General features: G+C 66.3%; 50 protein-coding genes (1 of these 50 running past the window's edge). 33 read left to right on the top strand and 17 right to left on the bottom strand.

The annotated features are described in order from the left end of the window. The 7 genes from ACQR1Y_RS30950 to ACQR1Y_RS30980 form a co-directional block, all read left to right on the top strand. Positions 1-739 carry the 3' portion of an ABC transporter ATP-binding protein gene (locus tag ACQR1Y_RS30950; RefSeq protein WP_434879454.1) on the top strand. It extends 269 nt beyond the left edge of the window, so 739 of the gene's 1,008 nt are visible here — the last part of the coding sequence; its start codon lies beyond the left edge, outside the window; the stop codon is at positions 737-739. 47 nt (positions 740-786) lie between these two features. Beyond that, positions 787-1,560 (top strand): SDR family NAD(P)-dependent oxidoreductase, encoded by a 774-nt coding sequence (locus tag ACQR1Y_RS30955; protein WP_434879453.1) that lies wholly within the window; start codon positions 787-789, stop codon positions 1,558-1,560. A gap of 29 nt (positions 1,561-1,589) precedes the next feature. Then, positions 1,590-3,236 carry an FGGY-family carbohydrate kinase gene (locus tag ACQR1Y_RS30960; protein WP_434879452.1) on the top strand — a complete coding sequence of 549 codons (1,647 nt, stop codon included), beginning with the start codon at positions 1,590-1,592 and terminating at the stop codon, positions 3,234-3,236. Positions 3,237-3,238: 2 nt separating this feature from the next. Next, positions 3,239-4,186: a carbohydrate kinase family protein gene (locus ACQR1Y_RS30965; protein ID WP_434879451.1), complete on the top strand. Its 948-nt coding sequence runs from the start codon at positions 3,239-3,241 to the stop codon at positions 4,184-4,186. Between the two features lie 145 nt (positions 4,187-4,331). After that, positions 4,332-5,597, top strand: a complete 1,266-nt coding sequence (gene glgC, locus ACQR1Y_RS30970) for a glucose-1-phosphate adenylyltransferase (RefSeq protein WP_434859737.1) — start codon at positions 4,332-4,334, stop codon at positions 5,595-5,597. Beyond that, positions 5,594-7,060: a glycogen synthase GlgA gene (gene glgA / locus ACQR1Y_RS30975; protein ID WP_434879450.1), complete on the top strand. Its 1,467-nt coding sequence runs from the start codon at positions 5,594-5,596 to the stop codon at positions 7,058-7,060. Before glgC ends, glgA begins: the two co-directional genes overlap by 4 nt. 359 nt (positions 7,061-7,419) lie before the next feature. Further along, a complete protein-coding gene (locus tag ACQR1Y_RS30980; RefSeq protein WP_434879449.1) occupies positions 7,420-8,889 on the top strand; it encodes an N-acyl-D-amino-acid deacylase family protein in 1,470 nt (489 codons plus the stop codon). Here the strand turns inward: ACQR1Y_RS30980 and ACQR1Y_RS30985 are convergent, their stop codons facing one another. Continuing rightward, the gene (locus ACQR1Y_RS30985; RefSeq protein ID WP_434894331.1) at positions 8,890-9,948 is read right to left on the bottom strand and encodes a LacI family DNA-binding transcriptional regulator; all 1,059 of its coding nucleotides are present in this window, start codon (positions 9,946-9,948) and stop codon (positions 8,890-8,892) included. Positions 9,949-10,070: 122 nt separating this feature from the next. Between ACQR1Y_RS30985 and ACQR1Y_RS30990 the strand changes: the two genes are divergently transcribed. Together ACQR1Y_RS30990 and ACQR1Y_RS30995 are read left to right on the top strand one after the other, a co-directional pair. Further along, complete coding sequence (locus ACQR1Y_RS30990) at positions 10,071-11,372, top strand: M24 family metallopeptidase (RefSeq protein WP_434879447.1); 1,302 nt, start codon at positions 10,071-10,073, stop codon at positions 11,370-11,372. Between the two features lie 25 nt (positions 11,373-11,397). Further along, positions 11,398-12,363 carry an NAD(P)-dependent oxidoreductase gene (locus ACQR1Y_RS30995; protein WP_434879446.1) on the top strand — a complete coding sequence of 322 codons (966 nt, stop codon included), beginning with the start codon at positions 11,398-11,400 and terminating at the stop codon, positions 12,361-12,363. Positions 12,364-12,547: 184 nt separating this feature from the next. Here ACQR1Y_RS30995 and ACQR1Y_RS31000 read toward each other — a convergent pair whose 3' ends face one another. From ACQR1Y_RS31000 to ACQR1Y_RS31010, 3 genes are all read right to left on the bottom strand, one after another. Continuing rightward, positions 12,548-13,861: a tetratricopeptide repeat protein gene (locus ACQR1Y_RS31000; RefSeq protein ID WP_434879445.1), complete on the bottom strand. Its 1,314-nt coding sequence runs from the start codon at positions 13,859-13,861 to the stop codon at positions 12,548-12,550. A 1-nt stretch (position 13,862) separates the two neighbouring features. Next, the gene (locus ACQR1Y_RS31005; protein ID WP_434879444.1) at positions 13,863-14,873 is read right to left on the bottom strand and encodes an aldo/keto reductase; all 1,011 of its coding nucleotides are present in this window, start codon (positions 14,871-14,873) and stop codon (positions 13,863-13,865) included. Positions 14,874-15,061: 188 nt separating this feature from the next. Beyond that, on the bottom strand, positions 15,062-15,484 hold the full coding sequence (locus tag ACQR1Y_RS31010) for a PaaI family thioesterase (RefSeq protein ID WP_434879443.1): 423 nt from the start codon (positions 15,482-15,484) through the stop codon (positions 15,062-15,064). 82 nt (positions 15,485-15,566) lie between these two features. Here ACQR1Y_RS31010 and ACQR1Y_RS31015 point away from each other — a divergent pair, with 82 nt between their 5' ends. Together ACQR1Y_RS31015 and ACQR1Y_RS31020 are read left to right on the top strand one after the other, a co-directional pair. After that, the gene (locus tag ACQR1Y_RS31015; protein ID WP_434879442.1) at positions 15,567-16,196 is read left to right on the top strand and encodes an NUDIX hydrolase; all 630 of its coding nucleotides are present in this window, start codon (positions 15,567-15,569) and stop codon (positions 16,194-16,196) included. Between the two features lie 25 nt (positions 16,197-16,221). After that, entirely contained in the window at positions 16,222-17,391 is a 1,170-nt protein-coding gene (locus ACQR1Y_RS31020) for a hypothetical protein (RefSeq protein WP_434879492.1), read from the top strand. 156 nt (positions 17,392-17,547) lie between these two features. Here the strand turns inward: ACQR1Y_RS31020 and ACQR1Y_RS31025 are convergent, their stop codons facing one another. Next, positions 17,548-17,850: a hypothetical protein gene (locus ACQR1Y_RS31025; protein WP_434859747.1), complete on the bottom strand. Its 303-nt coding sequence runs from the start codon at positions 17,848-17,850 to the stop codon at positions 17,548-17,550. 178 nt (positions 17,851-18,028) lie between these two features. Between ACQR1Y_RS31025 and ACQR1Y_RS31030 the strand changes: the two genes are divergently transcribed. The 5 genes from ACQR1Y_RS31030 (at position 18,029) to ACQR1Y_RS31050 (ending at position 23,106) form a co-directional block, all read left to right on the top strand. Next, positions 18,029-18,508: a hypothetical protein gene (locus tag ACQR1Y_RS31030; protein WP_434859748.1), complete on the top strand. Its 480-nt coding sequence runs from the start codon at positions 18,029-18,031 to the stop codon at positions 18,506-18,508. Positions 18,509-18,707: 199 nt separating this feature from the next. Beyond that, positions 18,708-19,670, top strand: coding sequence for a TAXI family TRAP transporter solute-binding subunit (locus tag ACQR1Y_RS31035; protein WP_434879441.1), 963 nt, complete (start codon positions 18,708-18,710; stop codon positions 19,668-19,670). 154 nt (positions 19,671-19,824) lie between these two features. Further along, positions 19,825-21,918 carry a TRAP transporter permease gene (locus ACQR1Y_RS31040; protein ID WP_434879491.1) on the top strand — a complete coding sequence of 698 codons (2,094 nt, stop codon included), beginning with the start codon at positions 19,825-19,827 and terminating at the stop codon, positions 21,916-21,918. Next, positions 21,915-22,286, top strand: a complete 372-nt coding sequence (locus tag ACQR1Y_RS31045; RefSeq protein WP_434879440.1) for a DUF1850 domain-containing protein — start codon at positions 21,915-21,917, stop codon at positions 22,284-22,286. The genes ACQR1Y_RS31040 and ACQR1Y_RS31045 overlap by 4 nt, the downstream gene beginning before the upstream one ends. A gap of 19 nt (positions 22,287-22,305) precedes the next feature. Then, entirely contained in the window at positions 22,306-23,106 is an 801-nt protein-coding gene (locus ACQR1Y_RS31050; protein WP_434879439.1) for an SDR family NAD(P)-dependent oxidoreductase, read from the top strand. 120 nt (positions 23,107-23,226) lie between these two features. Here ACQR1Y_RS31050 and ACQR1Y_RS31055 read toward each other — a convergent pair whose 3' ends face one another. After that, on the bottom strand, positions 23,227-23,997 hold the full coding sequence (locus tag ACQR1Y_RS31055; protein WP_434879438.1) for a hypothetical protein: 771 nt from the start codon (positions 23,995-23,997) through the stop codon (positions 23,227-23,229). Between the two features lie 286 nt (positions 23,998-24,283). Here ACQR1Y_RS31055 and ACQR1Y_RS31060 point away from each other — a divergent pair, with 286 nt between their 5' ends. The 5 genes from ACQR1Y_RS31060 to ACQR1Y_RS31080 all read left to right on the top strand — a co-directional run bounded on the left by ACQR1Y_RS31060 (position 24,284) and on the right by ACQR1Y_RS31080 (position 30,030). Further along, positions 24,284-25,051, top strand: a complete 768-nt coding sequence (locus tag ACQR1Y_RS31060; RefSeq protein ID WP_434879437.1) for a tetratricopeptide repeat protein — start codon at positions 24,284-24,286, stop codon at positions 25,049-25,051. Positions 25,052-25,153: 102 nt separating this feature from the next. Continuing rightward, positions 25,154-26,536, top strand: a complete 1,383-nt coding sequence (locus tag ACQR1Y_RS31065; RefSeq protein ID WP_434879436.1) for a tetratricopeptide repeat protein — start codon at positions 25,154-25,156, stop codon at positions 26,534-26,536. 122 nt (positions 26,537-26,658) lie between these two features. Continuing rightward, entirely contained in the window at positions 26,659-28,563 is a 1,905-nt protein-coding gene (locus ACQR1Y_RS31070) for a propionyl-CoA synthetase (RefSeq protein WP_434879435.1), read from the top strand. Positions 28,564-28,837: 274 nt separating this feature from the next. Next, positions 28,838-29,110, top strand: coding sequence for a hypothetical protein (locus ACQR1Y_RS31075; RefSeq protein ID WP_434859756.1), 273 nt, complete (start codon positions 28,838-28,840; stop codon positions 29,108-29,110). A 185-nt stretch (positions 29,111-29,295) separates the two neighbouring features. Beyond that, the gene (locus ACQR1Y_RS31080; RefSeq protein WP_434859757.1) at positions 29,296-30,030 is read left to right on the top strand and encodes an OmpW/AlkL family protein; all 735 of its coding nucleotides are present in this window, start codon (positions 29,296-29,298) and stop codon (positions 30,028-30,030) included. Positions 30,031-30,312: 282 nt separating this feature from the next. On the opposite strand, the gene ACQR1Y_RS31085 is transcribed toward ACQR1Y_RS31080, so the two are convergent. After that, positions 30,313-31,011, bottom strand: coding sequence for a DUF1013 domain-containing protein (locus ACQR1Y_RS31085; RefSeq protein WP_434859758.1), 699 nt, complete (start codon positions 31,009-31,011; stop codon positions 30,313-30,315). A 284-nt stretch (positions 31,012-31,295) separates the two neighbouring features. Here ACQR1Y_RS31085 and ispH point away from each other — a divergent pair, with 284 nt between their 5' ends. The 3 genes from ispH to rnhA all read left to right on the top strand — a co-directional run bounded on the left by ispH (position 31,296) and on the right by rnhA (position 33,844). Continuing rightward, entirely contained in the window at positions 31,296-32,264 is a 969-nt protein-coding gene (gene ispH, locus ACQR1Y_RS31090; protein WP_035641886.1) for a 4-hydroxy-3-methylbut-2-enyl diphosphate reductase, read from the top strand. A 147-nt stretch (positions 32,265-32,411) separates the two neighbouring features. Next, on the top strand, positions 32,412-33,383 hold the full coding sequence (locus tag ACQR1Y_RS31095) for a homoserine kinase (protein WP_434879434.1): 972 nt from the start codon (positions 32,412-32,414) through the stop codon (positions 33,381-33,383). Beyond that, a complete protein-coding gene (gene rnhA / locus ACQR1Y_RS31100) occupies positions 33,380-33,844 on the top strand; it encodes a ribonuclease HI (RefSeq protein WP_434859760.1) in 465 nt (154 codons plus the stop codon). Before ACQR1Y_RS31095 ends, rnhA begins: the two co-directional genes overlap by 4 nt. Before the next feature lie 126 nt (positions 33,845-33,970). Here rnhA and ACQR1Y_RS31105 read toward each other — a convergent pair whose 3' ends face one another. From ACQR1Y_RS31105 to ACQR1Y_RS31125, 5 genes are all read right to left on the bottom strand, one after another. Then, a complete protein-coding gene (locus ACQR1Y_RS31105) occupies positions 33,971-34,456 on the bottom strand; it encodes a peroxiredoxin (RefSeq protein WP_434859761.1) in 486 nt (161 codons plus the stop codon). Positions 34,457-34,624: 168 nt separating this feature from the next. Beyond that, the gene (locus tag ACQR1Y_RS31110) at positions 34,625-36,316 is read right to left on the bottom strand and encodes a long-chain fatty acid--CoA ligase (protein WP_434879433.1); all 1,692 of its coding nucleotides are present in this window, start codon (positions 36,314-36,316) and stop codon (positions 34,625-34,627) included. 198 nt (positions 36,317-36,514) lie between these two features. Continuing rightward, complete coding sequence (locus ACQR1Y_RS31115) at positions 36,515-37,942, bottom strand: D-alanyl-D-alanine carboxypeptidase family protein (protein ID WP_434859763.1); 1,428 nt, start codon at positions 37,940-37,942, stop codon at positions 36,515-36,517. 174 nt (positions 37,943-38,116) lie between these two features. Further along, positions 38,117-39,907, bottom strand: coding sequence for a glucan ABC transporter ATP-binding protein/ permease (locus ACQR1Y_RS31120; RefSeq protein WP_434859764.1), 1,791 nt, complete (start codon positions 39,905-39,907; stop codon positions 38,117-38,119). A gap of 88 nt (positions 39,908-39,995) precedes the next feature. Further along, a complete protein-coding gene (locus ACQR1Y_RS31125) occupies positions 39,996-41,048 on the bottom strand; it encodes an ABC transporter substrate-binding protein (protein WP_434879432.1) in 1,053 nt (350 codons plus the stop codon). Positions 41,049-41,326: 278 nt separating this feature from the next. On the opposite strand from ACQR1Y_RS31125, the gene ACQR1Y_RS31130 reads away from it, so the two are divergent. The 5 genes from ACQR1Y_RS31130 to ACQR1Y_RS31150 all read left to right on the top strand — a co-directional run bounded on the left by ACQR1Y_RS31130 (position 41,327) and on the right by ACQR1Y_RS31150 (position 44,618). Further along, the gene (locus ACQR1Y_RS31130; RefSeq protein ID WP_434879431.1) at positions 41,327-41,725 is read left to right on the top strand and encodes a hypothetical protein; all 399 of its coding nucleotides are present in this window, start codon (positions 41,327-41,329) and stop codon (positions 41,723-41,725) included. A gap of 106 nt (positions 41,726-41,831) precedes the next feature. After that, on the top strand, positions 41,832-42,233 hold the full coding sequence (gene hisE / locus ACQR1Y_RS31135; protein WP_434859767.1) for a phosphoribosyl-ATP diphosphatase: 402 nt from the start codon (positions 41,832-41,834) through the stop codon (positions 42,231-42,233). A gap of 73 nt (positions 42,234-42,306) precedes the next feature. After that, on the top strand, positions 42,307-42,888 hold the full coding sequence (locus tag ACQR1Y_RS31140) for a YqaA family protein (protein WP_434859768.1): 582 nt from the start codon (positions 42,307-42,309) through the stop codon (positions 42,886-42,888). Further along, the gene (locus ACQR1Y_RS31145) at positions 42,888-43,505 is read left to right on the top strand and encodes a hypothetical protein (protein WP_434859769.1); all 618 of its coding nucleotides are present in this window, start codon (positions 42,888-42,890) and stop codon (positions 43,503-43,505) included. Before ACQR1Y_RS31140 ends, ACQR1Y_RS31145 begins: the two co-directional genes overlap by 1 nt. A 144-nt stretch (positions 43,506-43,649) precedes the next feature. Continuing rightward, on the top strand, positions 43,650-44,618 hold the full coding sequence (locus ACQR1Y_RS31150; RefSeq protein ID WP_434859770.1) for an NAD(P)H-dependent flavin oxidoreductase: 969 nt from the start codon (positions 43,650-43,652) through the stop codon (positions 44,616-44,618). A 302-nt stretch (positions 44,619-44,920) separates the two neighbouring features. On the opposite strand, the gene ACQR1Y_RS31155 is transcribed toward ACQR1Y_RS31150, so the two are convergent. The 4 genes from ACQR1Y_RS31155 to ACQR1Y_RS31170 all read right to left on the bottom strand — a co-directional run bounded on the left by ACQR1Y_RS31155 (position 44,921) and on the right by ACQR1Y_RS31170 (position 50,656). Further along, complete coding sequence (locus tag ACQR1Y_RS31155; RefSeq protein ID WP_434859771.1) at positions 44,921-46,492, bottom strand: ABC transporter substrate-binding protein; 1,572 nt, start codon at positions 46,490-46,492, stop codon at positions 44,921-44,923. Between the two features lie 213 nt (positions 46,493-46,705). Further along, the gene (locus ACQR1Y_RS31160) at positions 46,706-48,229 is read right to left on the bottom strand and encodes an ABC transporter substrate-binding protein (protein ID WP_434879430.1); all 1,524 of its coding nucleotides are present in this window, start codon (positions 48,227-48,229) and stop codon (positions 46,706-46,708) included. 133 nt (positions 48,230-48,362) lie between these two features. Further along, entirely contained in the window at positions 48,363-49,979 is a 1,617-nt protein-coding gene (locus ACQR1Y_RS31165; protein ID WP_434859773.1) for an ABC transporter substrate-binding protein, read from the bottom strand. Between the two features lie 41 nt (positions 49,980-50,020). Next, entirely contained in the window at positions 50,021-50,656 is a 636-nt protein-coding gene (locus tag ACQR1Y_RS31170) for a hypothetical protein (protein ID WP_434859774.1), read from the bottom strand. A 523-nt stretch (positions 50,657-51,179) separates the two neighbouring features. Here ACQR1Y_RS31170 and minC point away from each other — a divergent pair. The 4 genes from minC to ACQR1Y_RS31190 are packed head-to-tail and all read left to right on the top strand — an operon-like array spanning position 51,180 to position 53,772. Continuing rightward, positions 51,180-51,869: a septum site-determining protein MinC gene (gene minC, locus ACQR1Y_RS31175; RefSeq protein WP_434879429.1), complete on the top strand. Its 690-nt coding sequence runs from the start codon at positions 51,180-51,182 to the stop codon at positions 51,867-51,869. Positions 51,870-51,889: 20 nt separating this feature from the next. Beyond that, positions 51,890-52,705, top strand: coding sequence for a septum site-determining protein MinD (gene minD / locus ACQR1Y_RS31180; RefSeq protein ID WP_315722251.1), 816 nt, complete (start codon positions 51,890-51,892; stop codon positions 52,703-52,705). After that, positions 52,702-52,977: a cell division topological specificity factor MinE gene (gene minE, locus ACQR1Y_RS31185; RefSeq protein WP_009029981.1), complete on the top strand. Its 276-nt coding sequence runs from the start codon at positions 52,702-52,704 to the stop codon at positions 52,975-52,977. Before minD ends, minE begins: the two co-directional genes overlap by 4 nt. Positions 52,978-52,998: 21 nt before the next feature. After that, positions 52,999-53,772 carry a thioesterase family protein gene (locus tag ACQR1Y_RS31190; RefSeq protein WP_434879428.1) on the top strand — a complete coding sequence of 258 codons (774 nt, stop codon included), beginning with the start codon at positions 52,999-53,001 and terminating at the stop codon, positions 53,770-53,772. 313 nt (positions 53,773-54,085) lie between these two features. Here ACQR1Y_RS31190 and ACQR1Y_RS31195 read toward each other — a convergent pair whose 3' ends face one another. Further along, on the bottom strand, positions 54,086-55,777 hold the full coding sequence (locus ACQR1Y_RS31195) for a methyl-accepting chemotaxis protein (protein WP_434879427.1): 1,692 nt from the start codon (positions 55,775-55,777) through the stop codon (positions 54,086-54,088). Positions 55,778-55,963 lie beyond the last annotated feature (186 nt).

The raw sequence follows: 55,963 nt of genomic DNA on the forward strand, positions 1-55,963 counted from the left end.
GAGCGTGCGCGGCAACATCGCCTTCGGCCTGAAGATGGCCGGGCTGCCCAAGGCCGAGATCAACCAGAAGGTCGAGGCGGCCGCGGCAACTTTGAACCTCACGCCCTATCTCGACCGCAAGCCGCGCGAGCTCTCCGGCGGCCAGCGCCAGCGCGTCGCGATCGGCCGGGCCATCGTGCGCGAGCCCAAGGCGTTCCTGTTCGACGAGCCGTTGTCCAATCTCGATGCCGCGCTGCGCGTGCAGATGCGGCTGGAGGTGACACGGCTGCAGAAGCAGCTCGGCACGACGGCGATCTACGTGACCCACGATCAGGTCGAGGCCATGACCATGGCCGACAAGATCGTGGTGCTCAACGCCGGCCGCATCGAGCAATATGGCTCGCCGATCGAATTGTACCAGCGTCCCGCCAACCTGTTCGTCGCCGGCTTCATCGGCTCGCCGAAGATGAACTTCATTGTCGGCGAGGAAGCTTCCCAGCGCGGCGCCACCACGATCGGTGTGCGGCCGGAGCATATCGGCATCGTCGATAACGGCGGCGAGGGCTGGCGCGGCAAGGTTGTTATCGCCGAGCATCTCGGCAGCGACACGTTTCTCTATGTCGACGCCGGCGCGCTGGGCACGCTGACGGTGCGCTGCGTCGGCGAGAAGCGGCTCAGCGCCGGCGATGCCGTGACCCTCAAGCCAGAGCCGAACCGCATCTATCGCTTCGACGAGAGCGGCAACTCCATTTTCGCATGACAAGGTGACGTCCCCTCCGGGCGTCAACGCAACCACGGACGACGACGATGTATCTGGAAAAATTCAAGCTGAACGGCAAGACCGCGCTGATCACCGGCGGCGCGCAGGGCATCGGCCTTGCCTGTGTCGAGGCGCTGGCGGAGGCGGGCGCGCATGTGGTCATCGCCGATCGCGATGCCAAGGCCGCGGCGGACGCGCAGGCCGCGATGAAGGCCAAGGGCTTTACTACCGAAACCGCGCTGATGGATGTCACCAATTCGGCGCAAGTGAGCGCGGTGGCCGATGATCTCGTGGCGCGCCATGGCAAGGTCGACATCCTCGTCAACAATGCCGGCATCGCCCGCAGCGAGACGCCGGCGGAGACAGTCACCGACGAGCACTGGCTCAACGTGCTCGACGTCAATCTCAACGGCACCTTCTGGTGCTGCCGCGCCTTCGGCAAGCACATGCTGGCGGCGAAGAGCGGCACCATCGTCAATATCGGCTCGATGTCCGGCTTCATCGTCAACAAGCCGCAGGAGCAATGCTTCTACAACGCTTCCAAGGCCGCGGTGCACCATCTGACCAAGTCGCTGGCCGCCGAATGGGGCGCGCGCGGCATCCGCGTCAATGCTGTAGCGCCGACCTATATCGAGACGCCGCTGAATGCCTTCGTGAAGAGCAATCCGCGCATGTACGACGCCTGGATCGGCGGAACCCCGATGGCCCGCATGGGCCAGGTCGAGGAGATCGCCTCGGTCGTGCTGTTCCTGGCCTCGGAGGCGGCAAGTTTGATGACCGGCAGCGTCGTCGTTGTCGATGGCGGCTACACTTGCTGGTAAGCTCGCGTCAAAATTGACGGGAGCAGACCATGGTCAGGGCCTTTGTCGGTGTCGATGTCGGCACAACCAGCACGCGCGCCGGGATTTTCGACGAGACCGGGCGGCTGCTTGCCGCAGCGCGGCATCCGATCCAGACCTGGCACGAGGCCGGCGATGTCGTCGAGCAATCCTCCGACGACGTCTGGCGCGCCTGCTGCGCCTCGGTCAAAGCCGCGCTGGCGGAAGCGGCCATCGCGCCGGAGCTGATCAAGGGCATCGGCTTCGACGCGACCTGCTCGCTGGTGGCGCTCGACGCCTCGGGCACGCCGGTCACCGTGAGCAGCTCCGGCAATGCCGCTCGCAACGTCATCGTCTGGATGGATCACCGCGCGCTGGCCGAGGCGCGCGACATCAACGCGACCGGGGATGAGGTGCTGCGCTATGTCGGCGGCTCGATCTCGCCGGAGATGGAGATGCCGAAGCTGCTGTGGCTGAAGCGGCATCTGCGTGCGAGCTTCGACGCCGCCGGGCACTTCTTCGACCTCGCCGATTTCCTCACCTGGCGCGCCACCGGCTCGCTCGCGCGCTCGATGTGCACGGTCACCTGCAAGTGGAATTATCTGGCGCATGAGACGCGCTGGAGCGCGAGCTACTTCCGCCGCATCGGGCTCGAGGAGTTCGTCACCGAGGATTATGCGCGGATCGGCATCGAGATCGTCGCGCCGGGCACGCCGCTGGGTCAGGGATTGTCGCGCGCAGCCGCGGCGGAGCTGGGCCTCGTCGAAGGAACGCCGGTCGGGGCGGCGCTGATCGACGCCCATGCCGGCGGCATCGGCGCGATCGGCGGGCGCGCGGCTGATGGCGGCGAGGTCGACGTCTGCGACCGTCTCGCCTACATCATGGGGACCTCGGCCTGCATCATGGCGACGACGCGCGCGCCGTCCTTCGTGCCCGGCGTGTGGGGGCCGTATTACCAGGGCATGGTGCCCGGCTTCTGGCTCAACGAGGGCGGGCAGTCCGCGGCGGGCGCCGCGATCGATCATCTGCTGCGCTCGCATCCCGCGGCGCCGGAGGCCGCGGCGGCCGCCCGCGCCGAGGGGCTCGATGTGATCAGCTTCCTGGAGAAGCGGATCATGGCGCGCGCGTCGAGCGTCGGTGCGGCGGCGCTGCTCGCCCGCGACATCCACATCTTGCCCGAATTTCTCGGCAACCGCTCGCCCTATGCGGACCCGGATTCGCGTGCCGTGATCGCCGGCCTCGATCTCGACGCCGATATCGGCGCGATGGAGCGGCTGTTCGTCGCGGGCCTCTGCGGCCTTGCCTATGGGCTGGCCGATGTTATCGACGCCTTTGCCGCCAATGGCGTCACCAGCCGGACCTTGGTGATGGCCGGCGGCGCTTCGCGCAGCCCGCTGGTGCGCCAGATCATGGCCGATACGATCGGGCTGACGGTGGCGCTTCCGGGCACGCAGGAGCCGGTGCTGCTCGGCGCGGCGATGCTCGGCGCCGTCGCCAGCGGCGCCTTCCGCTCGATCGGCGACACCATGGCCTCGATGTCGACGCTCGGCCGTCTGAGCGAGCCGACCGCCGCGGACGTTGCCGACTTCCACCGCCGCAAGCGCCGCATCCACGGCCTGCTGCGGACGCTTGATCGCGACAGCCGTTCCGTGATGCATGGGGCCGGTGGAGAGAGTTGACCATGATCCTGAGCTGCGGTGATGCGCTGATCGATTTCGTCCCGGCCAAATCGGCCGATGGGCGCGACGTGCTGAGGCCGGTGGTCGGCGGCTCCTGCCTCAACGTCGCCGTCGGGCTGGCGCGGCTGGGTGCGCCGACCGGCTTCGTCGGCGGCATCTCGACCGACCTGTTCGGCACCATGATCGCGGCCCATGCCCAGGGCTCGGATGTCGATCTCCGCTATGCCACGCGCAGCCCCGACCAGACCACGCTCGCCTTCGTGCGCCATGTCGGCAACGAGGCGCAATACGCCTTCTACGATGCCGAGACCGCCGCGCGGAAATGGACCTACCGGCCGGACAGCATTCCCTTCGCCACCATCGACGCCCTCCATGTCGGCTCGACCACGCTGATCCACGACCAGGGTGCGCAGCAGACCCGCGCGATGATCGATGCGACGCACGGCGCGGTCACGATCTCCTTCGATCCGAACTGCCGGCCGAACCTCGTGACCGACAAGGCGGCCTATGTCACTGACATGGATGAGTTCGCCGCTCGTGCCGACCTGGTCAAGATGTCGGATGTCGATTTCGACTTCCTGCACGGCCACGACGATTACGCGACGCAGGCCGAGGCGCTGCTGGCGCGCGGCACCAGCCTGGTCGTCATCACCCGCGGGCCGGAGGGTGCGTTTGCCTGGCATGCGCAGGCAGGCAGAGTCGAGGTCGCGGTGCCCAAGGTCGACGTGGTCGATACGATCGGCGCCGGTGACACGTTCCAGGCGGCGATGCTGTTCGCGTTGCGCAAGCTCGGCCGGATCGGCCGGGACGCGCTCAAGGCCGTGAGCACGGCCGAACTGCGCAAGGTGCTCGCCTTTGCCGCCGCATGCGCCGCCGTCACCTGCACGCGCGAAGGCGCCGACCCGCCGCGCTGGGCCGAGATGGCCGCGGCATGGAATGACCTCGGCTGAAGAGCTGGGCTGAAGCACCCCATTGCACTCGCGATTGGGAACTGGTTGGCTGTTCCCCCGTCATATGAGAGGACCGGTCGTCGTGCCGAATCGTCGGGCCGCGGCCGAAATGATGACGCGACAACGAGTTGCAGGGAGGAGAACAATGGCACAAGCCGCAAGGACCGAGCCGCTGTCCCGTCATGCGCTGGCCTTCGTTCTGGCCGGCGGGCGCGGCAGCCGCCTCTTGGAGCTGACCGACCGCCGCGCCAAGCCCGCGGTCTATTTCGGCGGCAAGTCGCGCATCATCGATTTCGCGTTGTCGAACGCGGTGAACTCCGGCATCCGCCGCATCGCGGTGGCCACGCAGTACAAGGCGCACAGCCTGATCCGCCATCTGCAGAACGGCTGGAACTTCTTCCGTCCCGAGCGTAACGAAAGCTTCGACATCCTGCCCGCCAGCCAGCGCGTCTCGGAAACGATGTGGTACGTCGGGACGGCCGATGCCGTGTACCAGAACATCGACATTCTCGAGAGCTACAATTCGAAATATATCGTCGTGCTTGCCGGCGACCACATCTACAAGATGGACTACGAGCTGATGCTGCAGCAGCATGTCGACCAGCGCGCCGACGTCACCGTCGGCTGCCTGGAGACGCCGCGCGCGGAATCCTCGGGCTTCGGCATCCTCCACATCAACGAGGACGAGACGATCCGGGACTTCATCGAGAAGCCGGCCGATCCGCCGCCGATTCCCGGCAAGCCCGACAAGTCGCTCGCCAGCATGGGCATCTATGTCTTCGACGCCAAATTCCTCTATGACGAGCTGAAGCGCGACGCCGCCGATCCGAACTCGAACCATGATTTCGGCCGCGACATCATCCCCTACATCGTCAAGAACGGCCGCGCCGTGGCGCATCAGTTCGCCCGCTCCTGCGTCCGGGCCGGCGACGACAAGCGCAGCTACTGGCGCGATGTCGGCACGGTCGACGCCTATTGGGCGGCCAACCTGGACCTGACCGATGTGACGCCGGAGCTGGATCTCTACGATCGGGCCTGGCCGATCTGGACCTATTCGGAGATCACGCCGCCGGCGAAGTTCGTGCATGCGGATGACGGCCGCCGCGGCGAGGCGGTCTGCTCGCTGGTGTCCGGCGGATGCATCGTTTCCGGCGCCTCCGTGCAACGGTCGCTGTTGTTCACCGGCGCCCATCTGCATTCCTATTCCAAGGTGCACAACGCTGTGCTGCTGCCTTACGTGAACGTCGCGCGCCACGCGCGGCTGACCAACGTGGTCGTCGACCGCGGCGTGCAGATTCCGGAAGGGCTCGTCGTCGGCGAGGATCCGGAGTTCGACGCCAAGCGCTTCAGGACCACCGAGAACGGCGTTACCTTGATCACTCAGCCGATGATCGACGGGCTCAATTCATGACGCCACTGCGCGTTCTGTCGGTTGCCTCCGAAGTCTATCCCATCGTCAAGACCGGCGGCCTCGCCGACGTCGTCGGCGCGCTGCCCTGGGCGCTGATGGCCGAGGACGTCGAGGTCCGCACGCTCATCCCCGGCTATCCCGCGGTGATGAAGGCCCTCGAGCAGGCCAAGGAGATCAGCTCGCTGCCGAATTTCTTCGGCGGCAATGCGCGGCTGCTCGGCGGCAGCCATGGCGCGCTCGACCTGTTCGTGCTCGATGCGCCGCATCTCTATGACCGCGAGGGCAACCCGTATCTCGGGCCCGATGGCAAGGACTGGCCGGACAACCCGTTCCGCTTCGCGGCCCTGGCGCGCGCGGCCTCCTATATCGGGCTCGGCGCTGTCCCGAGCTTCGTGCCCGATGTCGTCCATGGCCACGACTGGCAGGCCGGGCTCATCCCGGCCTATCTCTTGTACAGCCATCGGCCGCACCCCGGCACGGTCATCACCGTGCACAATCTGGCCTTCCAGGGCCGTTTTCCCCGCCACTTCCTGCCGCCGCTTGGATTGCCGCCGGAGTCGTTCTCGATCTACGGCCTCGAATATTACGGCGACATCAGCTTCCTCAAGGCGGGGCTGCAATTCGCCGACAAGATCACCACGGTGTCGCCGACCTATGCTCGGGAGATCCAGAGCGACGAGCACGGCATGGGCCTCGGCGGCCTGTTGCGCCAGCGCTCGTCGGACCTCGTCGGCATTCTCAACGGCATCGACACCCATGTGTGGGATCCCGGCAGCGACCCCGCGATCCCGTCGCATTTCGGAATCGAAAAGCTCGAGGCGCGCGCACCGAACAAGGCCGCGCTGCAGACGCGCATGGGCCTGCAGGTGTCGCCGGAGACGTTCCTGCTCGGCGTCGTCAGCCGGCTGACCTCGCAGAAGGGGCTCGACCTGCTGCTGTCATGTCTGCCGACCTTGACCAGCGCCGGCATTCAACTGGCGCTGCTCGGTGACGGCGAGGCGGACTTGCGCGATGCCTTCCGCGCCGCCGCCGCGCGCCATCCTGGCCAAATCGGCGTTCTCATTGGCTATGACGAGCAGCTCGCGCATCTGATCCAGGCGGGCTGCGATGCGCTGGTGGTGCCGTCGCGGTTCGAGCCGTGCGGGCTGACGCAGCTCTGCGCGCTGCGCTACGGCGCGCTGCCGATCGTGACGGCTGTGGGCGGACTCGCCGACACCGTCATCGACGAGACCGAGGCGGGTGTCGCCGCGACCGGCTTCAAATGCGCTGCCGTCACCGCCGAAGCGCTCGACCAGACCCTGCGCCGCGCCGCCGCCGCCTTCTACGCCGCCCGCAGCAACGCCTCGAACTGGACGCGCATGCAGCTCAACGCGATGCTAACCGACGTGTCGTGGCGCCATCGGGCCGGGCGATATGCCGAGCTGTACCGGCAGATCGTCGCGCAGCGGCGGCCGGCGGGGTAGTTCCCAGATCGTTCGGCTTGCTCGGTCCCTTACCTCTCCCCGCGCGCGGGGAGAGGTCGGATTACATCGAAGATGCAATCCGGGTGAGGGGGGGCCCTCCGCGATGTCGGTGGGCGTGGCTGCCCCTCACCCCAACCCTCTCAGCGCGAGCGGAGCTCATCGCGCCCCCGTGAAGGACGGGGAGAGGGAGCAGACCGTCATCGCCGCCCGGCAAGTGCTCGACACAGTTGATCGGCAACAGAGCGCTCGACCATATTGGCAGGGCCACCCAGCGTTCTGCTCATGCCGATCGCACTGGACGCATCGCGATGGCGAGCTGATAGTCACGCCAGTTTTCATACCACGCTGTGCGAGACCTTATGACCGACACCACGCCTTCGTCCTCCTTCGATCTCATCATCCGTCGCGGCACCGTGATCGACGGGACGCGCGCGCCGCGGTTCGAGGCGGATGTCGGCATCAAGGATGGCCGGATCGTCGCCATCGGCGAACTCGATCAGCGCAGGGCAGACCGGATCATCGACGCCACCGGCCGCATCGTCGCGCCCGGCTTCATCGATGCGCATACCCATGACGATAGCGCGGTGCTGGTCGATCCCGGCATGACCTGCAAGGTCTCGCAGGGCGTCACCTCGGTCGTGACCGGCAATTGCGGCGTCAGCATCGCGCCGCTGAAGCCGGGCTCGCCGCGGCCGATGCCGCTTGGGCTGCTGTCCCCCGGTGACGGCCGGGTCGCCGAGTACGCCTCATTCGCGGACTACGTGGCCGCCCTGCGCGCGGCTCCGTCCGCCGTGAATGTCGCGCCGATGACCGGCCACACCTCGCTGCGTGCGTCCGTCGTGAGCGATCTCGGCCGCGCGGCGACCGAGAGCGAAATCGCCGAGATGCGCGCCTATGTGCAGGAGGCGCTGGACGCCGGCGCGATCGGCGTGTCCACCGGCACGTTCTATCCGCCGGCCGAGGCGGCGCCGACCGACGAGATCATCGAGGTCTGCCGCCCGCTCACCGGCAGCGGCGGCGTCTATGCGACGCATATGCGCAACGAGGCGGACGATGTCGTCAAATCGCTGGAGGAGAGCTTTGCCATCGGCAAGGCGCTCGACGTCCAGGTCGTGATCTCGCACCACAAGGTGGTGGGCCCGGCGAATTTCGGCCGGACGAAGGAGACGCTGCCGCTGTTGACCAAGGCGATGAGCTGCCAATGCGTCGCGCTCGACTGCTATCCCTACAACGCTTCCTCGACCATGCTGCACACCGATCCGGCCAAGCTGCAGGTCAAGGTCGTCGTGGCCGCCTCGAAGCCGCATCCGGAGATGGCGGGGCGGGACCTCGCCGACATCGCCGCAAGCTGGGGCGTCGACCGGCTCGAAGCCGCGAAGCGGCTTCAGCCGGCGTCCGCCATCTACTTCTCGATGGACGAGGCCGACGTGCGCACGATCCTCGCTTTCGAGCCGACCATGATCGGCTCCGACGGCCTGCCGTTCGGCGAGCGGCCGCATCCAAGGCTCTGGGGCACATTCCCGCGCGTGCTCGGCTATTATTGCCGGGAGCTCGAACTGTTCTCGCTGGAGACCGCGGTCTGGAAGATGAGCGGCCTCACCGCGCAGAATTTCGGCATCAAGGGCCGCGGCACGCTCGCGGTCGGCCATCACGCCGACATCACCATCTTCGACGCGGCCAGCGTGCGCGACAGCGCGACCTATGACGACCCTTGCGTGCCCGCCGCCGGCATCGAGGCTGTGATCGTCAATGGCGCGCTGACCTGGTGGCAGGGCGCGCACCAGAATGCGCGGGCCGGGCAGGTGATCACGCGCGCATCATCGCACTGATCAGCGCGGCCGCGCCGTCGATCCGCGGATGATGAGCTGCGGCGGCAAGACGACGTGCTCGTCCACGACGCCGCGACCCGCGATGCGCGCCAGCAGCAGACGTGCCGCCGCTTCGCCCATGTCCCGCTGCGCGATCCGCACGGTGGTGAGCGGCGGCGACACGAGGTCGACGAACGGCATGTCGTTGTGGCCGACCACCGACACATCGCTCGGGCAGGCGAGGCCGCACGCGGCGAGCGCGTCATAGACGCCGAGCGCGAGCAGATCGTTAGCGGCGACGATCGCGGTCGGCCGCGTCCGGCGCGCGAGGAGGCGCAGTGCGGACTCGCGACCGGCGTCGCGTGTGTAGGTATCGGCGATCTCGATCGGCGTGTGGCGCGCGGACAGGCCAGCATCTCTCGCGCTCGCCTCGAAACCTGCGCGCCGGCGCACGCCGGTCGAGATGTGCTGCGGGCCGGCGACATGGCCGATGCGCCGGTGCCCGAGCCCGACGAGATGCTCGACGGCCAGCCGCATGCCGGCGGCGTCATCGCTGGCAGCAGAGGGCAGCAGGCCGGCGGCATCGACGCGGTTGACGAGCACGACCGGCAAGGCTGCGTCGAGGCAATGCTGCACGACATCGTCGCGCAGGGTCACCGTGGCCAGCACCAGCCCATCGACCCCCCTGGCAATCAGGCGGTCGACCAGATCCTGCTCCGAACCCGTGCTGCCGACGTCGACGACGATGGTCGCGTAGCCCTCCGCATTGAGGTGATCGGCAATGCCGGAGAGCACCGGCGGGAAGCCAGGGTCGGCGATATCAGGCGCGAGCACGCCGATCAGCCCGCTGCGGCCGGTGCGCAGGCCCTTGGCCGCCATGTTGAGGCGATAGCCGAGCGCGTTGGCGGCGGCCCGAATCCGTTCGGCGACGTCGGTCGCGACCAGGTGCTTCATCGCCGGGCTCAGCGCACGCGACACGGTCGACGGATGTACGCCGCAGCGCGCCGCAACGTCCTTGATCGTCGGGCGCGAGGAGGCTACCTCACGCGAGCCCGACGCAGGTCGCACCATCCGAGTCATGTCCAGCCCCTGGTTCTGCGGCGCAGCAACATTTCCATCCTGTCTTACCTTGACACCCTTAACGTGCATGCAATAAATCGGCTAATGCAATCGATTGCAATAACCGAACGGGAAACGTCCACATGACAGCGAGCGCGCTGAAACCCCATCTGGTCAGCCCCGAGCATCTCGATCCGCATTGGCGCTGGAGCCGGGCGATCCCCTCGCACGGCCATGTCTCGGTCGATTTCGAGCGCCGCGTCGATTTCGATCGTCTCAGGCGGTACCGGCTGGCACGGGCGCGACAGGCCCTCAAGAACTCGGGCTGCGGTGCGCTGCTGCTGTTCGACGTCAACAACATCCGCTACGTCTCCGGCACCAAGATCGGCGAATGGGAGCGCGACAAGCTCTGCCGCTTTGCGCTCTTGGCCGGCGACGGCGAGCCGATCGTGTGGGATTTCGGATCGGCCGCCGTGCACCACCGTATCTTCTGCGATTGGTTGGCGCCGGAGAACTGCCGCGCCGGCATGCTCGGCATGCGCGGCACCGTGCCGCCAGCCGTCGGGCTGATGAAGGCGCATGCCGAGGAGGTGATGAGCCTCTTGCGCGCCGCCGGCGTCGCCGACATGCCGGTCGGCGTCGACCTCGCCGAGACCGCGATGTTCTTCGAGCTGCAGAAGGCCGGCATGAAGGTGGTCGACGGCCAGCAGGTGATGCTGGACGCGCGCGAGATCAAGAACATCGACGAGATCATGCTGCTCAACCAGGCCGCGGCGATGGTCGACGGCGTCTATCATTCGATCTACGAGAACCTGAAGCCGGGCGTGCGCGAGAACGACATCGTCGCGCTCGCCAACAAGATGCTCTACGAGATGGGCTCCGACGACGTCGAGGCGATCAACGCCATCTCCGGCGAGCGCTGCAATCCGCATCCGCACAATTTCACCGACCGCATCCTGCGCCCGGGCGACCAGGCGTTCTTCGACATCCTGCAGTCCTACCAGGGCTACCGCACCTGCTACTACCGCACCTTCAATGTCGGCCGCGCGACGCCTGCGCAGCACGACGCCTACAAGCGCTGCCGCGAATGGCTCGACAACGCGATCGCGCTGATCAAGCCGGGCGTCTCGACCGACACCGTCGCCAAGGTGTGGCCGGCGGCCGAAGAGTTCGGCTTTCCCTCGGAGATGGCCGCGTTCGGCCTGCAGTTCGGCCATGGCCTCGGCCTCGCCCTGCACGAGCGCCCGATCATCTCGCGGCTGGTCTCGCTGGACAATCCGATGGAGATCAAGACCGGCATGGTGTTCGCGCTGGAGACCTACTGCCCGGCCAGTGACGGCTTCTCCGCCGCGCGCATCGAGGAAGAGGTCGTGGTCACCGACAAGGGCTGCCAGGTGATCACGCTGTTCCCCGCGGAAGAGCTGCCGATTGCCAACCGCTACTGAGCGACTTTGAGAGGGAGTTACGCAGATGGCAGCGACGCATTCGCTCGGCTGGATCGGCATGGGGCGCATGGGCTATCCGATGGCCGAGCGCCTGCTGAAGGCCGGCCACAAGGTCGCAATCTTCAATCGCACCCGCGCCAAGGCCGAGCCGCTCGCGGCGAAGGGCGGCGTGATCGTCGACCATCCGAGCGACCTCGCGTCATGCGACATCGTTTTCTCGATGGTGTCGACGGGCAAGGATCTGGAGCAGGTCTATTTCGGCGACAATGGCGTCGTCGCGTCGGGCGCGGGTCCACGTCCGAAGATCCTGGTCGACTGCTCCTCGATCGGTGTCGAGCAATCCGAGGCGATCGATGCCAGGCTGAAGCAGCTCGGTTGCGCATTCGTGCGCGCGCCGGTGTCCGGCAATGGCAAATGTGTCAAGGCCGGCAAGCTGTCGTCAGTCGTGTCGGGCCCCAAGGCCGCATTCGACACGATCGAGCCGTATCTTGCGAAGATCGCCGTCTCCGGCGTGTCCTATGTCGGCGAGGGCGAACTCGCGCGGATCTGCAAGATCGCGCACAACGTCTTCCTCGGCGTCGTGATCCAGAACCTCGCCGAAATCACCATCCTGGCGCAGAAGGCCGGCGTGCCGCGCCACGCCTTCCTCGACTTCATGAATGCCAGTGTGATGGGCTCGACCTTCACCAAGTACAAGAGCAACGCGCTGGTCAATCTCGACTGGACCACGACCTTCACGCCGACCTTGCTGCGCAAGGATCTCGATCTCGGTCTGTCGGCGGCGCGTCAGCTCGACGTGGCGATGCCGGTGACCGCGGCGACGCGCGAGGCGCTGCAGGCCCATGTCGGCGCGGCCTCGCTGCAATCCGATCCCGCCGCCTATTTGGAGAAGGATTTTGCCGCGCTGCTGGAGACGGTCGCGCTGGCCGCGGGACTCAAGCTGCAGCCGGAGAACGTGCCGATGCCGACCGGGTTGGAGACGGAGGGTTAGCGTAGCGGGCAGGGTCACAATTACTGTCATTCCGGGGCAAGGCCGCAGGCCTTGAACCCGGAATCTCGAGCTTGTCTTGCGCCTGTTTCCAACAATCTCGGGATTCCGGGTTCAATCGCCAACGTGCCGTCGCTCCGCGCCGTCGCATTGACGATTGCCCCGGAATGACGGCGAGTGAACCGAACTACTCCGCAGCCAGCGCCCGCCAGCGCGTGTCGCGCGCGGAGGGGCGGCGGTGCAGGCGGGCGTCGAGGAGCTCGCGTGCCTTCGCGAGGTCGCCGCTGCGGATCAGGGCCAGGATGTAGGTATCCTCGATCACCTCGCGCTGCGCGTGGCTGCCGCCGATGCGGGCGAGGTCGCCGATGACAGGTGTGAGCTCGCGCGCGCAGGCGCGCCAATTCTCCTCGGCGAAGGCCCGCAGGGCGCGCAGCATGTTGGGCACGATCGGCCCCGCCGGGAGCTTGGCCTCGAGCTGTCGCCGCTCGATTGCGGCGAGACGCCCCTTGAGAGCCGCGGTGTCATGGGTGGCCGCGCCGATCATCATCAGATGCATCTCGACGAAGGCGAGTGTCGAGCCGGTGAAACGCGGGCTGGCATAGGCCGCGACCTCGGTCCACGCGCCATCCGGTACGAGGTCGTTCTCCGCCCTCAGCCGCCACAGCAGCGAGGCGCAGTCCGACAGCGTGTTGAGCGGCGGCGCCGTGTCCATCGTCGGCACCAGCACGTCGGTATAGACGGCCAGTGCCTTGGCGGCATCGCCGCGGTCGAGCGCGCCCAGCGCCTGATGCCAGCAGATGTGACCGTGCAGCATGCCGGTGCGGTCATAGCCGCCGATCCAGCCGTCGACGAGCCTATCTGCCTCATCATAGGCGCCGGCCTCGAACATCGCATGCAGCAGCGCGTGCACGGCATAGGCGTTGTTCCGGCGCAGTGTGAAGCTGCGCTCGGTGATGGCGCGGCCCTGCGTCACCTTGCCGGCCTCGGTCAGCGCCCAGCCGTGGTTGGACAGGAACCACCAGTCCTCGCCATAGGCGGCGGCAAAGCGGTCGCAGAGGTCGCGCCGGGCCGCGTCGTGGTCCCGCCGCCCGGAGAAGGCGAGCAGGCCGAAGGCGCCGAGCGGCAGCGCCATGATCATGGCATCGCGCGGCCATTTCTCCAGATGCGCCAGCGTCGATGTCAGTGCGTCCGCGCCGCGGCCTTCGATGGCCAATGTCATCGTCGCGACGTGGCTCTGCTCGCGCTCGGTGCCGCGCTTGGCGACGAGGTCGCGCGCCCGCTTGATCGTCTGCAACGCCGCTTCGCGCTGCATGTAGATCGCATGGATGCGCGCGCGGGCGGCATGCGCCAGCGCGAAATCCGGATCGAGCATGATGGCGCGCTCGAACGCGTCGGTGGCGCCGGGCCAGAAGGCGAGCAGCAGATCCATGCCCTCGCGATAGGCGGCGGCCGCATCCGTGGAGGCGGTCGAGAGCGGCAGGCCGTAGCGATCCTCCTCCATGTCAGCCCACCCGCGATTTGCGGCCTTCGATCGGATAGGCCGGATCGTTGTAGCCGGGGGTCGACGCGTGGCCGGTCACCACAAGACGGTCGATCAGCGCCTCGTCGTCGGCGGCGAATGGATAGTCGAGTGCCCGAATGTAGTCGTCCCACTGCGCCTCGGTGCGGGGACCTGCGATCACCGAACTGATGAAGCCTGAGTTCAGCACCCAGGCGACCGCGAACTGGCCGGGCGTAAAGCCCTTGGTCTCGGCGTGGCGCTTGATCGCCTGCGCCAGCCGCAACGACTCCGGCCGCCATTCGGTCTGCATCATCCTGGCATCGTTGCGGCCGGCGCGCGTCTCCTTGTCGGGCGGCGCATCGGGACTGTACTTGGCGGTGAGCACGCCGCGTGCCAGGGGGCTGTAGGGCACGACGCCCAGGCCGTAATAGCCACAGGCCGGCAGATGCTCGACCTCCGGCATGCGGTTCATCGCGTTGTAGTAGGGCTGGCTGACGACGGGACGGTCGATGCCCATCGCGTCGCAGAGATTGCAGGTCTCGGCGACGCGCCAGGCACGGTAGTTCGAGACGCCGAAATAGCGGATCTTGCCGGCGCGCAGGAGATCGCCGATCGCGCGCACCGTCTCCGCCAGCGGCGTCGCGTGATCCTCCTTGTGCAGGTAGTAGATGTCGATATGGCCGGTGCCGAGCCGCTTCAGGCTTTCGTCGGCCGCCTGCAGCACCCAGCGCCGCGACAGGCCGGCGCGGTTCGGATCATCGCCCATCGGATTGGCGAGCTTGGTGGCGACGATCCAGCGATCGCGCTCCCGCGCGATAGCGCGGCCGACGACCTCCTCCGAGGCGCCCTTGTTGTAGGCATCGGCGGTGTCGATGAAATTGACGCCGGCGTCACGCGCCTTGGCGATGATGCGCCCTGAGGCCGCTTCGTCGGTCGGGCCGCCGAACATCATCGTGCCCAGGCAGATCGGCGACACTTTCAGGCCGGAACGGCCGAGCTGGCGATAGTTCATTGAGGCCTCATTCCTGCCATACGCGCAGATGGATTTGATCGAAGATAGCTCGCTCCGCGCGTCATTGCGAGCGCAGCGAAGCAATCCAGGGTGGCGCGCGTAGCCCTCTGGATTGCTTCCGCCTTCGCCCTGCGGGCTTCGGCGGACACGTCGCTGCGCTCGCAATGACGGCTGAGAGAGTGGGGCTCTCACTCGCTCTTCAGGATCTTGAACACGCCCGAGGCCATTGCAATCACGCGCTCGGCGGCCGTGACCTCGGTGGTGATGAACACCAGGCTGCGGGTGATCCGCACCACATGCGGCCGCGATACCAGGGTCTCGCCGATCTTGCCGGACTCGACGAAATGCGTGTCGAACTGGATCGTCGCCATATGCTCCTTGCCGGCGGCATACCGAGCCGTCATGCCGCAGCTCCGGTCGGCGAGGGTCATGATCACGCCGCCCTGGACGAGCCCGCGCCGATTGTGGTGCTTGTCTTCCGTGACGATGGCGTATTCGTGCACGCCCTCGACGACCCGCTGCCACAGAGGGCCGATCAGATGCAGGAAGCCGGAGGTGTCGACGATCTCCCAGCCGTCGGACTTCATTTTCGCCGCGGCTGATTTCGTCATCGCTGAAGACCTTCCTCGTCGCGTCCAATTGCGGTTCTCTCGGTCGTTTCATCCGTCGCCGGCCTGGTGTAGTCAAGCTTGCATGGCCATGCCGTTCGACGATGCCACACGACGGAAAATCGAGACCTGCTGCGCGGGCTTCGTGCGCCTGGACACGATGCCGGAAACGCCGCCGCTCAAGCGCGCGGCCGTCGCCATCGCACTGGCCCCGCATGACGTCACCGGCACCACCACGCTGCTGCTCACCCTGCGGGCATCCGGACTGCGCAGCCATGGCGGCCAATGGGCCCTGCCGGGCGGGCGCTGCGATGCCGGCGAGACGCCAATCGAGGGCGCTCTGCGCGAGCTGGACGAAGAACTCGGGCTGACATTGATGCCGGACGCCGTGCTCGGCCTGCTCGACGACTACCCGACCCGGTCGGGCTATCTGATTACCCCCGTCATCGTCTGGGCGACCAATGGCCGCACGCTGCGGCCAAATCCCGACGAGGTCGCCTCGGTGCATCGAATCGGGCTCGATGCGGTCACCGCAGATGACGCGTTCGATTTCACCGCGATACCCGAAAGCACGCGGCGCGTGATCCGCTTTCACGCCCGCGAGGGCCTGATCCACGCGCCCACCGCCGCTTTGATCTATCAGTTCCGCGAGGTGCTGGCCGGCCGTGACACCCGCGTGCACGACCTGGAACAGCCGGTGTTTGCCTGGAAGTAACCGCCGTTTCGGCTACAAGGGCGGCATGCTGTATCAGCCGATTCGCAAGCTTGCCCTGATTCTCGCCTGCGCTGTCGCGGGCGCGTCGCCGCTGCTCGCCCGGGAACCCGCCCCGCGCGATGCGCTGGCCCAGATGGCCTCGCCGGCCGCAATTGCCGAGTACCAGCGCAAGCTCGCCGAATACCAGCAGGCGCGCGCGGAGTTCGACCAGGAGGCGGGCGCCTATTGGAAGGCGATTTCGGACAAGCGCCGCATTCGCAACGCCAAGCGTCGCGACCGCCAGCCGATCGGGCTCGACGACTATGTGCTGGAGCAGCCGCCGGTCTATACCGGACCGAAGCGGCCGGTGAACCCCGAGCCGGAGCCCGAGGGCGAGCCGCGCGAGCGGAAGTACATTCCGGTCGTCGCCGATCTCCTGAAGGCGGCGCAGGAGCATTTCCAATGGTCGCCGCAGCGGCCAACCAATGACATCGACTTCAAGCGTGCCTATGCCCGTTTCGCAGCGGCGTCGGGGCTGACCCGTGAGCAGGCGGTGCGCGTCTATTCCTTCGAGACCGGCGGCAATGGCCGCCACGACTCGCAATCGGGTTTCAAGGGCAACCGCGCGATCTCGACTGCGATCGGCTACAATCAATTGCTGACGGCCAATACGGTCGAACTGCTCGCGGAGCAGGGGCCGCTGTTCATCCGCCTGCTCGGCGAGCGCGTGGCGCAGACCTCGGGTCCCGCGCGGGGCGCGATGGAGCACAAGCTCTCGGTCCTGAAGAAGATGGTCGCCATCGCTCGCTCGGTGCCGGACGAGTGGTCGGCCCATGAGAAGATGGGCAACACCCCGCAAGGGTGGGCCATGCATGCGATGGTGCTCGACATCGATGTCGGGCCGATGCTGCAGACCCACAAGCTGCTGACCTCGGTGCTGTTCGCGCGCGCCAAGGGCTACACGCGGCCGCTGTCGGCCGCCGAGCTCGAGATGATGAACCTCACCGGCGACGGCACCGGCTTCGACATGGTGACGATGCCGCAGGAGATGCGCGACCAGGTTCCGACCGCGAACTTCTTCCAGCGCGGCGGCTACGAGCGCAACCCGGTTGCGGTTCGTCACAACACGGTGGCGAAGCTGCTCGCGGTCACCGATGCCAGGATGGATTCGCTCAGCAACCTAACGGGCGCCAAGGAACTGGCGGCGGCGTTCTGAGGCGCGTCGTGCCGTAGCAGGCGCGGGCGAAAAGCGCTCGCGCCACACACCTTGCCGTCGTCCCGGGCAAGCCTCGGCGTCGCAACGCGACGGCAAGGCGCCGAGTCGGGACGACACCTTTGATGTGGCACGCTTGTGCCGCATCAGGTTGGCGAACTACTCGTCCGCGCCGAACGAGAAGCTGCCGTCGCCTTCGAGATAGGGCGCGGTCCGCATGTAGAGCTGGCCGTTCTGGCCGACGAAGAACAGCGTTCCCTTCGGCACCTTCTTGGCGCCCTTCAGCAGCATGTCGGCATTCCTGGTGCCCATCTTGTAGGCCAGCGTCTTGCCGTCCTTGCCGTAGGCGTAGGCCATGTCGGTTCTCAGCTCCCATGGCTCCGGCGGAGCCGCCTGGGCCGCACCCGAAAGCATCAACAGCATTCCGGCGAGAACGAATGCCCGGGTCAACGTCGTCGTCATCATTCCTCTCCAGGTCAGGCTTCTTCGAACAAATCACGAACAACGCGGCGTCCCGCGCACGAGCTGGATTACCGCTTGGCCGCAACCGGTTCGGGATTTTCCGTCATCGATTCCGCGACTATCCTGCAGCCATGGTCTAGAAACATGAAGCAAGAAAATCGGGTTGGGGATGATTCGAATGAAGCTCGTCACGAAAATCGGGATCGGTGCGGCGTTTTCGCTGACGACCTTGATGTCCGCCGCGCACGCCGACGAATTCAAGCTCTGGAACGGCCAGCGGATCGCCTGCAGCAGCGGCCGCGCCGCCGGTAAGCTCGATACCCGCGTCTGCCGCTCTTATACCTATCTGTTCAACGTGAAGACCTCGGAGTATTTCCGCTGCCAGATGACCTTGTCGCTGACGCGCGACAACAAGGAGGTCATCAACGTCCAGGTCGACGGCGGCTGCGCCAAGAAGCCGCGGGTCTTCGAGGCCGACTCGAAGTACGAGTTCGATGCGACCGAGACCGAGCCGGCCAATACCAACTCCTTCTTCGGCAATGGCGGCTATTCGCTCTGGGTCGCGGACACGACCCAGCAGAAGCTGCGGGGCTGCATCACGATCTCGTCCGGGCTGGGCTCAGACATTTCCAAGTGCCTCGACATGAACTTCCAATGAGCCGTCCGGCTCGCGTGGTGCGCTCCCGGCCCGCGGTCGAGCGCATCTGTCGATGAAGCCAAGGCGCTCGTCAATGCAGGGTTGAAACCGCCACTTGCCGGTTCCTGGCTGAGCCGCGTGGCGGCCTGGCCGTCTTTCGGATGGGTTGACCCCGCGCCCGCATCCGTCCAATTTGCCGGCAAAATCAACGGGAGGACCCATGCGCTTCTTGAAATTCTCTGGCACTGCAACCGCTTTGATCATGGCCGCGGCCTGCCTGCTGGCCGCGCCCGCGGCGCAGGCGCAGAGCTTCATCAACGTGCTGACCGGCGGCACCTCCGGCGTGTATTATCCGCTCGGCGTCGCGATCGGGAAGATCTACGGCGACAAGATCCCGAACGTGAAGACCCAGGTGCAGGCCACCAAGGCCTCGGTCGAGAACCTGATCCTGCTGCAGCAGGGCCGCGGCGAGCTCGCCTTCGCGCTCGGCGACTCCCTGAAAGCGGCCTGGAACGGCGAGGAGGAGGCCGGCTTCAAGACCAAGCTGGACAAGCTGCGCACGCTCGGCGCGATCTACCCGAACTACATCCAGATCGTCGCGACCGCCGAGTCCGGCATCAAGACCTTGGCCGACCTGAAGGGCAAGAGCCTGTCGGTCGGCGCGCCGAAGTCCGGCACCGAGCTGAACTCGCGCGCGATCCTCGCCGCCGCCGGCATGAGCTACAAGGATCTCGGCAAGGTCGAGTATCTGCCGTTCGCCGAATCGGTCGACCTGATGAAGAACCGCCAGCTCGGCGCGACCCTGCAATCGGCTGGCCTCGGCGTCGCCTCGCTGAAGGACCTGTCGACCTCGTCGCCGATCACCGTGGTGTCGGTGCCGAAGGAGGTCGTCGACAAGATCGGATCGCCGTTCGTGGCAGCGACCATCCCGGCCAACACCTATACCGGCCAGGACAAGGACGTGCCGACCGCGGCCGTCATCAATTATCTCGTCACTAGCTCGGCGGTCTCCGACGACCTCGCCTATCAGATGACGAAGCTGATCTTCGAGTCGCTGCCCGAGCTCGTCAACGCGCACGCCGCCGGCAAGGAGATCAAGCTGGAAACCGCGGCGCAGGACAGCCCGGTGCCGCTGCATCCGGGCGCGATCCGCTACTACAAGGAAAAAGGCGTCCTGAAGTAAGGGCGCTGTTTCTCCGGCCTGCATCGCAAGGCCGTTCGCATCCGACTGCGCGGGACCTGCTCCCGCGCAGTCTTATCGTTTCAGGTGGCTGCGGCTGGACGGCAGCATCTGGCAAGGGCGTGCTGGGGGCATCATGACGATCGAAGCCGTGAACATGGAGACGCCGGTCAAGGTCGAGTTCGACAATTTCGAGCACGGCTTTCCCGAAGGTTTTGGCCCCGGCCGCTGGGCCTATCTCGCCTATGGCATCGGTCTCGCTTTCGCGTTGTTCCAGCTCTACGTCGCCGCCTTCAACTATCTGCCGAGCCAGGTGGTGCGCGGCGTCCATGTCGGCTTCCTGCTGCTGCTCACCTTCGGCCTGATCGGCAATTTCACCGCCAAGACGGATGCCGGCCGTATCGCCGGCTGGACCATCGGGGCGATCGGCTTCCTGTGCGGCCTGTATCAGTGGATCTTCTATGCCGACCTGATTGCCCGTGACGGCGATCCCACCCGGACCGACCTCGTCGTCGGAACCTTGCTCGCCGTCCTGATCTTCGAAGGCACGCGCCGCCTGATGGGTCTGGCGCTGCCGCTGATGTGCGGCGCCTGTCTGGTCTACTGGTTCTTCGGCCAGTATCTGCCGGCGCCTCTCAACCATCGCGGCTATGATTTCGACCAGGTGATCACGCATCTGTCGTTCGGCACCGAGGGCTTCTACGGCGTGCCGATCTATGTCTCCGCGACCTACATCTTCCTGTTCATCCTGTTCGGCTCGTTCCTCGAACATGCCGGCATGATCCAGCTCTTCACTGACGTCTCGCTCGGCCTGTTCGGGCGCACGCGCGGCGGCCCGGCGAAGGTGGCGGTGTTTGCCTCGGGCATGATGGGCACGATCTCCGGCTCCGGCGTTGCCAACGTGGTCACCGTCGGCCAGTTCACGATCCCGCTGATGATCCGGTTCGGCTACCGCCGCGCCTTCGCCGCCGGCGTCGAGGCCACGGCCTCGATGGGCGGGCAGATCATGCCGCCGGTGATGGGCGCCGTCGCCTTCATCATGGCCGAGACGCTCGGCGTGGACTACTCGGTGATCGTCAAGGCCGCCGTCATCCCCGCCATTCTCTACTTCGCCTCCGCCTTCTGGATGGTGCACCTGGAGGCCGGCAAGCACGGCCTCACCGGCATGAAGCCGTCGGAGATCCCGAGCGCCTGGAAGGCGCTGGTGGCGCGCTGGTACCTCGTGCTGCCGCTGGCCGCGCTGGTCTACATGCTGTTCGAGGGCTTCACGCCGCTTTATGCGGGCTCGATGGGCCTGGCGCTGACCGTGGCGCTGATCCTGGGCACCTCGATCACGATGGGCTTCTCCAACCAGGTGCTGCGCTACGTGTTCTGGATCGGGCTCGCGCTCGTGGTCGGCGCGCTGTCACGCAACGGGCTGCAGATCGTCCCTGTCGCCTCCGTGGTCGTGGCGCTGGTCATCATCACCGGCTTTGTCCGTGGCGGCATGGCGACGCTGCACGCCTGCCGCGACTCGCTGGCCGAAAGCGCCAAGTCGGCGCTCACCGTCGGCATGGCCTGCGCCATCGTCGGCGTCATCATCGGCATGATGACGCAGACCGGCGTCGGCTCGATCTTCGGCAGCTGGGTGATCGGCCTCGGCAAGACCAGCCTGTTCGCGGCGCTGATCATGACCATGCTGCTGTCGATCCTGCTCGGCACGGGCATTCCGACCATCCCGACCTACATCATCACGGCCGCGCTCGCCGCGCCCGCGCTCGCCAAGCTCGGCGTGCCCCTGATCGCGAGCCACATGTTCGCGTTCTATTACGGCATCATGGCCGACCTCTCGCCGCCTGTGGCATTGGCGGCGCTGGCGGCCGCGCCGATCGCCAAGGAGAATCCGGACAAGATCGGCTGGGAGGCAATGCGCATCGCGCTCGCCGGCTATGTCATTCCCTTCTTGTTCGTCTATTCGCCGGCGCTGATGCTGCAGGCGGGCGATCCGATGGAGGCGCAGATCGGCTTCTACGGGGCGGTGGCGTATGCCTTCGTCAAGGCTCTCGTCGCGATCGGCCTGTTCGGCATGGTCGCGATCGGCTTCCTCTATACCCGCATGACCTTGATCGAGCGGCTGCTGGCGTTCGTCGCGTCGGTCTGCCTGCTCGGCGAATTCCCCTATAGCGACGTGCTGGGTTTCGCGCTGGCGGTGGTGATCGTCGGCTGGCAATGGCGGCAGCGGCCGCCTTCGGCTGTGGCGGCGTCCGCTTGAGCCTCTGTCTCGCGACGTCGGGTGTGGTGAAAGCGCTGGCGCTGGCCGGCTTCACTTTGGCCTGGACGCATTCGGTCGAGAAGACCGCCTGGCAGGAGGATTGGCGCGTCACGTCGGATGGCCTGCAACTGGTGCAGGCCCGCGTGAAGGGCTCCGGTGCCGGCATGGAGCCGCCGCCGGAGGCGCGGCTGGTCGATGGCTGGTACCAATGGCAGATCGATCGCGAGCCGCTGTCGCGCATCGTGCTCGCCAATTCCGGCGCCGCCGGCGAATGGCGGATCTGTCACGACGGACAATGCCGGACGATCTCGGAGATTGTCGGCCATGATATCGGCGCCACGATTACGATGAGCGCCTGTAACGAATAACAAACAACGGGAGAGCGCGATGAGACGTCTCGAGGGCAAGGTGGCGCTGGTGGTGGGCGCCGGCTCGATCGGGCCGGGCTGGGGCAACGGCAAGGCGACCGCAGTGACCTTCGCGCGGCAGGGCGCGAAGGTGTTCTGCGTCGACCGCAACAGGGAAGCGGCGGCCGAGACGGCCGCGATCATTTCAGGCGAAGGCGGGCAGGCCGAGGCCTACACCGCCGACGTGTCGAAGGCGGCCGAGGTCGAGGCGATGGTCAAGGCCTGCTTGGCTGCCTATAGCCGCATCGACGTGCTCGACAACAATGTCGGCATCGCCGAGATGGGCAGCGTCGTCGATGTCGAGGAAGCCGAATGGGACCGCGTGTTCGCGGTCAACCTCAAGAGCGCCTATCTCGCGATGAAGCACGTCATTCCCGTCATGATCGGGCAGGGCGGCGGCTCGATCATCAACATCTCGTCGGTCGCCTCGATCCGGCAGGTCGGCATCTCCTATGTCAGCTACGGCGCCAGCAAGGCGGCGATGAACCAGATGACGCGGACGACAGCGGTGGAGTTCGCGCCCAAGCATGTCCGCGTTAACGCGATCCTGCCCGGGCTGATGAAGACGCCGATGGTTGAGCATTCCGCAGGCCTGGCTGCGAGCTACGCCAAGGGCGATGTCGAGGAGATGTGGAAGAAGCGCGATGCGCAGGTGCCGATGGGGCACATGGGCGATGCGTTCGACGTCGCCAATGCCGCGCTGTTCCTCGCGTCCGACGAGTCGCGCTACGTCACCGGCATCACGCTGGTGGTCGATGGCGGGTTGACCTGCCGGAGTTGACGCGCGGGACGCTTCCTCCGTCATTGCGAGCGAAGCGACGCAATCCAGAGTCCTTGCGTGGCCCCTGGATTGCTTCGTCGCTGTCGCTCCTCGCAATGACGAGGAGGTATCGGTTGGCGGCTACTGCGCCATCGCCAGGATGCTGCCGCCGATCGCATGCCACGCCGGCGTGATGCTGATCGGCCAGTTCAGGAGCTTCACCGCGATCAGCGCAAGGCCGCCATAGACATAGACCGGATGGACCCGCCCGAACGTGCGGCGGTCGTAGATGATGGCGACGACGAGCAGCAGATAGGCGACGAAGGCCGGCGGGATGGTGACGAACACCGGCGGCGGGCCGAGCGGGCCGGGCGGTGCGAGGAAAGTAAGAAACCAGCGCGCCACGGCGGCGTCGAGCAGCGAGATGCCGGCGAGCAGCATCAGCCGCTTGTGCGTCTCCGGCCGCCGCGCGTACATGACGGCGAGGGCAAACATGACGGCGAAGAAGGCGATGCCGCTGAGCGGCACGATCGCGAACGCGATGCCCTCATTGGGTTGTCCGATCGCGGCGGAGCGTTTCATCGCTTCAACCGCCACCAGGAACCCGAAGATCGTCATCGCGGTGGCGAGCGAGACGCCGAAGATGCCGAGCGAGCGGTGCCAGGCGGTCCGGCCTGACGCGGCAAGCCACGTCTGGAGGGTGAAGTACAGCGTCCAGGTGAAGAACAGGAAGCCGTGGAAATGAACCACGGGCGCGCCGGAGAATGAGCCGCGCGCCAGCGGCATCCAGTAGGTCGGCGCAAAGCCGAGGAAGGCGGTGGCCATGCAGGCCAGGGCCATGTTGAAATAAAAATAGCGCGCCGGGGACGCAATGACGCCGCGTGCGCGCGAATGCTCTGTCAGGATCGTCATGGAGGTTGTGTCTGCCGCGACCGCCTGAGGTTCAATTCCCGTGCTATCGCCAAGGCCTCGCTGCATCCACGAGTTCGCGAGCCGGACGCGTCGGATGATCACGCGCATGTCAGTTGCCTGCGGGGACGATTCGGCACGCGCGGCCGCAGCATGTCGGCGTGGAAGGACTTCCGCGGCCGCGCCGCGGCTGTATAGTTGACGGAAAGCACTGCTTTGCCGCCGTTGTCCGGCTTGTCCACGCCTTGAGAGAACCAGCCGCTTGCTGATATCCGCTTTAACGCAGGCCATGAACGTTCGCCGCGGGAATGCGCGGCTGGCCGCGCTCATCACCTCCGGAATGGTGTTCGCGACGGCGGCGCACGCCGTGGGCGCGGCCGAACCGGGCAAGGAGCCCTTGGTCGACGCCGCCGCTTGCATCGCGGCGTCCGAAGCGCGTGACGGCGACAAGGTCCTGACCGAATGCGGGGCGCTGATCGACAATGCCAAGGTTCAAAAGAGCGATCGCATCAATGCGCTGATCGCGCGCGCCTCGATCTACATCGTCCGGGGTGAGGCCGATCGCGCCATCGCCGACTATGGCGTCGCCCTGCAGCTCGATCCGACGCTGGCCAACATCTTCAACGCGCGCGGCGAGCTGTATCGGAAGAAGGGCGACCGCCCGAAGGCCCTGGCCGATTTCGCCGCGGCGCTACGGCTCAACCCGGATCACGTCAGCGCGCGCAGCAACTATCATGACCTCGCCGTCGAGCTCGAGCGTCTCGGCGCGCAGATGGCGGTAGCCGGGCGTCCGAGCTTCAACTGTGCCGGCGCGCGCCGCGCAGTCGAGAAGGCGATCTGCGCCGATCCCGAACTCGCCAATCTCGATCGCGAGATCGACGGCTCGCATGCGCGGGTGATGCGCGAGGCCCAGGGGCCGGCGGCGGCGCGGGCCCTGCAGCGCGAGCAGGAGGCCTTCGTTTCGAAGCGAAACGCCTCGTATGGCCGGCCCGGCTACGATCTCAAGAGGGCGATGCAGGATCGCCTGCGGCGGTTGAACGGCGTCGACGGCTATTAACCATCGGCCAGCGGCTTGAACCCGGTTCCGGGCGCGGACGACAACGGGGGAGACCAGCATCTCCCAGTTGCACCCGTCGGATTCGGAGCCGAGACCACAGCTATGCACACCGTCCGTCATTCGCTTTCATCCCGATCCTCTTACCGCACGCTCCGCCTCGCGGCCGGTTTCGTTCTCGGTCTCGGAGCCCTCCCGGCCTTTGCCGCGGACACGGACTGCACATGGGGCAGCAAGGCGCCGCCGGCGGAGCTGATCACCGCCTGCACGGCCGTGATCGAGCAGGCCTCGAGCTCGCCGAAGGACCAGTCCATGGCGCTCGTCGTCCGCGCCGACATCCGCGCGCGGACGCCCGGTGGAATGACCCAGGCGCTCAAGGATTTCGACCGCGCCATCGCCCTCGACGGCAAGAACGCCCGCGCATACCGGCTGCGCGGCGATTACCTGCGGGTGGCCGGCGGCGACGCCAACAAGGCGGCGGCCGATCTCAGCATGGCGATCTCGCTCGATCCGAACGACGCCGAAGCCTATGAGGAGCGTGGCGTCGTCTATGTCACGCAGCGCCGGCTCGACCGCGCCTTGGCCGATTTCGACCAGGCCATCCGGCTGAAGCCGGATTTCGCGCAGGCCTATGCCGACCGCGGCGTCGCGTTCTATCTGCGCGGCGACAACGAGAAGGCGGTGCGCGACTATGACGAGGCCATCCGGCTCGACCCCGACCGTCCCCGCACCTTCACCAATCGCGGCGCGGCCTACAAGAAGCTCGGCCAGATGGACAAGGCGCTTGCCGATGACAGCGAGGCGATCCGGCGCGATCCGAAGGTGCCGGAATATTACGACAATCGCGGCCTCACCTATGCCGCGATGAAGGACTACGACAAAGCCATCGCCGACTACGACCAGGCGATCAAGATGCAGCCGAAGGCGAATTTCCTGACCAACCGCGGCGACGCCTATCAGTACAAGAACGAGCTCGGCTCGGCCCTCAGCGACTACGATGCCGCGTTGCGCCTCGATCCGGATTTCGCGTCCACCTACAACAACCGCGCCGTTCTGTTCAAGAAGATGGGGGAACGCGCCAAAGCCCTTGCCGACTATGAAGCCGCGCTGCGCCTGAATCCGGGTAACGAGAACGCGGCGGAAGGCCGTCGCGCGATGCTCGCCGAGATCAAGAAGTTCGGTGCCGAGGCGCCGCGTCCGCTGAACGCGCCGTCGGAGCGCAGCGGGCCGTCGTTCGATTGCGCCACCGCCAAGCGCGAGGTCGAGAAGGTCATTTGCGCCGACCCGCAATTGTCGGTGCTCGACCTCGGCATTTCGCAGAGCTATGCCAAGCTCCTGAAATCGTCCCGCGGCCGCGCCGCCGCCGAGCTGCGCAGCACACAGCGCGACTTCCTGACCGAGCGCAACGCCCGGTTCGGCAAGCCCGGCTACGACCTTCGTCTAGCCCTGCAGCGCCGCCTCGACACGCTTCGGGACGCCGCCGATTGATCCATCCGGGAAAATGGCGGGGCCGCAAGGCCTCGCCTGATCCAGATCAATTCATGACGGCTTGAACTGTCGCTTTGTCCCGGACAATAGTCGGGAATAAACACAGATCTTGGGGAAACGTCATGAGCGCTGCCAGCCGCTATCACGAGGTCCATGCCCGGTCGGTGCAGGACCCCGAAGGGTTCTGGGCCGAGGCCGCCCGCGCGATCGACTGGATCGAGCCGGCCAAGAAGGTGTTCGATCCCTCGATAGGCGCCTATGGCCGCTGGTTCGCGGGCGCCGTCGTCAACACCTGCTACAACGCGCTCGACCGCCACGTTGCCGCCGGCCGCGGCGACCAGCTGGCGCTGATCCACGACTCGCCGCTCACCAATTCGGTCACCCGGCTCAGTTATGCCGAGATGCTGAAGGAGGTGCAGACGCTCGCCGCGATCATGCAGGATTTCGGCGTGGGCAAGGGCGACCGCGTCATCCTGTACATGCCGATGGTGCCGGAGGCGATGGTCGCGATGCTCGCCTGTGCGCGCATAGGCGCGGTGCATTCGGTGGTGTTCGGCGGCTTCGCGGCCAAGGAGCTCGCGACCCGCATCGACGACGCGACGCCGAAGCTGGTGCTGTCGGCGAGCTGCGGCATCGAGCCCGGCCGCATCGTGCAGTACAAGCCGCTGCTCGACCAGGCGATCGAGCTGGCCGACAACCGGCCCAAGGCCTGCATCATCCTGCAGCGGCCCGAGCATGTCTGCGAGCTGAAGCCCGGTCGCGACTACGATTGGGCGGCGCTGCGCAAATCGGCGCTGGCCAACGGCAAGCTCGCGCCTTGCGTGCCCGTGCTCGCGACCGATCCGCTCTACGTCCTCTACACCTCCGGGACGACGGGCAAGCCGAAGGGCGTGGTACGCGACAATGGCGGGCATCTGGTCGCGCTGAAATGGTCGATGGAGAATCTTTACGGCATCAAGCCCGGCGAAGTCTGGTGGTGCGGCTCGGATATCGGCTGGGTGGTCGGCCACAGCTACATCATCTACGGCCCGCTGATCCACGGCGCGACCTCGGTGATGTATGAGGGCAAGCCGGTCGGCACGCCCGATGCCGGTGCGTTCTGGCGCGTCATCGCCGATCACAAGGCGGTGGCGCTGTTCACCGCGCCGACCGCGTTCCGCGCCATCCGCAAGGAGGACCCTGAAGGGACGCTGCTGCGAAAATACGACCTGTCGCAGTTCCGCACGCTGTTCCTCGCCGGCGAGCGCGCCGATCCGCCGACGGTGGAATGGGCCGAGCAGCAGCTCAAGGTGCCGGTGATCGATCATTGGTGGCAGACCGAGACCGGCTGGTGCATCGCCGGCAATCCGGTCGGGCTCGGCCTGTTGCCGGTCAAGCACGGCTCGCCGACCGTGCCGATGCCTGGCTATCAGGTCGACATCGTCGACGAGGCGGCCAAGCCCGTGCCCGCCAACACCATGGGCTCTATCGTAATCAAGCTGCCGATGCCGCCGGGCTGCCTGCCGACCTTGTGGCAGCAGGAGGACCGCTTCAAGGAATCCTACCTCAGCGAATTCCCGGGCTACTACAAGACCTCCGACGCCGGCTTCAAGGACGAGGACGGCTATGTCTTCGTGATGGGCCGCACCGACGACATCATCAATGTCGCCGGCCACCGGCTGTCGACCGGCGGCATGGAGGAGATCCTGGCGTCGCATCCGGACGTGGCGGAGTGTGCTGTGCTCGGCATCAAGGATGCGATCAAGGGCGAGGTGCCCTGCGGCTTCATCGTGCTCAAGGCCGGCGTGTCGCGCAGCCCGTCCGAGATCGAGAAGGAAATCGTGGCGCTGGTGCGCGACAAGCTCGGCCCGGTCGCCGCCTTCAAGCTCGCCATCACCGTCGGCCGGCTGCCGAAGACGCGCTCCGGCAAGATCCTGCGCGGCACCATCAAGAAGATCGCCGACGGCGAGCAATGGAGCATGCCGGCCACGATCGAGGATCCCAAGGTGCTCGAGGAAATCGGCGAGGCGCTGAAGAGCCGGGTGTAGTGGTTACCTGCGTGAATACGCTGCTTAATGTGCAGCACCGGTGTCTACGCCACCCCTCATGGTGAGGAGCGTCGCCTTGCGACGCGTCTCGAACCATGAGGCCCGAGCTGGGGCCTCGCCCTTCGAGACGCCCGCCTTCGGCGTGCTCCTCAGGGTGAGGGGTGGAAGACGTCTTCGTGACACGAGAGGCGATTGCCGCACCGGGCTTGACCCCGGCGTCCATTGCCGTCAAGCAACGGCTTCAAACCGCCGATTGACGAGAATGGACCGCCCGATGCGACAGACCTCCGCCCGCCTGGCCTTAGTGCTGATGGCCGCTCTTTCGCTGACGGCTTGTGCCTCTCGCAATCAGGGTCCTGCGGTCGCGCTCGGCAATGATGACGACGATGCGGTGTGCCAGGCCGGTGGCAAGGTCGCGCAGGGGTCCGCGGAATACGTCGCCTGCCGCAAGGATCGCGACGTGCAGCGGCAGCGCGCCGAGGCGCGGGCCGATCGGCGGCAGCGCGATCTCGGCGAATACATGATGAACCATCCCGATCGGCCCTGACGCGCGATTGCAAGTACGTCTCATCGCGCGTGACCGCGCTGCAACACTCGCGACCACATTGGCGTCGCTGACGGGCCGTTTGATCGAGATCAAATTCAACACGGTGTCGTCCCTGCCACAGGTGTGACTGCAAGGCGCGGTTTTGCTCGCGCAAATGTAGCTCAAGTGTGGCTATGGGGACCTCGATGAACAGAACATTCCAAATCTCGTCGTCGCTGCTGGTGCTGGCGGCGGTCTGCGGAGCGATGGGCTCCGCGCAAGCAGCCGATCTGCCTGCGGCGGCGCCGGTCTATACCAAGGCGCCGGTGGTCGAGGCCTGGAATCCCTGGATGCTGCGCGTCCGCGCGCTCGGCGTGCTGCCGGATGGCGGCAGCTCCAGCGTGAACGTCGCCGGCGTGCCGGCGCTGTCGTCGCCGAATTCCGGCCTGAAGATTTCCAACCAGGTCGTGCCCGAGCTCGACATCAGCTACTTCTTCACCAAGAACATCGCGGCCGAGCTGATCCTCGGCGTGACGCGGCACTCGATCAGCGGCACCGGCACGCTGGATGGCCTCAACATCGGCAAGGCCTGGCTGCTGCCGCCGACGCTCACGCTGCAATATCACTTCACCGATTTCGGCGCCTTCAAGCCCTATATCGGCGCCGGCGTGAACTACACGGTGTTCTTCAACCAGAGCGCCGCCAACCAGGTCGTGAACGGTCTTGCCGTCACCAACCTGCACATCTCCAACCAGTGGGGCGCGGCGGTTCAGTTCGGCTTCGACTACATGCTCGACAAGCATTGGGGCCTGAACGTCGACGTCAAGAAGCTCTGGCTGCAGCCGAACTACTCGGCGACCGTCAATGGCGCGATTCCGATCACCGGCCGCGCCAACATCGACCCCTGGCTGGTCGGCGCCGGCGTCACCTACAAGTTCTGATTGTCGCGTTCCTCCCAAGACTGCAATGGCGCCGGTTTACCGGCGCCATTTTTTTGGAACTATGCTTGGGTCGCGAGCCGCGGGCCTGTCAAACTGGAGTCGTCCCGGCCTTGAGCCGGGACCCATACGCCGCAGCGGGTGTGAGGAATCAGGTGCTGAGTCACGACCATCTCGCGCCGTCACGCGAGCCGGTGGCTATGGGTCCCGGCGTTCGCCGGGACGACACCGATGATGGGATAGGCGTCTGCGAATCGATGCCTGAGAGATGGACCCTCGCGCGTCCTACTCTTCCTCTTCTTCCTCTTGCTTCTTGCCGCCGAGGGTCTTGAGCTTGGCGAACACGGCGTCGACGTTGAGGTCGTCCTCGTCGCGGCCGGCCGGCTCGTACTCGTCCTTGCGCGTGGTCTCGGAGGCCGGCAGCAGGGTGGCGCCGCTGTAGTTGGCGTCGAGCGGCTTCTCCTTGGCGGCGCGCTGCACCTCGAAATCGAGCTCGATCTGGGAGCACAGGCCGAGCGTCACCGGATCCATCGGCGTGAGCGTCTGGGCGTTCCAATGGGTGCGGTCGCGGACGCTGGCGATGGTGGTCTTGGTGGTGCCGACGAGGCGCATGATCTGCGCGTCCTTCAGCTCCGGATGGTTGCGCACCAGCCAGAGGATGGCGCTCGGGCGCTCGTGGCGGCGCGACACCGGGGTGTAGCGCGGGCCCTTGCGCTTCGGCTGCGGCGGCAGCACGACCTTGCTCTCCTGCAGCCTGAGCCGGTAATTCGGGTCACGCTCGGCCTTTTCGATCTCCTCGCGGGTCAACTGCCCGGTCGAGATCGGGTCCATGCCCTTGATGCCCTGGGCCGCATCGCCGTCGGCGATGGCGCGCACCTCGAGCGGGTGCATCTTGGTAAAATCGGCGACCTGGTCGAAGGTCAGCGCGGTATTGTCGACCAGCCACACGGCAGTTGCCTTCGGCATCAGCGGGGCGTTGCTCATGGCAAATCTCCTTTGTGCTCCGCCCCGGCCCGGGGGGCGAAACCTGCGGTCATCGGCGATGACGGGGAATTCGTCCTATATAAGCCGTCCCGGGGGCGGGGCGCAATGGCCTGACGAAAACGGCCTTGACAGGGCTCGAAAGCAGTCCCAAGTCGTACCCAAACGCAATCTAGCTCGAAGCCGTGCCGTCTCGACCGCCCCCGCTTGCCGGCCCGGGGTGCTCCGGTCGCCGCAACCAGCCCGCACAGATCAGGCCAATAGATCAGCCCATGTCAGATCACCCGATGGCAGCCAAACCAGACCTCAAAATCGTGCTTTGTTCGCCGCGCGGCTTCTGCGCCGGCGTGGTTCGGGCCATCGATACCGTGGAGCGGGCGCTCGCCATCTATGGCGCCCCGGTGTATGTCCGCCACGAAATCGTGCACAATAAATACGTCGTCGATAGCCTGAAGACCAAGGGCGCGATCTTCGTCGAGGAACTGGCCGAGATCCCCGACAGTACCAACGCACCGGTGGTGTTCTCGGCCCATGGCGTGCCGAAATCGGTTCCCGCCGAGGCCCAGGCGCGCAATTTCTTCTCGCTGGACGCGACCTGTCCGTTGGTCACCAAGGTCCACCGTGAGGCGGCCATCCACTTCAAGCGCGGCCGCGAGATCCTGCTGATCGGTCATTCCCACCATCCGGAAGTGGTCGGCACCGTCGGCCAGCTCCCGCCGGGCGCCGTGACCCTGATCGAGACCGCCGAGGACGCGGCGACCTTCACGCCGAAGGACCCCAACAACCTTGCCTTCGTGACCCAGACCACGCTGTCGATCGACGATACCGCCGACATCGTGGCGGTTCTCAAGGGCCGCTTCCCGAACATCTCGGGCCCGCACAAGGAAGACATCTGCTACGCCACCACCAACCGCCAGCTCGCGGTGAAGAAGGTGGCGCCGGTGGTCGACGCCCTGATCGTGGTCGGCGCGCCGAACTCGTCGAACTCGCAGCGCCTCCGGGAAGTCGCCGAGCGCGAGGGCTGCCCGATCGCGGTGCTTGCGCAGCGCGCCTCGGACATCGACTGGAAGCGCTTCGAGGGCATCAAGAGCCTCGGCATCACCGCCGGCGCCTCGGCCCCCGAGGTGATCGTCGAGGAGATCATGGGCGCGTTCGCCGAGCGCTACGTGCTGCATGTCGAGACCGTCTCGGCGGCCGAGGAGAACGAATTCTTCCCGCTGCCGCGCTCGCTGCGTCCGGAAGCGGCGGCCGAGTAAGTCGGCCGCTTCTTTTCCGACCGACGCGCCCGATCGGCCTTGAACGCGGCGCCTGCATGCGCGATGAAGGCGCAACGGGCCTCCCTGGTTTCGAAGTTCGCATCGGGGGAGGCGAGGGCAGGCGAACTTCGACCATCAGGATAGGGCATGGCGGTCTACACCGACGTCGCCGCCGACGAGCTCGCGGACTTTCTCAAGACCTACGACATCGGCGAGCTGCTCTCCTACAAGGGCATTGCCGAGGGCGTCGAGAACTCCAACTTCCTGCTCCACACCACGAAGGGCTCCTTCATCCTCACGCTCTATGAGAAGCGCGTGGCGGTGGACGATCTGCCGTACTTTCTGGGTTTGATGGCGCATCTCGCCGCGCGCGGCGTCAGCTGTCCGCAGCCGGCGCGCAACCGCGACGGCGCGGTGTATTCCAGCCTGTCGGGCCGCCCTGCGGCGATCATCAACTTCCTCGAAGGGATGTGGCCGCGCAAGCCGGCTGTGGTGCATTGCGCGGGGGTCGGCGAGGCGCTGGCGCGGATGCATCTCGCCGGCCGCGACTTCCCGCTGGTGCGCAAGAATCCGCTGTCGGTGTCCGGCTGGCAATCATTGTTCGCCCAGGCCGCCGATCGCGCCGACACAGTGCAGGCCGGCTTGTCGGCGCTGCTGTCGACCGAGCTCGATCACCTCGCACGCGCATGGCCGACCCATCTGCCCGAAGGCGTCATCCACGCCGACCTGTTTCCGGACAACGTGTTCTTCCTCGGTGACAAGCTGTCCGGGCTGATCGACTTCCCGTTCTCCTGCAACGACATCCTCGCCTATGACGTCGCGATCTGCCTCAATGCCTGGTGCTTCGAAGCCGATCATTCGCTCAACGTCACCAAAGCGCGCGCGTTCTTCCATGCCTATGGCCGCGAGCGGCCGCTGTCGAAAGACGAACTGGAAGCGTTGCCGCTGCTGGCGCGCGGCGCGGCGATCCGCTTCCTGCTGACGCGGCTGGTCGACTGGCTCAACGTGCCAGCGGGCGCGCTGGTGAAGCCGAAGGACCCGCTCGAATATGTCCGCAAGCTGCGCTTCCATCAGGCGGTGACCAGCGCGCGCGACTACGGCCTTGGAGCTGCGGCATGAGCGAGCCTCCGGTCGTCAGCATCTTCACTGATGGCGCCTGCTCCGGGAATCCGGGCCCTGGCGGCTGGGGTGCGATCCTGCGCTTCGGCGACAAGGAGAAAGAGCTCAAGGGCGGAGAGCCGCATACCACCAACAACCGCATGGAGCTGATGGCGGCGATCTCGGCGCTGGAAGCGCTGAAGAAGTCGTGCCAGGTCGAGCTCTACACCGACAGCCAATATGTCCGTCAGGGCATCACCGGCTGGATCCATGGCTGGAAGCGCAACGGCTGGAAGACGGCGGACAAGAAGCCGGTCAAGAACGCCGAGCTGTGGCAGCGCCTGGATGCGGCGCTGAAGCCGCACAAGGTCAACTGGCACTGGGTCAAGGGCCACGCCGGCCACCCCGAGAACGAGCGCGCGGACCAATTGGCGCGCGATGGGGTTGCGATGGCGCGGATGCAGAAGAACGTGCGGGGCTGACGTCTTCTGCTTTTGTGATTTCTGGTCGTCATTCCGGGGCGACGCGTGAGCGTCGAACCCGGAATCTCGAGGTTCCGGGTTCGCTTCGCGCCCCGGAACGACTCATGCGCAGCAGCGCGTGTCAGCTCACAGCTGCCCGAGCAGCGTGTCGCCGCCGGAGACCTCGACCTTGCCGGGGGCGGCTTCGAGGTTCAGCTTGGTGACCTTGCCGTCCTCGACCAGCATCGAGTAGCGCTTGGAGCGGAGGCCGAGGCCGTGGGCGGTGGCGTCGAGCTCCATGCCGATCGCCTTGGTGAACTCGGCGCTGCCGTCCGCCAGGAACACGGCCTCGTCGCGCTGGTCGGTATCGCGCTTCCAGGCGTTCATCACGAAGGCGTCGTTGACGGAGACGATCGCGATGGTGTCGACGCCCTTGTCCTTCAGGGCATAAGCGTTGAGGAAGATGCTGGGCAGATGCATCTTGTGGCAGGTGCCGGTGTAGGCGCCGGGCACGGCGAACAGCGCGACCTTCTTGCCCTTGAAGATGTCGTCGGTGGTTTTGACCTGCGGGCCTTCCTCGCTCATCACGCGGAACTGGGCCTGCGGCAGCTTTTCGCCAACCTGGATCGTCATATCGAAACTCCTTCCCCTGGATCTGCCTTGCAAACGGGCGTTTGCGAACGGATCTCTGCGAATGTGTCTTGCGCGGTGCGCGCTACACTATTCGGCGGGCTGCAAACGGCAACGGCCCGCCGCGTTCACGACTCCGTCATCGCACAACGGTGCTGCGCTGCCAACGGATCAGGCGGCGGCCGCCGGCTTCTTCTTTTCGTCACGCAGCTCGCGGCGCAGGATCTTGCCGACATTGGTCTTCGGCAGCTCGGTCCTGAACTCGATCTGCTTCGGCACCTTGTAGTTTGTCAGCTGCTCGTGGCAGTGCTTGACGATATCCTCGGGGGTGAGGTTTGGGTCCTTCTTCACCACGAAGGCCTTGACGACCTCGCCGGTTTTCTCGTCCGGAAGCCCGATGACGGCGGTCTCCAGCACGCCCGGATGGGCCGCGATGACCTCCTCGACCTCGTTGGGATAGACGTTGAAGCCGGACACCAGGATCATGTCCTTCTTCCGGTCGACGATCTTGATCGAGCCGTCCGTGGCCATCACGCCGATGTCGCCGGTGCGGAAGAAGCCGTCCGACGTCATCACCTTGGCGGTCTCGTCCGGACGATTCCAGTAGCCGGCCATGACCTGCGGGCCCTTGGCGCAGATCTCGCCGGGCTGGCCGAGCGGCACCTCGTTGCCGTCGTCATCGCGGATCGAGAGCCAGGTCGAGGGCAGGGGCAGGCCGATCGTGCCGGTGAAATCGGTCGAGGTCGGCACGTTGCAGGTCAGGACCGGCGCGGTCTCCGACAGGCCATAGCCCTCGGCGATGCTGCAGCCGGTCACCTGCTTCCACTGGTCGGCCACCGGCTTCTGCACGGCCATGCCGCCGCCGTTGGAAACCTTCAGCTTGGAGAAGTCGATCTTCTTGAAATCGGGATGATGCAGCAGGCCGTTGTACAGCGTGTTGACGGCCGGGAAGGTGTTGACCTGGTACTTCATCAGCTCCTTGATGAAGCCCGCGATGTCGCGCGGATTGGGGATCAGCAGGTTGGCGCCGCCGGCGCGCACCGCGAGCAGGAAGCAGCAGGTCAGCGCGAAGATGTGGTAGAGCGGCAGCGCGCAGACGATCAGGAGCTGATCGACATGCGGCGGCTTGTCCATCACCGGCTGCAGCCAGGCGTCGTTCTGTAGCACGTTGGCGACGACGTTGCGGTGGAGCAGCGTGGCGCCCTTCGAGACGCCGGTGGTGCCGCCGGTATATTGCAGGAAGGCGACGTCGTCCGGCCCGATCACGGGCCTCTGGAAGCGCTTGCCGCGGCCGGCGGCGAGCGCGTCGTTGAACGGCACCGCGCCCGGCAGCGAGAACGCCGGCACCATCTTCTTCAAACGGCGGACGACGAGGTTGACGATCACCCCCTTGAAGCCGAGCAGGTCGCCCATGCTGGCGATGACGATGTGCTTGACCTGGGTGTGGCCGACCACCTGCTGCACGGTGTGGGCGAAATTCTCCAGCACGATGATCGCCTCGGCGCCGGAATCCTTGAGCTGGTGCTCGAGCTCGCGCGGCGTGTACAGCGGATTGACGTTCACCACCGCGTAGCCGGCGCGTAGCACCGCCGAGATCGCGACCGGATATTGCAGCACGTTCGGCATCATCAGCGCGACGCGCGCGCCTTTCGCCAGACCCAGGCCCTGCAGATAGGCGCCCATCGCGACCGACATCTCGTCGAGCTCGCGATAGCTGATCGCCTTGTCCATGCAGATGAAGGCGCGGCGGTCGGCAAACTTCTTGAAGCTTTCTTCCAGCAGCTCGACCAGCGATTGGTACTTGCTGGGCTCGATATCGGCGGGAACGCCGGCCGGATAGTGCTTGAGCCAGATGCGCTCCATGAACCTTCCCTCTCCTGATCGTCTTTTATGGTCGCTTGATGTGCCGGCGCGCCGGTCGTCCCGGGGGGCGGCATTCGGCGGCCAAAATCTCACCTCCGGCCGGGCAAGGCAAGCGGTCGGGGCGTAGACGAAAGAGGGACGGGGAGAACGCCGTGCCGGCGCCGTGGCCGGCTGCCAGCGCGGGTGTGCGACGCGGGATCAGCCGTCCTTCGGCGCGGGCTTGCCGTCGGTTTTCGGCTTGGCGGCCGCCTTGGGCTTGGCCGGCTTGGCGGCCGTGTCGGAAGCCGCTGATTTTGGGCTGGATTCGTGCTTGGCGGCGTGCCGGGCGGCGGCCGGCTTGGCGTCGGACGTTTTCGCCTCCGAGGGCTTGGAGCCCGGCTTGGCGGCCGGCTTTGCATCCGCCTCGGACTTGGCGGCGGTGCGGGTGGCTGGCTTCGCCTCTTTGCCAGCGGCGGTGGCATGCGCCTTCTTGCCGCGGCGCTTGGCCGGGGTCTGCGCATCGGCGTCGGCCGCGACCGCCGCGATCAGGGCTGCGCCGGTGCGGGTGGGGCCGGTATAGACCAGCACGGGCTCGGACGGGGCGGGGGCTGCGGCCAGCAGCTCGGACGGCTTCATCGTCGGCGCCTGCAGGCCGGCGAGCAGGGTGCCTCCGGTCGATTCGCCCTCGGCGCCGGCAATCGTCTCCTCGCCGTCATCGTCGCTGGCCGGCCGGTGGCGCCTGCCATTGCACATGTCGTCGCGCAGGTTCGGCGGCGTCGCGTCGACAGGGGCGAGCTGCTCGACATTGCCGAGCGGCGATTTCAGCCAGCTCAGCTGGTTGCCGTTGAAGCCGCGGTCGAGCATCTGGATCGCGCGCACCGCCCGCATCTGGCCCGAGGAGGCGCCGAGCACGACCGCGATCAGGCGCTTGCCGTTGCGCGTCGCCGAGGCCACGAGATTGTAGCCGGAGGCGCAGATGAAGCCGGTCTTGAAGCCGTCGGCGCCGGGATAGCGCCCGATCAACCGGTTGAAGTTCTGCACCACGCGGCGGCCGTAGCGGATCGAGGGGATGTGCACGAAATATTCGTATTCGGGCAGGTCGCGGATGATCGCCCGCGCCAGGATCGCGAGGTCGCGTGCCGATGTGATCTGTCCATCGGCGGGCAGGCCGTTCGGATTGACGTAGCTCGTCTGCGTCATGCCGAGCTTGCGCGCGGTGTCGTTCATCATCGCCGAGAAGCCGTCGATCGAGCCTCCGACACCTTCCGCCAGCACCACCGCCATGTCGTTGGCGGACTTCACCAGCATCATCTTCAGCGCGTTGTCGACGGTCAGCTGCGTGCCTGGCCGGTAACCCATCTTCGACGGCGACTGCGATGCCGCGGTCGGCGACACCGTGAACAGGGTGTCGAGCGAGATCTTGCCTTCCTTCACCGCCTTCAGCGTCACATAGGCCGTCATCAGCTTGGTGACGGAGGCGGGGTACCACGGATAGGTCGCGTTCTGTGCCTCCAGCACCTTGCCGGTATCGGCTTCGACGAGCAGCAGCGCTTCGGCCTGGGCCAGGCGCGGCGCGAGCAAGAGAGCGGCAGCGAGAGCGAGAACTTTCAGCGAGGAATAGCGGGACAACAGGCGAAGCGTCTGCACTGGTCTGGTCCGGTCCTTTGAGAACCCGCCTCGCATCGCGAGGTGGGCAAGAGGGCTTTCGGGTTTCAAGCGTGTCCGGCGCCGCGTCGGTTGCGGCAGGTCGCGAACCTATACCGGCTCGATCCTGGTTAACAGGGGCCAGCCATTCAATTCCACGATGAAAGCGTCCCGCGATCAGGCCTTGACGGTGTTGCCGTCGCCCTCCGGCGCGGTGAGCGACGCGCGCGCATTCTCCTGCACCATGAACTGGGCCTTTGCCAGTTCCGAGAAATGACCGCCTCTGGCAACGAGTTCATCGAACGTTCCGCTTTCGATCACGCGTCCGTTCGCAAACACCAGGATCCTGGTGGCGTTGCGGATGGTGGAGAGCCGATGCGCGATCACGAAGGTCGTGCGTCCCTTCATCACCTCGTCGAGCGCCGCATTGAGCTTGGCCTCGGTCACGGCATCGAGCGCCGAGGTCGCCTCGTCGAGAATCAGGATCGGCGGGTCCTTCAGCAGCGCGCGGGCGATCGACAGCCGCTGGCGCTCGCCGCCCGACAGCATGCGGCCGCGCTCGCCGGCATTGGTGTCGAAGCCCTGCTCGGCGCGGTCGATGAACTCCAGCGCCTGGGCGCGGGCTGCGGCTGTGCGCAGCTCCTCGTCGGTCGCATCGGGCTTGCCGACCAGCAGGTTCTCGCGGATCGAGCGGTTGAACAGCAGCGCCTCCTGGAACACGACGCCGATGTTCCGTCTGAGCGATGCGAGCTTCAATCCGCGCACGTCCATGCCGTCGATCTTGATGAAGCCGGATTGCGGATCGAAGGCGCGATGCAGCAGCGCGATCGCGGTCGACTTGCCGGCGCCGGTGGGGCCGACCAGCGCGATGGTCTGGCCTGGCAGCGCGGTGAAGCTGAGATCCTCCACCGCCGGCCGCTTGCCGTCATAGGAGAACGACACGTCGTTGAATTCGACGAGGCCGGACAGCCGGCTGACCTCGATCGCATCCGGGCGGTCGCGCACCGCGGGCACGGCGTCGAGCACGGTGAAGAATTCGGCGAGCCGCGGCGCCTCCATGAACACGTTGTTGATGAAGGACACGACCTGCTCGAGCTTCTGGATCAGCATGGTCGCGAACGACACGAACATCACGATCTCGCCGACCGAGGTCAGCCCGGCCTGGTGCAGGGCGATGCCGAGTGTGAAGATCGCGAGCACGGTGATCGTGGTGGAGGCACGCGTGATCACCGTCACCAGCGCCCACCAGCCGAGCACAGGCATCTGCACCGAGAGCAACTGGCCCGCCACGCTGCGCAGGCCCTGCACCTCGGCATCGATGCGCACGAAGCTCTGCACCAGCGCGACATTGCCGAGCGCGTCGGAGGCCCGCGCCGAGAGATCGCTGTAATGCTCCTCGACCTCGCTCTGCATGCCGTAGGTCTTGCGCACCACGAGCGTGGTCAGCACCGTGAACACCACGCAGAGCACGAACAGCAGGATCGCGAGCCGCCAGTTGAGATACAGCGACAGCGGCAGCAGCACGAGCACCGACATGATCGCGGCGAAGTGCTCGCGGAAGAACGACAGCCACAGCTTCCACAGCGCGTCGGTGCCGTTGATCATCACCTTCATCAGCCGTCCCGAATGCGTGCCGGAGTGGAACGTCAGCGGCAGCTGCAGGATGTGCTCGAAATAGCTGGTCAGCACCGCGTGGCGCTGGCGATGCGCGAGGCGGTCGGCCTGCAGGGCGACCCATGCGCTGGCGAGGATCGTGAACAGGCCAAACGCCGCCCAGGCCGCGAGCAGCGGCCAGGCCGTGGCGGTCGAGGCGTTTCCGGACAATGAATCAACGATGCGCCCGAACAGCACCGGCTCGGCGAACTGCGCCACCGCCAGCGCCAGGTTGGCCACGGCGACGATCCAGCCCAGCCGCGCCTCCTTTCCGAGCAATTGGAGCACGCGGAGATAGATGCGGAGCAGGGACATGGCAGGGCGCTTCGTGAGCAGAGGTGGAATCACCGCCAGCCGGCGGTTCACCCGATGTTAGCAAGGGATCGGCAATCGCGGCGAGCGCTCAATTGACGAGGCGGCTGTCGGCCGGCGGCAGAAAGCCGTTGTCGAAGATATCGGCCGGAGCCGGGCGCTTGTGGGTGAATTTGCGATCCTCGGCGATCTGGTCGAGCGCGCGCTCGAACCGGGCGGGATCGATGCCTCCGAGGCCGTCGCGGCGGACGTCCGAGGTCAGCACATTGTCGGCGAGCACGGCCTGCAGCCGCTCCAGTTCCAGCTCGCGCGATGGATCGTCCATCTTGCTCGCCACCTCGGTGATGGCCGCCGCCGGGTCCTTGATCGCGAGCAGCACGCCTGAGGTCAGCGCCCGCAGAAAGCCTTTCACGGCTCCCGGCTGCTTGGCGGCAAAGCCGGGACTGACGATCACCGCGTGGCCATAGGCCTCGCAGCCATAGTCGGCGAAGCGCAGCACGGCGAGATCGGCGGCCGGCACGCCGCGGTCGCGCAGATTGATGGCGGAGAGGTAGGAGAAGCCACTGACGGCGTCGACCTGTCCGGCGGACAGGATCGGCTCGCGCACCGCCGCGCCGACGCGCGACAGCTTGATCGTCTCCGCCTTGAGATGATTGTGCTTCACCACCGCCGGCCACAGCCGGATCGAGAGATCGCCCTCGGCGACGCCGACCGTCTTGCCCTCGATGTCGGCGAGCGCGTTGATGCCGCGACTCTTGCGCGCGATGATCGCATAGGGCGCCTTGTTGAACAGCACGAACACGGCCTTGATCGGCTGGCTGTTGGTGCCGTCGCGATAGCGGATCAGCTCGTTGATGTCGGCCAGCGCCATGTCGGCCTCGCCGGCCGCCACGCGGGCGATCGCCTCGGTCGAGCCCTTGGCCGTGGTCATCGTGACGGTGACGCCCTCGGCGCCGAACAGGCCGCGGCTGCCGGCGAGCACGAACGGCGCCAGGCTGCCATCGAGCGCGCGGTCCAGCGCGAACATCACCGCGACCGGGCGCTTCGGCTCCTCAGCCCTCGCGCGTCCTGAGGACAGCCATCCAGGCGCGACAGCCGCGAGCAGCGCCAGAGCAAGCAGGGTGATGGGTCGTCGCATACGCATCAGGTCACGCGCATCAGGTCACGCCGGTATTGACGAGGCCGCATGGTCTCGGCGCCGGTATTCTAATCAGTTCAGCGGCCGCGACGGCGATCTCGATGTGTCAATTTCGTGACAACGCCGCTCGGGGCCGGCGGTGCCTGATCATGTCCGATGGAATCTGAACGGTCCATGAGCAAGGCCTGCGGCGATTTGCGGCTTCGACTCGCGGTTTCGCCGGGGGAACTGTCACCCCAGTTGAGGAGTTGATTTGGCGAGTTTTGATCACACGGAGGATCCACATGATCGCACAGCGCGGAAGTTTTTCACGCTTTGGCCGTGCTACCGTCCTGGCGACGGTGGCCGCGGTGACGTTGACGACTGTTGAGCCGACCCTCGCCTTCGCCGGCTCCGCGCCGGCTGACAAGGGCACTGTCGCCAAGACGGCCAATGACGGCGGCCTGACCGACGTCAGCGCGCGCCGGCGCCACTATCGCGGCAATGGCGGTGCGGCGGCTGCCGCGGCCTTCGCCGGCATCGTCGGCACGGGTCTCGCCATCGCCGCGGCGCAGAACCGTCGCGCCTACTACGAGGACCACTATTACTACGGTCGTCCGGCCCATTACGGCTACGGCCCCGGCTATAACTATTATGGCGGCGGCGGTCCGTATTACGGCGGTGGCTACTACAATCGCTGGTGATCAACGATCACCCCTCAGAAAATCCGCCGGCCTCGCGCCGGCGGATTTTTTCATGTCTGCCGCACTCGTTAACACCACCGCCATTGATTTTAACTATTGTGGCCGAATGACTGATTCGATCGAGCGGCTCTATCGCGCAGTTCTCGCGGCGAGGGATCTGGATCCCGCGCGCTCGCGCACGGCCAAGCTGATGCAGCAGGGCACCGGCAAGATGGCCAAGAAGCTCGCCGAGGAGGCGATCGAGGTCGCCATCGATGCCGTCGGCGGCGATACGCAGGCGGTGGTGCGCGAAAGCGCCGACCTGATCTACAATCTCGCCGTGCTGTGGGCCGAGCTGGGCATCCAGCCGGAGGACGTCTGGCGCGAGATGGAGCGGCGCGAGCTGATGCTCGGCATCGCGGAGAAACTGCCGAAATCGCCGGTGAAGGTCGCCAAGGCGGCGTCTGCGCGTGTTCCGGGGCGACCGATCGTCGCGGCCGACAACCGGATCATCCGCAAGCGGCATTAGCGTCGCCGAATGGGCACATCGCCCAAAGACAAACGCATGGACAAATGCGGCCCGGTTTGCTTCATCCCCGGCCATGCTCAAACGGATCTACGATTGGTGTATCGACGCCGCCCACAAGCCGCATGCTCTCTGGATCATGGCGGCGATCGCCTTCGCTGAAAGCTCGTTCTTTCCGGTGCCGCCGGATGTGATGCTGATTCCGATGTCGCTGGCGAAGCCGCAACGCGCCTGGCTGTTCGCCGGCGTCTGCACCGCGGCCTCGGTCGCCGGCGGCGTGGTCGGCTATGCCATCGGCGCGCTGCTCTACGACTCGCTCGGCCAATGGCTGATCCATCTCTATGGTCTCGGCGACAAGGTCGACGCCTTCCGCGCCTCCTACGCTGAATGGGGCGCCATCATCATCCTCCTCAAGGGGCTGACGCCGATCCCGTACAAGCTCGTCACGATCACGTCGGGCTTTGCCGGCTACAACCTGTTCCTGTTCGTCATCTGCTCGATCGTAGCCCGTGGCGGCCGCTTCTTCATCGCCGCGATCCTGCTCAATCGCTACGGCGAATGGATCAGGGTGCACATCGAGAAGCATCTCGGCCTGTGGGTGGCGATCGGCGCGGCCGTGCTGGTGGCGGGCTTCGTCATCGCCGTGAAGCTCATCTGATGCGGACGCGGCGCGCCGGGCTGATCGCAGGTTCGGCCTTGATCGCAGCGATGCTGTTCACGGCCGCGGCATGGGCGCAATCGGCCCCTGGCGCTGGCCTGCGCGAGGCACCGCCGCCGCAGCCACCTGCCGCCACGCCGCCTCCGCCGCCCTCCAATCCCGGTCTGGTGGAAGAACTCGGCAAGCTGTTCGACAAGATGTCGATCATCCCGCTGAAGCGCCCCGAGCCCGCCGAGCCGCCTGCGACGGACGATGGCGCGCAGGCCGCGCCGTCGGAGCCGCCGCAGCCGCCACGGCAGGCCGTCCAGCCGCCCGCGCCCAAAGGCGGCGACAACCAGGGCGGCGTCCTGAAGGAGACCGGCGACACGCTCTCGCGGCTCGCCAAACCGTCCACGATGGTGTCCGGCCGCATCGTCTGCCCGATCGCCACCAACGGCACGCCGGACTGCAAGCTCGGCGCCGACAAATTGTGCCAAGGCAAGGGCTACAAGGAAGGCAAGAGCCTCAACACCGATTCCGCCGAGACCTGCTCGGCAAAGGTGCTGATCCCCGGTCGCCAGCGCAAGCCGGACGACTGCCGCACCGATACCTTCGTAACCTCGGCGCTCTGCCAGTAGACCGTCGCGTTCTGGCCAGCGCCTCAACGCAAGACCCTCCACGGGCTTTTCCGGTCCCTCTGCGAGCGAATTGCCATCACGGCATGATGTCGGGCATGCTCGGGATCACGAGCGACCGCATTTCACCAAGAGGAATTCCTGTCCATGTCCATGCCCGCCTTGTTCAAGGGACGCCTGTCGATCCCGGTGATCGGCTCGCCGCTGTTCATCATCTCCGTGCCCGACCTGGTGATCGCGCAATGCAAGGCCGGCATCGTCGGCTCGTTTCCCGCGCTGAACGCGCGCCCGGCCGCGCTGCTCGACGAATGGCTGGCGCGCATCACCGAGGAACTCGCCGCCTACGACCGCGCGCATCCCGAGCGTCCATCGGCGCCGTTCGCGGTCAACCAGATCGTGCACCGCTCCAACAACCGGCTCGAGCAGGATCTGGCGCTGTGCGAGAAGTACAAGGTGCCGATGATGATCACCTCGCTCGGCGCACGCGAGGAGCTGAACCAGGCGGCGCATGCCTGGGGCGGCATCGTCTTCCACGACGTCATCAATCAGTTCTTCGCCCACAAGGCGATCGAGAAGGGCGCTGACGGCCTGATCCTGGTCGCAGCCGGCGCCGGCGGCCATGCCGGCACGATCTCGCCGTTCGCCTTCGTTGCGGAGACGCGCAGCTGGTTCGACGGTCCGATCGCGCTGTCGGGCGCCATCGCCAACGGCCGCGCGATCCGCGCCGCCCGCATCCTCGGCGCCGACTTCGCCTATATCGGCTCGGCCTTCATCGCCACCAAGGAGGCCAATGCGGTCGAGAACTACAAGGACATGATCACCAAGTCCGGTGCCGACGACATCGTCTATTCGAACCTGTTCACCGGCGTGCATGGCAACTACCTGAAGCCGTCGATCGTCGCCGCCGGCCTCGATCCGGACAATCTGCCGACCTCCGACCCCTCGAAGATGAGCTTCGGCACCGATGCCTCCGGCGAGCGAGCCAAGCCGAAGGCGTGGAAGGAGATCTGGGGCTCCGGCCAGGGCATCGGCGCCATCAAGGAGGTGCTGCCCGCCGCCGAGCTGATCGCCCGCTTCAAGAAGGAATACGACGAGGCCATTGATCCGCCGCTGTGAGCTTGCGGCCTGCGGCCGTGCTCCCATCTCGGTGTCATTCCGGGGCGACGCGCGCCAGCGCGATGAGCCCGGAATCCATCGGGCTGCATGATCTGCCGTGAGATGGATTCCGGGCTCGTGCTGCGCACGCCCCGGAATGACGGAGCAGAGAGCTTCCGCTGCGATTGGAGCAGCCGCGAGCTGCGGGCCGTCGGAATGCTACATGCGCGGCTGCGATGAGCCGCCGCATCACGTCAAACGCAAAAGCGCGGCAGCCGGGGCTGCCGCGTTTCTGTCTCGGGGTCCCGCTGGGATCGACGGGGCTATTCGAGCTCGATCGCCTGGAACTTGCCGCGCTCGTCGAGCGCGGTGCCCCAGATCTTGTGCGAGGCCTGGTGTTCGGCGCGGCCGAAGCCGAGCTTGGCGCCGAGGCCGAGATCGATGCTCTGCATGTTCTCCAGCGTGTCGATCAGCGCCTCGGTGTCGAGCTGCGGACCGACCTTGCGCAGCGCCTGGATCAGGACGTTGGCGGCGACATAGCCCTCGAACGAGACGTAGGACGGCGCCTCGCCCGGGAAGTACTTCTCCAGCGCGCCCTTGTATTCGAGGACCGCGCTGGAATAGCCGCCGACCGCCGGCACCACCTGGGTGACGATCACGCCCGAGGCATAGCGCGGGCCGAGCAGCATCAGCTCATCCGACAGCTCGGTCGAGCCGACGAAGGAGACGTTGGTGTAGATCATGCTCGGGTAGAGGTCGCGGGTCTTCTCGATGAACTTCGCGGCCGCCCGGTAGGTCGCCACCATGACGATCGCCTTGGGTGGGGTCTTCATCGCGCGGAGCTGGTTGACCGCCTCGTCGACGTCGACCGTGTTGCGCTTGTAGTTGAAGCGCGTGATCGCGGTGTCGGCCAGGCCGAGCGAGCGGAACGCCTTCGCCACGCCGGAGAAGCCGGCATCGCCATAGGCATCCTGCTGCGCGAACACGGCGATGTCACGCGGCTGCAGGCGGCGCAGCTTCACGAGATAGCGCACGACCGTGTCGGTCTCTTCCGCATAGCTGGCGCGATAGTTGAATACGTAGCGATCCGGCGGATCGTTGCGCAGGATGTTGGCCCCGGTGAACGCCCCGTAGAACAGGGTCCGGCGCTGCAGGGCGTAGGGCATGGCGACGGCCGACGTCGGCGTGCCGACATTGCCGATGAAGCCGAACACCTTGTCCTTTTCGTAGAGCTGCTTCATCGCATCGAGCGTGCGCGACGGCTCGTAACCGTCGTCGGCGGAATAGAGCCGCAGCGATCGGCCGGCGACGCCGCCGGAATCATTGGCGCGGTTGAAGGCGGCCTCGATGCCCATCTTCATCTGCCGTCCGAGCTCTTTCGACGCCCCGGAGAACGGAGCGGCGATGCCGAAGCGGATCTCGTTGGCGTTGACGCCCTGGACATTGCTGGCGGCGGGCGGCGGCAGGGTGGCTGTTGGCGCGGTGGCTGCGACGGCCGCGGACGGCGCGATCACCCCGGCAAGGCTGGTGGCCGTCTGGCTCGGCGCGCTCTGCCCCAATGAGCGCTCGAGTTCGGCCAATTGGCGTCCAGCCGTGTTGCAGTCGGTCTGCGCTGCGCCCACGCGGTTGCGCCCGTCCGCGACATAGCCGTTGAAGACGCGCGTGAGTTCGTCGCGATCCGAGCCGCCCGTGGATGCCTCCCGGATCACCTCGCGAAACTTGTCGACAATGGCCTGAACGCGGCCCTGGTCGATCGCCTGACACGCGGACGCTGCTCCCACGATCGGACCGACCCGGCTCGCGAGATTACGTACGACATCCGCATTGGTGCCCGCCGCGCTGGCGGGAGTTGCGAGCAATGCCGCAACCAGAAACACGCTAGAACGAAAGCTCATTGCCACTATCCCACTATCGACCCCAATCCAGGTCTTCCGCCTGGTGAATTGACGCTCTGTCCGCGACGGATAAGCCATAAGACCGTCACCATGCACAGACCAGCCTTTCCTAAGAGCATGACCATTTCGGTAACCCGGCACGGCTTTCTCGGATCATGCTTTAGAACCTGCTAACGGAGCGAATCCACCACCTCTTCCCCTTCGAAGCTAATTCTACTCAAGTTCGATCGCCTGGTACGTGCCGGTTTCATCGAGGGCAGTGCCCCAGATCTTGTGCGAAGCCTGATGCTCGGCGCGTCCAAACGCGAGCGTCGTGCCGAGGCCGAGATCGAGGCTGCGCATCGATTCGAGCGTGTCGACCAGACGCTCGGTGTCGAGCGGATTGGTCTGCTTCAGCGCCTGAATCAGGATGGTCGCCGCGATGTAGCCCTCCAGAGACGTGTAGTCCGGCGCTTCGCCGGGCGCGTATTTGGCAAGCGCATTCTTGTAGTCGAGCACGAGGCTCGAATAGCCCGAAACCGCCGGCACGCCCTGCGTCACGATGACGCCGTTGGTGAAGCGCGGCCCGAGCAGCTTCAATTCGGTCGCAAGCGACGTCGATCCGACGGCGGAGACGTTGGCGTAGATCAGGCCCGGTATCGCATCGCGTGTCTTCTCGATGAACTTCGCGGCGGCGCGGTCCGTCGCCACCATGATGATGGCCTTCAGCGCGGGCTTGTGCGCCTTGATCTTGTTGATCGCATCGTCGACCTCCATCGTGGCGCGCGGAAAGGTGAAGCGCGCCACGGCGTCGCTGATGTTCAGCTGGCGATAGGCCTTCGCCACGCCGGCGAAGGCATCGTCGCCATAGGCGTCATCCTGCTGGAAGACGCCGATCTGCTTGGGCGGAATGCGCTTCAGCTTGATGAGGTAGTTGACGATCGCGGCCGCCTCCTCGGAATAGCTGGCGCGATAGTTGAACACATAGCGGTCCGGCGGGTCACGGCGGACCACGGCGGCGCCCGAGTTCGGCGCGAAGAACAACGCGCGCCGCTCGAGCGCATAGGGAATGGCGACCTGGGCGTTGGCGGTGCCGATGTTGCCGATGAAGCCGAACACCTGCTCCTTGTCGTAGAGCTGCGTCATCGCCGCGAGGGTGCGGTTTGGGTCGTATCCATCATCCGCCGCGACCAGCCGCAGGGTGCGGCCGTTGATGCCGCCGGAATCATTGGCGCGGGCGAACGCGGCCTCGATCCCCTGCCGCATCTGGCGGCCCGTCTCCTTGCGGATGCCGGTGAAAGGCAACACCATGCCGAAGCGGATCTCGCGGTCGGTGATGCCACGAACGGGCCCGGTGCTGACGGCCCCGATCGTCGCGTCCGCCTTGGCGGGCGGGGTAGCTGCGGCCGGCTGGCCGAGCGAGCGCTCGAGGTCGGTCAGCTGACGTTCGGCGGCCACGCAGGTGGCCTGCGAGGTGCCCGTGCGACTACGGCCCTCGGCGATGTAGCCGTTGAAGGTGCGCGTCAGCAGGTCGCGTTCGGTATCGTTCGTCGTGGCCTGGCGGATCGCTTCGCGAAATTTGTCGACGATGGTCTGAACGCGGCCCTGCGCGATGTCGGGGCAGGCCGAGGCTTGTCCCACGACCGGCCCGACACGGCCCGCAAGCTCCCGGACGACGTCGGGAGCCGCCGCCAGAGCGGGGCCGAAGGGAGCGGCGAGCAGGCCCCCCAGGATCAACGCGGACCAACGAATGGCCATCGAACTATCCACCTTCTCAGTTGCTTCCAACCCTCATTGTTCTGCTATTCGCGGCATTTCGAATTAATGTGGGGTTTCTCTGTCGTCGATTTGTCGTCGTCGTCGTCCGGACCGTGCTGCCTCCAGCGGTATCCTATTCAAGTTCGACAGGTTGGTAGGTCCCGCTTTCGTTGAGTGCGGTGCCCCAGATCTTGTGCGAGGCCTGATGTTCGGCGCGGCCGAAGCCGAGTTGCGCACCGAGGCCGAGATCGATGTTGCGCATGTTCTCCAGCGTCTCGACCAGCTGCTCGGTGTCGAAGCTCGGGCCGGCGCGCTTCAATCCCTCGATCAGGATGTTCGCGGAAATGTAGCCTTCGAGCGATGTGTAGTCCGGCGGCTCGCCCGGGAAGTACTTGGCGAGGGCGCTCTTGTAGTCCAGCACCAGGCTGGAATAGCCGGAGACGCCCGGCACCGCCTGGGTGACGATCACGCCGTCGGCGTAGCGCGGTCCGAGCAGCAGCAGCTCGCTGGCGAGTGCCGAGCCGCCGACCGCGGAGATGTTGGCGAAGATCGCGCCCGGAAACACGCCATGGGCCTTTTCGATGAACTTGGCGGCCGCGCGGGTGGTCGCCAGCATCACCACGGCCTTGACCGGCGTCTTCAGCAGCTTCAACTGATTGATCGCGTCGTCGACCTCGACGGTGTTGCGCGGATAGTTGACCCGCACGATCGAATTGTCGCTGGCGCCGAGCGCGCGGAACGCCTTGGCGACGCCGGCAAAGCCCGCATCGCCGAACGCGTCGTTCTGCGCGAACACGACGATCTGCCTGGGCTGCAGCCGGCGCATCTTGACGAGATAGCGCACCAGCGCGTCGGTTTCCTCGGCATAGCTCGGCCGGTAGTTGAAGACGTAGCGATCCGGCGGGTCGTGGCGCACCACGTTGGCGCCGGTATAGGGCGCGAAGAACAGCGCGCGGCGCTCGAGCGCGTAGGGGATCGCGACCGCCGCGGTGGCGGAGCCGAGATTGCCAATATAGCCGAACACCTGCTCATTGTCGTAGAGCTGCTTCATCGCATCGAGCGTGCGCGCCGGATCGTAGCCGTCGTCGGCGGTGACCAGCTTCAGCACGCGGCCGTTGACGCCGCCGGCCTCGTTGACGCGGTTGAAGGCGGCCTCGATGCCGACCTTCAGCAGCCGCCCGGTCTCCTTCACCGGCCCGGCATAGGGGATCACCATGCCGAGCTTGATCTCGCTTTGCGTCACGCCGCGGACGTTGCCGGCGGGCGGCAGCATTTGGGCCGGCGTCGTCGCAGCCTGCGCCATGGCCGGCCCGAAGCTCACGATCGGCCTGTTCGTGGGCGGCGCCGCGATCGACTGTTCGAGATCGGCGAGCAGGCGCTCGGCGCCGGGGCAATCCATCCGGCCCGACGTGACGAGGCTGCGGCCCTCCGCCACGTAGTTGTCGAGCAGGCGCGTCAATTCGTCCCGATCGGCCTCGCTGCTTGCGGCCTCGCGAATGACGAGCTGGAACTTCTCAAGGATGGCCTGGATGCGCGGACGCGCAATGTCGCGGCAGGCCAGCGCGGCGCCGATGATCGGACCGACGCGGCCGCCGAGCTGGCGCGCCACGCTCACGTTTTCGCCGGGCGCAGCAACGGCTCCGCTCGGCGCGGCTCCGCTCGCGATCAGCGTCGCGAGCAGGGCGGCTGCGATACGGGCGTGAGCCTGCGTTCGGCGTGCTGCCGCTTTCTGCGGTAGGACGTCGGTCATCGTCGCCTGTAAGGTGTTGGAAACGGATCAGTCGTAGAGGGTTAGCGAACCCGCTCCATCTGACCCGTCTTCTGGTTCCACTGCATGAACTGCTGCAGCATCGGCTTTTCGGACGTATCGGCCTCTGCCGCCGGCGCCGGAGCGTCCGCGAGCAGCGACTTGAACTGCGTCAGGGCAGGGGCCGGCGGCTCGACCCGCTCGGGCAGCGCGCTGGTCTGGTCGGCCTTGACGTCCTGCACGTCGGCGGCGACCGGCGGCAGCGACTTCATCGACTGCACGGCGGCGACGAAGGACGAGCTCGCATCGGGCTGGCGCCACACCGGGACGATGTTGACGAAGAACAGCGCGACCACGGCGGCGACGCCGGTGGCGGCGGCGAAACGGCCGGCGATCTTGAACACGACCGAGCGGCGGTCGCGCTCACGCTCGAGATCCGGCGGCTCGCGCATGACCTGCGGATTCAGTGACTGGCGGAGGGATTCGAACACGGCGGTCTCCAGGCGAGCATCGAGTGGACCCTGCTGTCCCGGAGCGGGACGCTCGGCCGCCTCCGCTGCCTTGGCGGTGTCACCGACGAGAGATAGACGTGCTGCTTCCGGGCGTTCCCGCAGCCACCGCGGCGCATAGTGCAGCGGGTCTTGCGGGTTCATCGGATTCTGTTCACTCAACGAACTCATACGCTACTCCTCTGACGCTCGATTCCGGTAAACTGATGCGCTTCTGCCACGGTCGTGAGAGCAGTTTTCGAGCCGGGTGCGAGAGCGCGTCTGCCACGTCAGTTCAGCCGGAATCCTTTGCAGAATCGGGCGCTTCGCGTCGATCAGCGATCGCACGCCAAAGGCCTTGTCCTGCCTGGCGCCAGAGTACGGTGAACGTACCGTTAGCGCCTCCCTCGATCCCATGCCCCGCCCCCTGACGAGTGTCAATTGATCGGAACCGCCTAAAGCCATCGGCTCCGAATTATATGTACGTTAAAGTTATCATCATGATGTGATCGAAATGAGGCATGACAGGTCTTGACGCAGATGTTCGGAATTTGCGTCTCAATCGCGCCAAGATTCGGCCTCGATTCGATCATCATCGAAGCATGTCAGGCGTGCGTCTGTCGATTTTCGAGCGACTTAGCCGCGATTTAACCATCCGTTAACCATCTGGCGCCGACAGTTAACCAATCACTAAGAAGGGTTGGGTCGGATGGTCATGAGTGCCAGCGCTGAAGCGGTACGTCCTCTTATTCGTCTGCGCGGGCGCTCCTACGTCGCCTTCGTGTTCTCGCCGGTGGTGCCGATCGCCGACTGGCTCAACGAGCTCGACGCGACCCTGAAGGGCTCGCCCGGCTTCTTCGTCGGCAAGCCGATCGTGCTCGATCTCTCCGCGGTGGACCTGAGCCCGCTCGCGATCACGCATCTCGTCAAGAGCATCGAGGCGCGCAACATCCGCGTGCTCGGCCTCGAAGGCGTCGAGCCGGGCCGGCTGTCGCCCGGCATGCCGCCGCTCTTGTCCGGCGGCCGCCATTGCGCCGTGCAGGAGATCGAGCCGGAGAAGCCGGCGTTGCAGCCGCCGACCTCGCTGCTGCTCGATCAGCCCGTGCGCTCCGGCCAGTCGATCGTGTTTCCCGACGGCGACGTCACCGTGCTCGGCGCGGTGTCGTCGGGCGCCGAGATCGTCGCCGGCGGCTCCATCCACATCTACGGCGCGCTGCGCGGCCGCGCGATGGCGGGCATCAACGGCAACGGCGCGGCGCGCATCTATTGCCAGAAGATCGAGGCCGAGCTGGTCGCGATCGACGGCTACTACCAGACCGCCGAACAGATCGACGATGCATTGCGCGGCCGGGCCGCCCAGGCGCGGCTCGAAGGTCATTCCATGAAGATCGTTGCATTGAACTGAGTAGCAGGAGGATTCGAACAATGGCGAAAGTACTTGTTGTGACGTCGGGCAAGGGTGGCGTCGGCAAGACCACCACCACGGCGGCGATGGGCGCGGCGCTGGCGCAGGCCGGCGAGAAGGTCGTGGTGGTCGATTTCGACGTCGGCCTGCGCAACCTCGATCTCGTGCTCGGCGCCGAGCGCCGCGTCGTGTTCGATCTCATCAACGTCGTGCATGGCGTCGCCAAGCTGCCGCAGGCGCTGATCCGCGACAAGCGCCTGGAGAATCTCTGGCTGCTGCCGGCCTCGCAGACCAAGGACAAGGACGCGCTGACCGAGGACGGCGTCGGCCGTGTCATCCACGAGCTGCGCAAGAGCTTCGACTGGGTGATCTGCGACAGTCCCGCCGGCATCGAGCGCGGCGCCATGCTCGCGATGCGCTATGCCGACGAGGCGCTGATCGTCACCAATCCGGAGGTGTCGTCGGTGCGCGATTCCGACCGCATCATCGGCATGCTCGATTCCAAGACCGTGCGCGCCGAGAATGGCGAGCGCGTCGAGAAGCACATCCTCATCACCCGCTACGATGCCGGCCGCGCCGCGCGCGGCGAGATGCTGTCGATCGAGGACGTGCTGGAAATCCTGGCGACGCCGCTGCTCGGCATCGTGCCGGAAAGCCAGGACGTGCTGCGCGCCTCCAATGTCGGCTGCCCGGTGACGCTCAACAGCCCGGCCAGTGCGCCGGCGCGCGCCTATCACGACGCGATGCGCCGCCTGCTCGGCGAGCAGGTCGAGATGCAGATCCCGACCGAGCGCAAGGGCCTGATGAACCTGCTGCTCGGACGGAGGGCTGCATGAGCGTATTGCGGCTCTTTACCGGACGTGCAGCCTCGGCGCCGGTCGCGCGCGAGCGGCTGCAGATCCTGCTCGCGCATGAGCGCAGCCTGCGCGGCCAGCCCGATCTGCTGATGCAGCTGCGCGAGGAAATCCTCGCCGTGGTTTCGCGCCATGTGCTACTCGATCCGGACAAGGTCATCGTCCGCATGGACCGGGGGAAACATGTCTCGACGCTCGAGGTCGACATCGAACTGCCGAACGGCGCCGATCGCGCCTTTGCCAGCGCCGGCTGAGACGTGGCGAGGCGTGCGCTGATGCGGCCGATCTTCCGCGTCGCGGACAACAGCGTCACCGTCAGCCCCGATGCCGCCGGACCCTGGGATCCGACCATGCAGCATGGGTCCGCGCCCTCGGCGCTGGCCGTCTGGGCGGCCGAACGCATCCCGACCAAGTCGCCGATGCGCATCGCCCGCGTCACCATCGATCTGATGCGCCCGGTGCCGCTCGCAGAACTGACGGTCGAGACGGAAGTGCTGCGCGAGGGCCGCAAGATCCAGCTCTGCGCGGTGCGCCTGCGCGCCGGCGATACGGTGGTGGTCACGGCGACGGTGCTGAAGATCAGGCAGGATGCGGTGCCGCTGCCGGAGGATGTCCGCGAGCTGCCGGTCGATCTCGTCGGCCCTGATGACGCCCAGCCCGAGCCCGCCGATTTCTCCACCAGCCCCTTCGTCCGCGGCATGACCTTGCGCGCCGCGCGCGGCCGCTTCGGCGTGCGCGGTCCCGGCGCGATCTGGTATCGCGTCGACTGGCCGCTGGTCGAGGGACACGCCGTGTCGCAAGCGATGCGCGCGGTGGTCGCCAGCGATTTCTGCAACGGCACCTCGGCCGCGCTCGACTTCCACAGCTACACGTTCCTCAATGCCGACCTCACCGTCAACATGGCCCGCGAGCCGGTCGGCGACTGGATTTTGCTGGACGCCGAGAGCTGGATCGGCCCGGACGGCGCGGGGCTGGCAATGGCGCGGCTGGGGGATGTGAGGGGGTATTTCGGGCGCGTGGTGCAGAGCCTGGTGATCGAGAAGCGCTGAGCTTGATGCGGAGATGTGGTCCTGCTCGCGTCTCATCAAGAGCGAGGGTGCGACGCTCCTGATCAGGTGGCGGTGCGCTCCCCTCCCCCTTGCGGGGAGGGGTCGGGGGTGGGGGTCTCCGGGCGCTGATCTTCGTGAGTTCCTCGATACCTTAGAGCCATCAACGGCAACGATCTCCGCGTGGATACTTCTCTCCGAGCTTCACAACTAACAGCAGGACTCGGGGACCCCCACCCCCAACCCCTCCCCGCAAGGGGGAGGGGAGCTCACCGCTGTCGCGGCGAGAGCGGGGCCACTTAGAATGATCTCTCCGTTACGCCGCCCGCACCGTGCTCAGGAACCGTCCCACCTCCAGCTTCAGCTTGTTGCTGTCCTGTGACAGCGACTGCGCCGCTGACAGCACCTGCGTGGAGGCCGAGCCGGTCTCGCTGGCGCCGTGCTGGACGTCGGTGATGTTGGACGACACCTCGTGCGTGCCTTGCGCGGCCTGCTGGATGTTGCGCGAGATCTCCTGCGTGGCGGCGCCCTGTTCCTCGACCGCCGCGGCGATGGTCGATGAGATTTCGGCGAGCTTCTCGATCGTGCCGCTGATCTCCCTGATGGCGCCGACCGACTCTTGCGTCGCCGCCTGAATGCCGGCGATCTGCTGGCCGATCTCGCCCGTCGCCTTCGCCGTCTGCTCGGCGAGCGCCTTGACCTCGGTTGCGACCACCGCGAAGCCGCGGCCGGCATCGCCGGCGCGCGCCGCTTCGATCGTGGCGTTCAGCGCCAGCAGGTTGGTCTGGCCGGCGATGGTGTTGATCAGTTCGACCACATCGCCGATGCGCGCCGCCGCCTTCGACAGCTCGCTGACGCGGTCATTGGTCTTGCGCGCCTGATCCACCGCCTCGTTGGCGATCCGCGCGGAGTCCTGCACCTGCCGGCTGATCTCGGTCACCGACGAGCTCAACTCTTCCGTCGCCGACGCCACCGACTGCACATTGGCGGTCGCCTGCTCGGAGGCCGCGGCCACCGTGGTGGTGCGCTGCTGCGTCCGCTCGGCGGTCGATGTCAAGGTCGTGGCGGAGGCTTCGAGCTCGGTCGACGCCGAGGAGACCGTGTTGATGATCTCGCCGACGGCGCCCTCGAAGCGGTTGGCCAGCTCGTTCATGTCGCGCTTGCGCTGCGCTGCCGCGTGCTTCTCGGCCTCGGCCTGCTCGGCGCGCAGCTTCTCGGTCTCGATCGCGTTGGTCTTGAACACCTGCACGGCGCCGGCCATGTTGCCGATCTCGTCCTTGCGGCCCACGCCGGGGATGTCGGCCCGCATGTCGCCGCCGGCGAGACGGCGCATCGCCTCGGTCATCGCGGTGATCGGCCGCGCCACGCCGGCCACGATCAGATAGCCCATGGTGATGCAGAGCAGCGCGGCCAGCGCGATCACGCCGAAGATCCAGATCCGCGAGGACGTATAGACGGCTGCGCCCCTGTCGGCTTCCTTCTTGCCTTGCTCGACATTGAACGCGAGGTCCTGCTCCAGCGCCTTGCGCACGCCGGCGAAAGTGTCCCGCATGCGGCCGAGGAACAGCGCCCTGGCGGCCTCGATCTGGTTCTTGCCAATCAACTCCTGCAACTGCTTGCCATCGGTGAGATAGGCATCCCACGAGCTCTTGAAGGCCGCGACGATGGCCTTCTCTTCCGGCGTCGTCACCGTCGGCTCGTAGAGACGCCAGTTCTTCTCGAAGTACTGATGGGCGTCCGTCATGTACTTCTCGTATTGGCTTCGTTCCGCCGCCGTGGTCACCATCAGCATCTGGCCCTCGCGGCTGCGATATTGTTCCGTCGCCTTCGCCATGGCGCCGATCCATCCGGTGGCCGGCAGCCAGTTGTCGCGCACTTCCGCCGCCGAGCCGTTCACGCTCGACAGGCGATCGATCGAGAAGCCGCCGAGCCCCATCGCAGTGAGCAGCACCACGCCGAACGCCATGAGAACCTTGTTGCGAATGGACAGGTTGGAAAAGAACGACATGAGCAACTCCAAATCGGGTCGGTCCGGGAGGATCGATGGGGGGATAGGCCCGGGCAGAGCAGCGCGCGGCTCGTCTGCGGATGGTGGCTCGTCGTTGAGTCGCCGTATGGGGCTTGCGGTGATTAGCGCGCGAACAATTAAACTTTGCCCTAAAGTTGTGCAGAGTATGCTGGCCGTAGAACTACG

The sequence above is a fragment of the Bradyrhizobium sp. HKCCYLRH3099 genome, from assembly GCF_051167855.1.
Classification (GTDB): domain Bacteria; phylum Pseudomonadota; class Alphaproteobacteria; order Rhizobiales; family Xanthobacteraceae; genus Bradyrhizobium.

Excerpts from the sequence above, each read along its gene's own strand:
- ACQR1Y_RS30955 (WP_434879453.1), top strand. The coding sequence starts at position 787 with ATGTATCTGGAAAAATTCAAGCTGAACGGCAAGACCGCGCTGATCACC.
- ACQR1Y_RS30960 (WP_434879452.1), top strand. The coding sequence starts at position 1,590 with ATGGTCAGGGCCTTTGTCGGTGTCGATGTCGGCACAACCAGCACGCGC.
- ACQR1Y_RS30965 (WP_434879451.1), top strand. The coding sequence starts at position 3,239 with ATGATCCTGAGCTGCGGTGATGCGCTGATCGATTTCGTCCCGGCCAAA.
- glgC (WP_434859737.1), top strand. The coding sequence starts at position 4,332 with ATGGCACAAGCCGCAAGGACCGAGCCGCTGTCCCGTCATGCGCTGGCC.
- glgA (WP_434879450.1), top strand. The coding sequence starts at position 5,594 with ATGACGCCACTGCGCGTTCTGTCGGTTGCCTCCGAAGTCTATCCCATC.
- ACQR1Y_RS30980 (WP_434879449.1), top strand. The coding sequence starts at position 7,420 with ATGACCGACACCACGCCTTCGTCCTCCTTCGATCTCATCATCCGTCGC.
- ACQR1Y_RS30985 (WP_434894331.1), bottom strand. The coding sequence starts at position 9,948 with ATGACTCGGATGGTGCGACCTGCGTCGGGCTCGCGTGAGGTAGCCTCC.
- ACQR1Y_RS30990 (WP_434879447.1), top strand. The coding sequence starts at position 10,071 with ATGACAGCGAGCGCGCTGAAACCCCATCTGGTCAGCCCCGAGCATCTC.
- ACQR1Y_RS30995 (WP_434879446.1), top strand. The coding sequence starts at position 11,398 with ATGGCAGCGACGCATTCGCTCGGCTGGATCGGCATGGGGCGCATGGGC.
- ACQR1Y_RS31000 (WP_434879445.1), bottom strand. The coding sequence starts at position 13,861 with ATGGAGGAGGATCGCTACGGCCTGCCGCTCTCGACCGCCTCCACGGAT.
- ACQR1Y_RS31005 (WP_434879444.1), bottom strand. The coding sequence starts at position 14,873 with ATGAACTATCGCCAGCTCGGCCGTTCCGGCCTGAAAGTGTCGCCGATC.
- ACQR1Y_RS31010 (WP_434879443.1), bottom strand. The coding sequence starts at position 15,484 with ATGACGAAATCAGCCGCGGCGAAAATGAAGTCCGACGGCTGGGAGATC.
- ACQR1Y_RS31015 (WP_434879442.1), top strand. The coding sequence starts at position 15,567 with ATGGCCATGCCGTTCGACGATGCCACACGACGGAAAATCGAGACCTGC.
- ACQR1Y_RS31020 (WP_434879492.1), top strand. The coding sequence starts at position 16,222 with ATGCTGTATCAGCCGATTCGCAAGCTTGCCCTGATTCTCGCCTGCGCT.
- ACQR1Y_RS31025 (WP_434859747.1), bottom strand. The coding sequence starts at position 17,850 with ATGACGACGACGTTGACCCGGGCATTCGTTCTCGCCGGAATGCTGTTG.
- ACQR1Y_RS31030 (WP_434859748.1), top strand. The coding sequence starts at position 18,029 with ATGAAGCTCGTCACGAAAATCGGGATCGGTGCGGCGTTTTCGCTGACG.
- ACQR1Y_RS31035 (WP_434879441.1), top strand. The coding sequence starts at position 18,708 with ATGCGCTTCTTGAAATTCTCTGGCACTGCAACCGCTTTGATCATGGCC.
- ACQR1Y_RS31040 (WP_434879491.1), top strand. The coding sequence starts at position 19,825 with ATGGAGACGCCGGTCAAGGTCGAGTTCGACAATTTCGAGCACGGCTTT.
- ACQR1Y_RS31050 (WP_434879439.1), top strand. The coding sequence starts at position 22,306 with ATGAGACGTCTCGAGGGCAAGGTGGCGCTGGTGGTGGGCGCCGGCTCG.
- ACQR1Y_RS31055 (WP_434879438.1), bottom strand. The coding sequence starts at position 23,997 with ATGACGATCCTGACAGAGCATTCGCGCGCACGCGGCGTCATTGCGTCC.
- ACQR1Y_RS31060 (WP_434879437.1), top strand. The coding sequence starts at position 24,284 with ATGAACGTTCGCCGCGGGAATGCGCGGCTGGCCGCGCTCATCACCTCC.
- ACQR1Y_RS31065 (WP_434879436.1), top strand. The coding sequence starts at position 25,154 with ATGCACACCGTCCGTCATTCGCTTTCATCCCGATCCTCTTACCGCACG.
- ACQR1Y_RS31070 (WP_434879435.1), top strand. The coding sequence starts at position 26,659 with ATGAGCGCTGCCAGCCGCTATCACGAGGTCCATGCCCGGTCGGTGCAG.
- ACQR1Y_RS31075 (WP_434859756.1), top strand. The coding sequence starts at position 28,838 with ATGCGACAGACCTCCGCCCGCCTGGCCTTAGTGCTGATGGCCGCTCTT.
- ACQR1Y_RS31080 (WP_434859757.1), top strand. The coding sequence starts at position 29,296 with ATGAACAGAACATTCCAAATCTCGTCGTCGCTGCTGGTGCTGGCGGCG.
- ACQR1Y_RS31085 (WP_434859758.1), bottom strand. The coding sequence starts at position 31,011 with ATGAGCAACGCCCCGCTGATGCCGAAGGCAACTGCCGTGTGGCTGGTC.
- ispH (WP_035641886.1), top strand. The coding sequence starts at position 31,296 with ATGGCAGCCAAACCAGACCTCAAAATCGTGCTTTGTTCGCCGCGCGGC.
- ACQR1Y_RS31095 (WP_434879434.1), top strand. The coding sequence starts at position 32,412 with ATGGCGGTCTACACCGACGTCGCCGCCGACGAGCTCGCGGACTTTCTC.
- rnhA (WP_434859760.1), top strand. The coding sequence starts at position 33,380 with ATGAGCGAGCCTCCGGTCGTCAGCATCTTCACTGATGGCGCCTGCTCC.
- ACQR1Y_RS31105 (WP_434859761.1), bottom strand. The coding sequence starts at position 34,456 with ATGACGATCCAGGTTGGCGAAAAGCTGCCGCAGGCCCAGTTCCGCGTG.
- ACQR1Y_RS31110 (WP_434879433.1), bottom strand. The coding sequence starts at position 36,316 with ATGGAGCGCATCTGGCTCAAGCACTATCCGGCCGGCGTTCCCGCCGAT.
- ACQR1Y_RS31120 (WP_434859764.1), bottom strand. The coding sequence starts at position 39,907 with ATGTCCCTGCTCCGCATCTATCTCCGCGTGCTCCAATTGCTCGGAAAG.
- ACQR1Y_RS31125 (WP_434879432.1), bottom strand. The coding sequence starts at position 41,048 with ATGCGTATGCGACGACCCATCACCCTGCTTGCTCTGGCGCTGCTCGCG.
- ACQR1Y_RS31130 (WP_434879431.1), top strand. The coding sequence starts at position 41,327 with ATGATCGCACAGCGCGGAAGTTTTTCACGCTTTGGCCGTGCTACCGTC.
- hisE (WP_434859767.1), top strand. The coding sequence starts at position 41,832 with ATGACTGATTCGATCGAGCGGCTCTATCGCGCAGTTCTCGCGGCGAGG.
- ACQR1Y_RS31140 (WP_434859768.1), top strand. The coding sequence starts at position 42,307 with ATGCTCAAACGGATCTACGATTGGTGTATCGACGCCGCCCACAAGCCG.
- ACQR1Y_RS31145 (WP_434859769.1), top strand. The coding sequence starts at position 42,888 with ATGCGGACGCGGCGCGCCGGGCTGATCGCAGGTTCGGCCTTGATCGCA.
- ACQR1Y_RS31150 (WP_434859770.1), top strand. The coding sequence starts at position 43,650 with ATGTCCATGCCCGCCTTGTTCAAGGGACGCCTGTCGATCCCGGTGATC.
- ACQR1Y_RS31155 (WP_434859771.1), bottom strand. The coding sequence starts at position 46,492 with ATGAGCTTTCGTTCTAGCGTGTTTCTGGTTGCGGCATTGCTCGCAACT.
- ACQR1Y_RS31160 (WP_434879430.1), bottom strand. The coding sequence starts at position 48,229 with ATGGCCATTCGTTGGTCCGCGTTGATCCTGGGGGGCCTGCTCGCCGCT.
- ACQR1Y_RS31165 (WP_434859773.1), bottom strand. The coding sequence starts at position 49,979 with ATGACCGACGTCCTACCGCAGAAAGCGGCAGCACGCCGAACGCAGGCT.
- ACQR1Y_RS31170 (WP_434859774.1), bottom strand. The coding sequence starts at position 50,656 with ATGAGTTCGTTGAGTGAACAGAATCCGATGAACCCGCAAGACCCGCTG.
- minC (WP_434879429.1), top strand. The coding sequence starts at position 51,180 with ATGAGTGCCAGCGCTGAAGCGGTACGTCCTCTTATTCGTCTGCGCGGG.
- minD (WP_315722251.1), top strand. The coding sequence starts at position 51,890 with ATGGCGAAAGTACTTGTTGTGACGTCGGGCAAGGGTGGCGTCGGCAAG.
- minE (WP_009029981.1), top strand. The coding sequence starts at position 52,702 with ATGAGCGTATTGCGGCTCTTTACCGGACGTGCAGCCTCGGCGCCGGTC.
- ACQR1Y_RS31190 (WP_434879428.1), top strand. The coding sequence starts at position 52,999 with ATGCGGCCGATCTTCCGCGTCGCGGACAACAGCGTCACCGTCAGCCCC.
- ACQR1Y_RS31195 (WP_434879427.1), bottom strand. The coding sequence starts at position 55,777 with ATGTCGTTCTTTTCCAACCTGTCCATTCGCAACAAGGTTCTCATGGCG.